At 61.7% G+C, this 55,576-nt stretch carries 55 protein-coding genes and 5 tRNA genes (2 of these 60 cut by a window edge); 24 read left to right on the forward strand and 36 right to left on the reverse strand.

Annotated features, from left to right (window positions below; all coding sequences use genetic code 11):
- Window positions 1–46: the 5' portion of a LacI family DNA-binding transcriptional regulator gene (locus JOE27_RS10270; protein WP_046787999.1), read on the reverse strand. It extends 953 nt beyond the left edge of the window; only the first 46 of its 999 coding nucleotides appear in the window; its start codon is at window positions 44–46; the stop codon falls past the left edge of the window.
- Window positions 47–282: 236 nt separating this feature from the next.
- Here JOE27_RS10270 and JOE27_RS10275 point away from each other — a divergent pair, with 236 nt between their 5' ends.
- The 3 genes from JOE27_RS10275 to JOE27_RS10285 all read left to right on the forward strand — a co-directional run bounded on the left by JOE27_RS10275 (window position 283) and on the right by JOE27_RS10285 (window position 3,537).
- Window positions 283–1,866: an FGGY-family carbohydrate kinase gene (locus JOE27_RS10275; protein WP_204918672.1), complete on the forward strand. Its 1,584-nt coding sequence runs from the start codon at window positions 283–285 to the stop codon at window positions 1,864–1,866.
- Between the two features lie 24 nt (window positions 1,867–1,890).
- The gene (gene tal, locus JOE27_RS10280) at window positions 1,891–2,850 is read left to right on the forward strand and encodes a transaldolase (RefSeq protein ID WP_204918674.1); all 960 of its coding nucleotides are present in this window, start codon (window positions 1,891–1,893) and stop codon (window positions 2,848–2,850) included.
- 423 nt (window positions 2,851–3,273) lie between these two features.
- A complete protein-coding gene (locus JOE27_RS10285) occupies window positions 3,274–3,537 on the forward strand; it encodes a hypothetical protein (RefSeq protein ID WP_115274073.1) in 264 nt (87 codons plus the stop codon).
- 189 nt (window positions 3,538–3,726) lie between these two features.
- On the opposite strand, the gene JOE27_RS10290 is transcribed toward JOE27_RS10285, so the two are convergent.
- The 5 genes from JOE27_RS10290 to dapA form a co-directional block, all read right to left on the reverse strand.
- A tRNA-Ser gene (locus JOE27_RS10290) sits at window positions 3,727–3,816 on the reverse strand.
- Between the two features lie 92 nt (window positions 3,817–3,908).
- Window positions 3,909–4,619: a phosphoribosylaminoimidazolesuccinocarboxamide synthase gene (gene purC, locus JOE27_RS10295; protein ID WP_012315794.1), complete on the reverse strand. Its 711-nt coding sequence runs from the start codon at window positions 4,617–4,619 to the stop codon at window positions 3,909–3,911.
- A 30-nt stretch (window positions 4,620–4,649) separates the two neighbouring features.
- Window positions 4,650–5,408, reverse strand: a complete 759-nt coding sequence (locus JOE27_RS10300; RefSeq protein WP_115274069.1) for an MBL fold metallo-hydrolase — start codon at window positions 5,406–5,408, stop codon at window positions 4,650–4,652.
- Complete coding sequence (gene bamC, locus JOE27_RS10305; protein ID WP_196996893.1) at window positions 5,409–6,527, reverse strand: outer membrane protein assembly factor BamC; 1,119 nt, start codon at window positions 6,525–6,527, stop codon at window positions 5,409–5,411.
- Between the two features lie 17 nt (window positions 6,528–6,544).
- A complete protein-coding gene (gene dapA / locus JOE27_RS10310) occupies window positions 6,545–7,423 on the reverse strand; it encodes a 4-hydroxy-tetrahydrodipicolinate synthase (protein ID WP_012315797.1) in 879 nt (292 codons plus the stop codon).
- 260 nt (window positions 7,424–7,683) lie between these two features.
- Between dapA and JOE27_RS10315 the strand changes: the two genes are divergently transcribed.
- On the forward strand, window positions 7,684–8,244 hold the full coding sequence (locus JOE27_RS10315) for a glycine cleavage system protein R (RefSeq protein ID WP_008097509.1): 561 nt from the start codon (window positions 7,684–7,686) through the stop codon (window positions 8,242–8,244).
- Between the two features lie 11 nt (window positions 8,245–8,255).
- Entirely contained in the window at window positions 8,256–8,729 is a 474-nt protein-coding gene (locus tag JOE27_RS10320; protein ID WP_039605383.1) for a peroxiredoxin, read from the forward strand.
- A gap of 114 nt (window positions 8,730–8,843) precedes the next feature.
- Here the strand turns inward: JOE27_RS10320 and JOE27_RS10325 are convergent, their stop codons facing one another.
- Window positions 8,844–9,914, reverse strand: coding sequence for an AI-2E family transporter (locus JOE27_RS10325; protein WP_046787985.1), 1,071 nt, complete (start codon window positions 9,912–9,914; stop codon window positions 8,844–8,846).
- Between the two features lie 20 nt (window positions 9,915–9,934).
- Window positions 9,935–10,174, reverse strand: coding sequence for a sulfurtransferase TusA family protein (locus tag JOE27_RS10330; RefSeq protein ID WP_012315801.1), 240 nt, complete (start codon window positions 10,172–10,174; stop codon window positions 9,935–9,937).
- Window positions 10,175–10,293: 119 nt separating this feature from the next.
- On the opposite strand from JOE27_RS10330, the gene JOE27_RS10335 reads away from it, so the two are divergent.
- The gene (locus JOE27_RS10335) at window positions 10,294–11,730 is read left to right on the forward strand and encodes a M48 family metalloprotease (protein WP_012315802.1); all 1,437 of its coding nucleotides are present in this window, start codon (window positions 10,294–10,296) and stop codon (window positions 11,728–11,730) included.
- 91 nt (window positions 11,731–11,821) lie between these two features.
- Here JOE27_RS10335 and nadA read toward each other — a convergent pair whose 3' ends face one another.
- On the reverse strand, window positions 11,822–12,880 hold the full coding sequence (gene nadA / locus JOE27_RS10340; protein ID WP_119687636.1) for a quinolinate synthase NadA: 1,059 nt from the start codon (window positions 12,878–12,880) through the stop codon (window positions 11,822–11,824).
- 298 nt (window positions 12,881–13,178) lie between these two features.
- A complete protein-coding gene (locus JOE27_RS10345; protein WP_174142327.1) occupies window positions 13,179–14,687 on the reverse strand; it encodes a YdgA family protein in 1,509 nt (502 codons plus the stop codon).
- Between the two features lie 548 nt (window positions 14,688–15,235).
- On the opposite strand from JOE27_RS10345, the gene JOE27_RS10350 reads away from it, so the two are divergent.
- The 3 genes from JOE27_RS10350 (at window position 15,236) to JOE27_RS10360 (ending at window position 19,755) form a co-directional block, all read left to right on the forward strand.
- Window positions 15,236–16,588, forward strand: coding sequence for an APC family permease (locus tag JOE27_RS10350; RefSeq protein WP_196996894.1), 1,353 nt, complete (start codon window positions 15,236–15,238; stop codon window positions 16,586–16,588).
- 66 nt (window positions 16,589–16,654) lie between these two features.
- Window positions 16,655–18,721 (forward strand): methyl-accepting chemotaxis protein, encoded by a 2,067-nt coding sequence (locus tag JOE27_RS10355; protein ID WP_204918676.1) that lies wholly within the window; start codon window positions 16,655–16,657, stop codon window positions 18,719–18,721.
- 74 nt (window positions 18,722–18,795) lie between these two features.
- Window positions 18,796–19,755 carry a cation transporter gene (locus JOE27_RS10360; protein WP_046787981.1) on the forward strand — a complete coding sequence of 320 codons (960 nt, stop codon included), beginning with the start codon at window positions 18,796–18,798 and terminating at the stop codon, window positions 19,753–19,755.
- A gap of 62 nt (window positions 19,756–19,817) precedes the next feature.
- On the opposite strand, the gene JOE27_RS10365 is transcribed toward JOE27_RS10360, so the two are convergent.
- The 18 genes from JOE27_RS10365 to JOE27_RS10450 all read right to left on the reverse strand — a co-directional run bounded on the left by JOE27_RS10365 (window position 19,818) and on the right by JOE27_RS10450 (window position 33,471).
- A tRNA-Lys gene (locus JOE27_RS10365) sits at window positions 19,818–19,893 on the reverse strand.
- 61 nt (window positions 19,894–19,954) lie between these two features.
- Window positions 19,955–20,629 carry a 7-cyano-7-deazaguanine synthase QueC gene (gene queC / locus JOE27_RS10370; protein WP_046787980.1) on the reverse strand — a complete coding sequence of 225 codons (675 nt, stop codon included), beginning with the start codon at window positions 20,627–20,629 and terminating at the stop codon, window positions 19,955–19,957.
- 16 nt (window positions 20,630–20,645) lie between these two features.
- A complete protein-coding gene (gene queE / locus JOE27_RS10375; protein WP_046788079.1) occupies window positions 20,646–21,293 on the reverse strand; it encodes a 7-carboxy-7-deazaguanine synthase QueE in 648 nt (215 codons plus the stop codon).
- A 159-nt stretch (window positions 21,294–21,452) separates the two neighbouring features.
- On the reverse strand, window positions 21,453–22,268 hold the full coding sequence (ybgF, locus tag JOE27_RS10380; protein ID WP_046787979.1) for a tol-pal system protein YbgF: 816 nt from the start codon (window positions 22,266–22,268) through the stop codon (window positions 21,453–21,455).
- A 6-nt stretch (window positions 22,269–22,274) separates the two neighbouring features.
- Window positions 22,275–22,772: a peptidoglycan-associated lipoprotein Pal gene (gene pal, locus JOE27_RS10385; RefSeq protein WP_115274062.1), complete on the reverse strand. Its 498-nt coding sequence runs from the start codon at window positions 22,770–22,772 to the stop codon at window positions 22,275–22,277.
- A 54-nt stretch (window positions 22,773–22,826) separates the two neighbouring features.
- Window positions 22,827–24,098 (reverse strand): Tol-Pal system beta propeller repeat protein TolB, encoded by a 1,272-nt coding sequence (gene tolB, locus JOE27_RS10390; RefSeq protein ID WP_046787978.1) that lies wholly within the window; start codon window positions 24,096–24,098, stop codon window positions 22,827–22,829.
- Window positions 24,099–24,124: 26 nt separating this feature from the next.
- A complete protein-coding gene (gene tolA / locus JOE27_RS10395) occupies window positions 24,125–25,201 on the reverse strand; it encodes a cell envelope integrity protein TolA (RefSeq protein WP_012315815.1) in 1,077 nt (358 codons plus the stop codon).
- Window positions 25,201–25,653 carry a protein TolR gene (tolR, locus tag JOE27_RS10400; RefSeq protein ID WP_039603824.1) on the reverse strand — a complete coding sequence of 151 codons (453 nt, stop codon included), beginning with the start codon at window positions 25,651–25,653 and terminating at the stop codon, window positions 25,201–25,203. Before tolR ends, tolA begins: the two co-directional genes overlap by 1 nt.
- A gap of 14 nt (window positions 25,654–25,667) precedes the next feature.
- On the reverse strand, window positions 25,668–26,363 hold the full coding sequence (tolQ, locus tag JOE27_RS10405) for a protein TolQ (RefSeq protein ID WP_010952367.1): 696 nt from the start codon (window positions 26,361–26,363) through the stop codon (window positions 25,668–25,670).
- A 2-nt stretch (window positions 26,364–26,365) separates the two neighbouring features.
- A complete protein-coding gene (gene ybgC / locus JOE27_RS10410) occupies window positions 26,366–26,818 on the reverse strand; it encodes a tol-pal system-associated acyl-CoA thioesterase (RefSeq protein WP_012315817.1) in 453 nt (150 codons plus the stop codon).
- A 125-nt stretch (window positions 26,819–26,943) separates the two neighbouring features.
- Window positions 26,944–27,990: a Holliday junction branch migration DNA helicase RuvB gene (ruvB, locus tag JOE27_RS10415; protein ID WP_012315818.1), complete on the reverse strand. Its 1,047-nt coding sequence runs from the start codon at window positions 27,988–27,990 to the stop codon at window positions 26,944–26,946.
- A complete protein-coding gene (ruvA, locus tag JOE27_RS10420; RefSeq protein WP_046787977.1) occupies window positions 27,987–28,604 on the reverse strand; it encodes a Holliday junction branch migration protein RuvA in 618 nt (205 codons plus the stop codon). The genes ruvB and ruvA overlap by 4 nt, the downstream gene beginning before the upstream one ends.
- A gap of 109 nt (window positions 28,605–28,713) precedes the next feature.
- Window positions 28,714–29,238 (reverse strand): crossover junction endodeoxyribonuclease RuvC, encoded by a 525-nt coding sequence (gene ruvC, locus JOE27_RS10425; RefSeq protein WP_012315820.1) that lies wholly within the window; start codon window positions 29,236–29,238, stop codon window positions 28,714–28,716.
- 196 nt (window positions 29,239–29,434) lie between these two features.
- Entirely contained in the window at window positions 29,435–30,181 is a 747-nt protein-coding gene (locus JOE27_RS10430) for a YebC/PmpR family DNA-binding transcriptional regulator (protein ID WP_012315821.1), read from the reverse strand.
- Between the two features lie 111 nt (window positions 30,182–30,292).
- Window positions 30,293–32,068: an aspartate--tRNA ligase gene (gene aspS, locus JOE27_RS10435; RefSeq protein WP_012315822.1), complete on the reverse strand. Its 1,776-nt coding sequence runs from the start codon at window positions 32,066–32,068 to the stop codon at window positions 30,293–30,295.
- A 95-nt stretch (window positions 32,069–32,163) separates the two neighbouring features.
- Window positions 32,164–32,385 carry a zinc ribbon domain-containing protein gene (locus tag JOE27_RS10440; RefSeq protein WP_046787975.1) on the reverse strand — a complete coding sequence of 74 codons (222 nt, stop codon included), beginning with the start codon at window positions 32,383–32,385 and terminating at the stop codon, window positions 32,164–32,166.
- A 93-nt stretch (window positions 32,386–32,478) separates the two neighbouring features.
- Window positions 32,479–32,808, reverse strand: a complete 330-nt coding sequence (locus JOE27_RS10445) for a ribbon-helix-helix domain-containing protein (protein WP_204918678.1) — start codon at window positions 32,806–32,808, stop codon at window positions 32,479–32,481.
- A gap of 189 nt (window positions 32,809–32,997) precedes the next feature.
- A complete protein-coding gene (locus tag JOE27_RS10450; RefSeq protein ID WP_012315825.1) occupies window positions 32,998–33,471 on the reverse strand; it encodes a Dps family protein in 474 nt (157 codons plus the stop codon).
- Window positions 33,472–33,753: 282 nt separating this feature from the next.
- On the opposite strand from JOE27_RS10450, the gene JOE27_RS24945 reads away from it, so the two are divergent.
- Complete coding sequence (locus tag JOE27_RS24945; protein ID WP_281069923.1) at window positions 33,754–34,347, forward strand: cold-shock protein; 594 nt, start codon at window positions 33,754–33,756, stop codon at window positions 34,345–34,347.
- Window positions 34,348–34,386: 39 nt separating this feature from the next.
- On the opposite strand, the gene JOE27_RS10460 is transcribed toward JOE27_RS24945, so the two are convergent.
- On the reverse strand, window positions 34,387–34,593 hold the full coding sequence (locus JOE27_RS10460) for a SlyX family protein (protein WP_039602955.1): 207 nt from the start codon (window positions 34,591–34,593) through the stop codon (window positions 34,387–34,389).
- Window position 34,594: 1 nt separating this feature from the next.
- Window positions 34,595–35,014 (reverse strand): HIT domain-containing protein, encoded by a 420-nt coding sequence (locus tag JOE27_RS10465; RefSeq protein WP_046787973.1) that lies wholly within the window; start codon window positions 35,012–35,014, stop codon window positions 34,595–34,597.
- A gap of 758 nt (window positions 35,015–35,772) precedes the next feature.
- On the opposite strand from JOE27_RS10465, the gene JOE27_RS10470 reads away from it, so the two are divergent.
- From JOE27_RS10470 to JOE27_RS10480, 3 genes are all read left to right on the forward strand, one after another.
- Window positions 35,773–37,056 (forward strand): OprD family porin, encoded by a 1,284-nt coding sequence (locus tag JOE27_RS10470; protein ID WP_174142332.1) that lies wholly within the window; start codon window positions 35,773–35,775, stop codon window positions 37,054–37,056.
- A gap of 160 nt (window positions 37,057–37,216) precedes the next feature.
- The gene (locus tag JOE27_RS10475; RefSeq protein ID WP_046787972.1) at window positions 37,217–38,932 is read left to right on the forward strand and encodes a proline--tRNA ligase; all 1,716 of its coding nucleotides are present in this window, start codon (window positions 37,217–37,219) and stop codon (window positions 38,930–38,932) included.
- 20 nt (window positions 38,933–38,952) lie between these two features.
- Complete coding sequence (locus JOE27_RS10480; protein ID WP_115274059.1) at window positions 38,953–39,906, forward strand: hypothetical protein; 954 nt, start codon at window positions 38,953–38,955, stop codon at window positions 39,904–39,906.
- A gap of 30 nt (window positions 39,907–39,936) precedes the next feature.
- Here the strand turns inward: JOE27_RS10480 and dinB are convergent, their stop codons facing one another.
- Complete coding sequence (gene dinB / locus JOE27_RS10485) at window positions 39,937–40,995, reverse strand: DNA polymerase IV (protein WP_174142345.1); 1,059 nt, start codon at window positions 40,993–40,995, stop codon at window positions 39,937–39,939.
- A gap of 220 nt (window positions 40,996–41,215) precedes the next feature.
- On the opposite strand from dinB, the gene JOE27_RS10490 reads away from it, so the two are divergent.
- The 5 genes from JOE27_RS10490 to JOE27_RS10510 all read left to right on the forward strand — a co-directional run bounded on the left by JOE27_RS10490 (window position 41,216) and on the right by JOE27_RS10510 (window position 45,898).
- Window positions 41,216–41,292 (forward strand) — tRNA-Met (locus JOE27_RS10490).
- A gap of 136 nt (window positions 41,293–41,428) precedes the next feature.
- A tRNA-Met gene (locus tag JOE27_RS10495) sits at window positions 41,429–41,505 on the forward strand.
- 135 nt (window positions 41,506–41,640) lie between these two features.
- Window positions 41,641–41,717: transfer RNA gene (locus JOE27_RS10500), tRNA-Met, on the forward strand.
- Window positions 41,718–41,963: 246 nt separating this feature from the next.
- Window positions 41,964–44,606, forward strand: a complete 2,643-nt coding sequence (mprF, locus tag JOE27_RS10505; RefSeq protein WP_204918680.1) for a bifunctional lysylphosphatidylglycerol flippase/synthetase MprF — start codon at window positions 41,964–41,966, stop codon at window positions 44,604–44,606.
- Window positions 44,606–45,898 (forward strand): virulence factor family protein, encoded by a 1,293-nt coding sequence (locus tag JOE27_RS10510; protein WP_204918683.1) that lies wholly within the window; start codon window positions 44,606–44,608, stop codon window positions 45,896–45,898. The genes mprF and JOE27_RS10510 overlap by 1 nt, the downstream gene beginning before the upstream one ends.
- Window positions 45,899–45,936: 38 nt before the next feature.
- On the opposite strand, the gene JOE27_RS10515 is transcribed toward JOE27_RS10510, so the two are convergent.
- A complete protein-coding gene (locus JOE27_RS10515) occupies window positions 45,937–47,835 on the reverse strand; it encodes a potassium transporter Kup (protein ID WP_046787967.1) in 1,899 nt (632 codons plus the stop codon).
- Window positions 47,836–48,071: 236 nt separating this feature from the next.
- Between JOE27_RS10515 and rimO the strand changes: the two genes are divergently transcribed.
- From rimO to tsaA, 5 genes are all read left to right on the forward strand, one after another.
- Entirely contained in the window at window positions 48,072–49,403 is a 1,332-nt protein-coding gene (gene rimO, locus JOE27_RS10520) for a 30S ribosomal protein S12 methylthiotransferase RimO (protein WP_046787966.1), read from the forward strand.
- An 84-nt stretch (window positions 49,404–49,487) separates the two neighbouring features.
- On the forward strand, window positions 49,488–49,943 hold the full coding sequence (locus JOE27_RS10525) for a GNAT family N-acetyltransferase (RefSeq protein WP_046787965.1): 456 nt from the start codon (window positions 49,488–49,490) through the stop codon (window positions 49,941–49,943).
- 121 nt (window positions 49,944–50,064) lie between these two features.
- Window positions 50,065–50,775, forward strand: coding sequence for an rRNA pseudouridine synthase (locus JOE27_RS10530; protein WP_046787964.1), 711 nt, complete (start codon window positions 50,065–50,067; stop codon window positions 50,773–50,775).
- Window positions 50,776–50,822: 47 nt separating this feature from the next.
- Window positions 50,823–51,284, forward strand: coding sequence for a DUF1456 family protein (locus JOE27_RS10535; protein ID WP_115274053.1), 462 nt, complete (start codon window positions 50,823–50,825; stop codon window positions 51,282–51,284).
- A gap of 6 nt (window positions 51,285–51,290) precedes the next feature.
- Entirely contained in the window at window positions 51,291–51,986 is a 696-nt protein-coding gene (tsaA, locus tag JOE27_RS10540; RefSeq protein WP_046787962.1) for a tRNA (N6-threonylcarbamoyladenosine(37)-N6)-methyltransferase TrmO, read from the forward strand.
- A 246-nt stretch (window positions 51,987–52,232) separates the two neighbouring features.
- On the opposite strand, the gene fpr is transcribed toward tsaA, so the two are convergent.
- Window positions 52,233–53,012 carry a ferredoxin-NADP reductase gene (gene fpr, locus JOE27_RS10545; protein ID WP_012315841.1) on the reverse strand — a complete coding sequence of 260 codons (780 nt, stop codon included), beginning with the start codon at window positions 53,010–53,012 and terminating at the stop codon, window positions 52,233–52,235.
- Window positions 53,013–53,129: 117 nt separating this feature from the next.
- Here fpr and finR point away from each other — a divergent pair, with 117 nt between their 5' ends.
- A complete protein-coding gene (gene finR, locus JOE27_RS10550; protein ID WP_046787961.1) occupies window positions 53,130–54,056 on the forward strand; it encodes a LysR family transcriptional regulator FinR in 927 nt (308 codons plus the stop codon).
- On the opposite strand, the gene JOE27_RS10555 is transcribed toward finR, so the two are convergent.
- From JOE27_RS10555 to JOE27_RS10565, 3 genes are all read right to left on the reverse strand, one after another.
- Window positions 54,053–54,415: a diacylglycerol kinase gene (locus JOE27_RS10555; protein WP_046787960.1), complete on the reverse strand. Its 363-nt coding sequence runs from the start codon at window positions 54,413–54,415 to the stop codon at window positions 54,053–54,055. The two genes, finR and JOE27_RS10555, sit on opposite strands and share 4 nt — an antisense overlap.
- Window positions 54,416–54,488: 73 nt before the next feature.
- Entirely contained in the window at window positions 54,489–55,139 is a 651-nt protein-coding gene (gene erdR, locus JOE27_RS10560) for a response regulator transcription factor ErdR (RefSeq protein ID WP_012315844.1), read from the reverse strand.
- Window positions 55,140–55,317: 178 nt separating this feature from the next.
- A protein-coding gene (locus tag JOE27_RS10565) for a tRNA-uridine aminocarboxypropyltransferase (protein ID WP_115274052.1) crosses the window boundary here: on the reverse strand, window positions 55,318–55,576 show its end. The gene runs 452 nt beyond the window's last position; only the last 259 of its 711 coding nucleotides appear in the window; its start codon lies off the right edge, out of view; its stop codon occupies window positions 55,318–55,320.

A 55,576-nucleotide genomic window follows, 5' to 3' on the forward strand; every position in this document is an offset into this window, starting at 1 on the left:
CGCGTTTGGCGATGTCGGTGATGGTGGCTTTGCCTGGTCTGGTCATGAACCCTCGATGGTGGCTGGCTGCGGGCGCCGTGATTTTCAGCGATTGTACGCCAGGCCACAACCGTGCATGCGTATTGTGGTGACAATCGTGTTGTGCTAGCGTCCCGAAATGTTGACGTTAACATTTGCAACCATGGATTGATCAGCCGCGACTTGAAACTGCCGTCGGATAAAATCGCCAAAAAAATGTTCACGTCTACATAAACCACCACGCCAATAATAAAAGGGACAACAATGGACTACGTGATTGGTGTCGACATCGGCACGCAAAGTACCAAGGCTCTCTTGATGTCAACCGAGGGTGGAATGCTGGCCCAGGCCTGCGTCAGCTACCAGGTCGAGCAACCTCGACCGTTGTGGGCGCAGCAATGGCCGCAGGTGTGGCTGGACGCTGTCTACGAAACTGTCGCGACCAGCATCCGCCGCAGCCAAGTACCAGCCGCCCAGATCAAAGCCATCTGCATCAGCAGCCTCTACGGGGGCTCGGGCATCCCGGTGGACGCCGACATCAACCCCCTTCACCCCTGCCTCATCTGGATGGACCGCCGGGCCATCGCCGAGGCCGAATGGGTGCGCGAAAATGTGGATGTGGAACAGTTGCAGCGCATAACGGGCAACGGTGTCGACAGCTACTACGGCTATACCAAGATGCTGTGGATCAAGCGCAACCAGCCAGAGGTCTGGGCCAAGGCGCGCTACCTGCTGCCGCCCAACAGCTTTGTGCAGTACCACCTGACCGGCGAGCTGGCCGTGGACCACAGTTCAGCGGGCAATATCGGCGGCATCTACGACCTCGCAACGCGTGGCTGGTCGCCTCTGATGCTCGATGCCCTGGGCATCGACGCCCACCTGATGCCGCAACGCCTGGTTGCGCCCGGGCAGGTCATTGGCAGCCTGCTACCGGCTGCGGCGCAGCGGCTAGGGCTACAGCCAGGCACCAAGGTAGTTGCCGGCGGAGTCGATGCAGCGATGGCCACACTGGCCGCAGGGGTCATTGCGCCAGGCAACCATGTCGCGATGCTGGGCACCAGCATGTGCTGGGGCTTCATCAAGCAGCGCAGCGCTGCCTGCAAAGGGCTGATCAACATGCCTTACGTCTACGATGCTGGCGCCAACACCTACAGTTTCGGCGGCGCCATTACCGCCGGTGCCGCAATCAGCTGGTTCCGTGAGCAGTTCTGTGCACAGGAAAAGCAGGCCGCTGCCCTGTCGCCTGGCGCCGAGGTGCACCAACTGATGGAGCAGGACGCTGCCAAGACGCCCGCCGGTGCAGAAGGCCTGTTGTTCCTGCCCTACCTGATGGGCGAGCGCAGCCCCATCTGGGATGCCAAGGCATCGGGGGCCTATATAGGGCTGTCGCTGTTCCACCACAAGGCTCATCTGTACCGCGCAGTACTGGAGGGGCTGGCGTTTGCCTTGCGTCACAACATGCAAATGGGCAACCAGGCAGGGCTGCAGCTTGATCCGCACTTGATCGTGGTAGGGGGTGGCACGGCGTCGAACCTGTGGATGCAGATCATCGCCGATATCACCGGCCATGCCGTGTTCACCATCGAGCAGCAGGTCGAAGCGCCGCTGGGTGGCGCCATGCTCGCGGCACTGGCAATCGGCGCCATCGAGGACGTCGAAGCTATCCGCAACTGGCGCACCCTGCGCCGACGGGCCGACCCCAACCCCGCGAACAAAGCCCTGTATGACCAGATGTTCGTTCATTACTGCGCGGCCTACCACGCCCTGAAACCCATCATGCATGGGCTGGCAGACCAGGCCACGCCCCTGCCCGAGCCATCGCACCCCGCACAGCCCATGGCCGTCTGACATCAACCACCAAAGGGTTCCAGCATGCCAACTTTGCTCAGCCAGTTGGAGCAGTACAGCACAGTGGTCGCCGACACCGGCGACCTTCAGGCCGTTCGCCGCTTCACCCCTCATGATGCAACCACCAACCCCTCACTGGTGCTCAAGGCCGTGGTGTCGGGCCACTACGACACACTGCTCAATGACCTCTGCGCCCTGACGAAAGCTGCCGGCCTGCCGCATGCGCAGGCAATCGATCAACTGTCCGACCAACTGATCGTTGCTTTGGGCTGCGACCTGTTGCAGCACGTGCCCGGCAGGGTATCGAGCGAGGTCGATGCGCGGCTGTCCTTCGATAAGCAGGCAAGCCTGGCCAAGGCCAGGCGCCTGGTCGCACTGTACGAGGCGGCGGGCGTTCCACGTGAGCGCTTCCTCATCAAGCTCGCCGCCACCTGGGAGGGCATTCGCGCGGCCAGCGAACTGGAGCGTGAGGGCATCCAGTGCAACTTGACGTTGATCTTCAACCTCGCCCAGGCACTCGCCTGCGCCGAAGCCGGCGCATTCCTGATCTCGCCTTTTGTTGGCCGGGTGCTGGACTGGCATCGCCGCGCTTATCCGGACAAGGAGTACGCGCCGGCGTCGGAGCCTGGGGTTCAATTGGTGGCGGCCAGCTACCGCTTCATGCGACGCCACGGTTACGCGACTTCGGTGATGGGGGCTAGCTTTCGCAACGTCGGTGAAATCGTTGCTTTGGCAGGTTGCGATCGGCTGACGATCAGCCCCGCACTGCTGGAGGAGTTGGCAGTGACCGAGGGCAGCCTGCAGGCCGCGCTCGCCGCCCCCGCCGACCATCAGGCGCCGCCACCGCCACTGAGCGAGGCCGAGTTTCGCTGGCAGATGAACGAGGACGCAATGGCAACCGCGCAGCTGGCCGAAGGGATTCGAGGGTTTGCGGCGGACCAGAGCAAACTGGAGGCGCTTATCGCACAACGCTTGTGGGCTTGAGCACGCCCCATCGGGAGGGGAAACGCATAACGATAAGGCCTCTGACAGCTCATCGCTTTCAGGGGCTTTATTGCATCCGTGCCTGGGAAGAATATTCACGCCTGGTGCGTCTAAGGTCCTACAGATTTAACTCCGATTTTTCCCATTCCCTGTAGTCCATTTCCGAATTATATTGCCGGCGCTGCCAACCCATTGCGAGTGCTCGGATTGCGGCCTAGTCTCGGTTCGTCGTTGACACCTCAGCGACCGGCTTTGACAGGCTGACCGATTCAAGGGTCCTTTGCAGCGCTTCATGGCAGCTGTACATGGGGCACCTTCGTGTGCGCCGGGTTCCTTGGGTCACCGGTCTGTCAACCCGTGTATAGCTGCCTCCATTCGTTTGACAGCGTTTAAAGGTAGCTCCACCTGACTCAAGGAGCATTCATGCGCAAGATAGTCCCCGATCCACCGTCCCCCCTCGATCCCTCGTACATGCTGCAGGACACCCTGGTCCAGACCTCGGAATACGTGATCTGCGCCTTGTCCGTAGCCCGCCAGTCCGTGCGACTGACACCGACCTCGCACAACTCGATCGTGATGAGGGCGGTCATCCATGAAATGGAAGTTGCGCATGCGCTGCTGGAATCAGCGCTGATGCAGTTACACAGGCAAGCGGATTCGCCCACGGAGCCACAGACCGTGCACTAGGGCCGAGCTACGAAAAATCCGGGAGTGCCGCAAAGGTCGGCCTGGCGCTCTGATCCGATCCGGCAGGCCCCGTCGCTAGCGGCGAAAGGGCCCGGCCATGCGCACGGCGATGCTTTGAGGTTTAACTCGGGCACAACGAAAAAGCCCCTGAAAACTTATCGTTTTCAGGGGCTTTTTCTACCACATGTATGGCGGAGAGATAGGGATTTGAACCCTAGGTACTGTTGCCAGTACAACGGATTTCGAATCCGTCCCGTTCGACCACTCCGGCATCTCTCCAATGCCGCGCATCATACCAGCGAATTCTGAAAACGCAAACCTTTATTTTCAAAAAAACCGCGTGGTATCAGGCGCTTGCGTGAATGCGCCGCTTATAGCGGCACGCCCAGGCGCTTGGCAACTTCTTCGTAGGCTTCGATCACATCGCCCAGGCCCTGGCGGAAGCGGTCCTTGTCCATCTTCTTGCGGGTTTCTTTGTCCCACAGGCGGCAGCCGTCCGGGCTGAACTCGTCACCCAGGACGATCTGGCCGTGGAATACACCGAACTCCAGCTTGAAGTCGACCAGCAGCAGGCCGGCGTCATCGAACAGCTTGTTCAGCACTTCGTTGACCTTCAGCGACAGCTTCTTCATCTCTGCCAGCTGCTCGGCGGTGCCCCAGCCGAAAGCGACAACGTGGGATTCGTTGATGAACGGGTCGCCCTTCTCGTCGTTCTTCAGGAACAGTTCGAAGGTGGACGGCTCGAGCTTGATGCCCTCTTCCACGCCCAGGCGCTTGACCAGGCTGCCGGCGGCATAGTTACGCACTACGCACTCGACCGGGATCATGTCCAGCTTCTTGACCAGGCACTCGTTGTCGCCCAGCAGCTTGTCGAACTGGGTCGGCACGCCGGCTTCTTCGAGCTTCTGCATGATGAAGGCATTGAACTTGTTGTTCACCATGCCTTTGCGGTCCAGTTGTTCGATGCGCTTGCCGTCGAACGCCGAGGTGTCGTTGCGGAACAGCAGGATCAAGCGGTCGGCGTCGTCGGTCTTGTAAACCGATTTGGCCTTGCCGCGGTAGAGTTCTTCGCGTTTTTCCATGATTGGGCTCCGCTTGCTTGAGTGGTTGGGCTAGGCGATTTCGCGCCAGTCGAGCCCGTGTTCCTGATTCGCCACCTGGAGCCAGTCCGGGTCGCACCCAAGGGTGTCGACGAAGCACTGGCGGGCCAGATGTGGCAGGTTGTTCTTGCTGCTGAGGTGGGCCAGCACCAGGTGCTGCAGGTTGCTCCACCCCAACTCGTCCACCAGGCGCGCGGCCTGGTGGTTGTTCAAATGTCCTTGCATGCCGCCGACCCGCTGCTTGAGGAAGTACGGGTAGTGCCCGCGGGCCAGCATGTCGCGGCAATGATTGGCCTCGATCAGCAGTGCATCCAGGCCCTGATAGCGCTCAAGCAACAGCGCGTCGTACGAACCCAGGTCAGTGAGCATGCCAAAGCGCCGGCGACCGTCGCTGATGACGTACTGCAGCGGCTCGTAGGCGTCGTGCTCGACCCGCGCCGCACTCACTTGCAGGCAGCCGATACTCAGGCTGTCGCCACAGGCAAGAAAACCGGCCGCCTCCACCGGCTTGCGCATGCCGCGCAATGTGCCCTGGCTGAGGTAGACCGGTACATTGTAGCGCCGCGACAGCAACCCCACCCCATGCACATGGTCGGCATGTTCGTGGGTCACCAGCACGGCGCTCAGTTGAGACGCCTGCACCCCGAGCAGCGCCAGGCGCCGCTCGGTTTCACGCAGGGAAAACCCGCAATCGACCAGGATGAACGTGTCACCACTGGCGATCAGCGTGCCATTTCCCTGGCTGCCGCTTCCCAGTACCGCGAAGCGCACTTAACCCAGGTGGTCCTGAATGGCGCTCAGCACGCGGCGAGCGACATCGGCCGGGGCCACGGTGTTGATGTTCTTCTCGACGGTAACCTGCACGCTTTCGCCAACCTTGCTCAGGCGCACCTGGTAACGCTCGGCGCGGGCTTCAAGCTCTTCCTTGGTTGGCTCGCTGCCAAACATGCGGCTGAAGAAGCCAGGCTGGTTCTGCTTGTCGTCGGGCTTCTCAGACAGGTTGATGTAGTACAGGCCCAGGCTGCGGTTGATGTCTTCCACACGCCATTCGCCACCCTGCTCCAGGGCACGGCCCACGCCGGACCAGGCACGGTCCAGGTCGGCGCCGAGGAACAGCACGGGGTTACCGCTGCCGTCTTCGCTCAGGCTGACGCGGCTCGGCGCATCGAAGTCGCGCGCAGCCAGCAAGGACACCGAACCGCCCTTCTCGGCGCTGCGGTTCATGCTGGCGAGCATTTCGTCGACCAGCAGCGCATCGGCGGCCGTGTTGCTGGACGCGGACGGGAACCCAGGCTCGGCAGTGCTGCCAGCCGGGCGCTCGACACTGACGACATACACCTCGGAGGTGTTGCGTTGTACGCCAGGCTCCATGCGCACACGCACGCGCACTTCGCTGTCACCATTGCTGGCGGTGCTCGCCAGGCGCTGGCCGAGCGATGCCGACAGCTCGTCAAAACGCTGCCAGGTGGTGGTGAACTCGCCCGTCTGCGGGCGCTCTTCGGCAATACGGAAGCCGTTGTCTTCGAAGAACTGATGCGCTACCGGCCAGACTTCGGCCGGCGAACGCTGGGCCAGCACCCAACGGCTGCTGCCGCTGCGCTGCAGGCTGAAATCGCTGACGTCGGCGCCAGCCGACAGCGGTTGCGGACGCGGCACTTCGAACTCGCCCTTGGCGGTATCGTCGGCGACGTTGCGCGGGATCGGCAGCAGCGGGTCAAGGCGCTTGACGTTGCTGGCGTCCTGCGGGAGCTGCATCGGTGCAGTCGGGTGCGCCTGCAGGTAATCGCTGCCGCGGTCGCGGAAATAGCCATCCTCGCCCCACAGCCAGCCACACCCACTGGTGCTGGAAATGATCAGGGCGAGCGCGGAAAGACCAGCCAGTCGCTTCATGCGGTGTACTTCCTCGATTAAACCAGTACGCCGGACTGGCGCAAGGCAGTACGGACTTTTTCGTGACAGCCTTCGCTCAGCCAGGTCAGTGGCAGGCGAATGCCTTTTTGCATCAGGCCCATTTCGACGAGCGCGTATTTCACCGGAATCGGGTTGGCTTCGCAGAACAGGTCTTTGTGCAGCGGCATGAGTTTTTCGTTGATTGCGCGGGCCTTCTCGGCGTTGCCCTCAAGGGCGGCCTCGCACAGATCGGCCATTTCGCGCGGGGCGACGTTGGCGGTGACCGAAATGTTGCCTTTGCCACCCAGCAGGATCAGCTCGACGGCAGTCGGGTCGTCGCCGGACATGACGATGAAGTCCTTGCTGACGCCATCGAGGATGGCCTTGGCACGGGCCAGGTCGCCGGTGGCTTCCTTGATGCCGATGATGTTGGGCACGGTCGACAGGCGGATCACGGTCTCGGCCTGCATGTCGCAGGAGGTGCGGCCGGGTACGTTGTAGAGGATCTGCGGGATGTCGACGGCTTCGGCGATGTGCTTGAAGTGCAGGTACAGGCCTTCCTGGGTCGGCTTGTTGTAGTACGGCACCACCAGCAGGCAGGCGTCGGCGCCGGCGTCCTTGGCGTTCTGGGTCAGGTGCACGGCTTCGGACGTGGAGTTGGCACCGGTGCCGGCGATGACCGGAATGCGGCCAGCGACCCGCTTGACCACGAATTCGATGACCTCGATGTGTTCTTCGACGCTCAGGGTGGCCGACTCGCCGGTGGTGCCGACGGCGACGATCGCGTGGGTGCCGTTTTCCAGGTGGAAGTCTACAAGTTTGCCGAGGCTGCCCCAATCAAGACGCCCTTGTGCATCCATGGGTGTGACCAATGCCACCATACTGCCCGCAATCATGTAACTGCTCCTGCCGGAAAAAGAGAGCGGTAATGGTACTGGGGGCATCGGCCTTGCACAAGCGAAGCAGGCGGGTGGAGCATTCCCCTCGGCGCCTTATTTCGCTACCCTTGATCCTTTGATCGGTGCAGCGCGGCCCGCCGGGCCGTCGACCTTGCTCCCCGGCCAGCGTCCACGTCCTCGCATGCGAGCCCCGGGCCCTGCCGACAGGAGGCTTTCGCCCGTCCTGTGCCGACCGCTCATCGCTTTAGGAATGCTGCATGTCCACCCCCACCGTCCGCGAACAATTCCTTGTCATCAGTGCCCTGGGCCCCAACCCCATGGAGCTGGCCAACGTCCTCAGCCGCGCTGCCTTCGAGAACCGCTGCGCGGTCGTCACCTCGCGCCTGAGCCGCCATGGCGAGACCAGCGCCCTGGTATTGCAGGTCGGTGGCAGCTGGGACGCCCTGGCGCGCCTGGAGTCCACCCTCCCCGGCCTGGGCAAGAAGCACGGCCTGACCCTCGACGTGGTACGCAGCGCCGACCAGGAGGTGCGCCCGCAGGCCCTGCCTTATGTGGCCTATGTCAGTGCGGCCTACCGCCCGGACATCATCAACGAGCTGTGCCAGTTCTTCCTCGACCACCGTGTCGAGCTCGAAGCCATGACCTGCGACACCTACCTCGCACCGCAGACCGGCAGCAGCATGCTCAACGCCCAGTTCACCGTGATCCTGCCGGCCGGCACCCAGATCAGCTGGTTGCGCGACCAGTTCCTCGACTTTGCCGACGCCCTCAACCTGGACGCGCTGATCGAGCCTTGGCGCCCACAGAACCCCGTTTAAGGAATGCATCCATGGCAGTAGCACTCGACCAACCCGTCGCCGATTTCCAGGCCCAGGCCACCGGCGGCCAGACCGTCAGCCTGGCCGAGCTCAAGGGCCGTCAGGTAGTGGTGTACTTCTACCCCAAGGACAGCACCCCAGGCTGCACCACCGAAGGCCAGGGCTTCCGCGACCAGCATGCAGCGTTCGAAGCGGCCAACACCGTGGTGTTCGGTGTGTCGCGCGACGGCATCAAGTCGCATGAGAACTTCAAGGCCAAGCAGGGCTTCCCGTTCGAGCTGATCAGCGACAAGGACGAGGCCCTGTGCCAGCTGTTCGATGTGATCAAGCTGAAGAAGCTGTATGGCAAGGAGTACATGGGCGTGGACCGCAGCACCTTCCTGATCGACAAGGACGGTGTGCTGCGCCAGGAATGGCGTGGCGTGAAGGTGCCGGGCCATGTGGATGCCGTACTCGCGGCGGCCCAGGCGCTGAACAAGGCTTGAGATTGACTGGGGCTGCTGCGCAGCCCTTTCGCGGCACAAGGCCGCTACAGGGGGTTGCGTTCGTCTGTAGGAGCGGCCTTGTGTCGCGAAAGGGCCGCAAAGCGGCCCCATGCATCACAACATCGGCGCCACAGCAGGTTCCTGCCGCGGCCAGGCATCGAGCACTGCCTTGATCAGCGTCGCCAGCGGGATCGCGAAGAAGATCCCCCAAAAGCCCCACAACCCGCCAAACAACAACACCGCGCAGATGATCGCCACCGGGTGCAGGCTCACCGCCTCTGAGAACAGCAGCGGCACCAGCACGTTGCCATCGAGCGCCTGAATGATGGCGTACACCGTCATCAGGTAGATGAACTGATCACCCCAGCCCCATTGGAACAGCGCGATCAGCGTCACGGGCACAGTCACCACCACCGCCCCTACATACGGCACCACCACCGACAGGCCTACCAGCAGCGCCAGCAGCGCGGCGTAATTGAGCCCCAGGCTGATGAACGCGATGTAAGTGGCAATACCGCAGATCAGGATCTCGATGCCCTTGCCGCGGATGTAGTTGGCGATCTGCCGGTTCATTTCAGTGCCTACCCGGTTCAGCAAGGTCCGCTGGCGCGGCAGGTAGCCACTGACCCAGCGGCCGATCTGCTCACGGTCCTTGAGAAAGAAGAACACCAGAATCGGCACCAGCACCAGATAGATCATGGCACTGACCAGCAGCGGCAGGCTCGACAGCGAGAAGGTCAGTGCCCATTGGCCGAACTTGCCGATCTCGCCGCGCACCGACTCGATGGCATGCAGCACCTGCTCATCAGATACCAGATGCGGGTAGCGCTCGGGCAGCAGCAACAGCAGCGACTGCCATTTGCCGAGCATGCCCGGCAACTCGTTGAACAAGGTGATCAACTGGTGCCACAGCAACGGCACCAGCACCAGCAGGAACACCGCCAGCGCGCCCATGAACAGGGCGAACACCACCATCACCGCCAGCCGCGTCGGCACCCGAAGGCGCTCCAGGGCATTGACCAGCCCCTGCATCAGAAAAGCCAGCACCATGCCCGCCAGCACCGGCGCGAGCATGCCGCCCAAGGTAAGGACCGCGGTAAAGGCCAGAAACAGCAGGACCGCCAGCACCACCGCTTCCTCATCGGAGAAGTAGCGCTCTATCCAGTCGCGAAGCACTTTGAACATTGACGATCCTTGATTGGGGCTCAGGCCTTGCGCAGCCAGTAGGTATAGGTGCCGGCCTCGGCCATTTCATGCAGCAGCGTATGACCGGCCAGCTGGGCAAAAGTGCGGAAGTCGCGCTGTGAGCCTGCGTCGGTCGCAATCACCTTCAGCACCGCGCCACTGGCCAGACGGTTGAGCTCCATCTTCGCCTTGAGCAGAGGCAGGGGGCAGTTCAGCCCGCTGGCGTCGAGTTCGGCGTCGCAGGTCGGGGTGCTAGTCATCAGGGGTCTCCAAACGTGGGGCAGACGTCTTTGGTAACAGGCTGGCTAGCATACCGCCACTGGTCGCCAACGTGTGAGCGGGCTACAGTAGGGGCTTTGACCCGACGCGAGCTTCGTGCATGAATCTACTGCGCCCTACCCTGTTGACGCTGGCCTGCCTGATGGCCCTACCCGGCCATGCTAGCGACCTGCCTTCACTGGGCGACGCCAGTTCCGCGATCGTCTCGCCGCAGCAGGAGCACCAGCTCGGGCGCGCCTGGCTCAGCCTGCTGCGCGGCCAGGTCAACCAGCTGAACGACCCGCAGCTCAAGGACTACGTCGAAACCACCGTGTACCGCCTGGCCGAAACCAGCCAGCTGCAGGACCGGCGCCTGGAATTCATCCTCATCGACAGCCGAGAGCTGAACGCCTTCGCCGCCCCCGGCGGCATCGTCGGCGTCAACGGCGGCCTGTTCCTCAACGCCCAGACCGAAGGCGAATACGCCTCGGTACTGGCCCACGAACTGGCGCACTTGTCGCAGCGCCACTTCGCCCGTGGCGTCGAGGCCCAGCAACGCATGCAACTGCCAATGATGGCGGCGCTGCTGGCCGGTATCGTACTGGCGGCAGGGGGCGCCGGCGATGCCGGCATCGGCATGATTGCCGGCACCCAGGCGGCGGCGATCCAGGAGCAGCGGCGCTTCTCGCGGCAGAACGAGCAGGAAGCCGACCGCGTCGGTATCCAGAACCTGGAAAAGGCCGGTTACGACCCGCGCAACATGCCGACCATGTTCGAGCGCCTGGCGCGCCAATACCGCTACGACGCCAAACCACCAGAATTCCTGCTGACTCACCCGGTGACCGAATCGCGTATCGCCGACACCCGCAACCGGGCCGAACAGGCCCCCCCGGGCGGCGTCGAGGACAGCCAGCGTTATCAGTTGATCCGCGCCCGCGTGGCCCTCATCTACGAAGGCACGCCGGGCCTTGCGGCCAAACGCTTCCGTGCGCAGTTGGACGAAGACCCCAAGCTGGATGCCGCCCGCTATGGTCTTGCCCTGGCACAGATCAAAGGCGGCCAGCTCAACGAAGCGCGTGAGAACCTGAAGCCGTTGCTGGCCAAGGCGCCCAACGACATCACCTACAACCTGGCGCAGATCGACCTGGACATCACCAACAACCGCTTGGCCGATGCGCAGCAGCGGGCGGAGCGCATGCAAGGTTTGTATCCGGGCAACTACCCGCTCAAGCAGGTGCGTGCCGACCTGCTGATCAAGCAGAACAAGCCCGCCGAGGCCGAAAAGGTACTGAACGACCTGCTCAAGAACCGCCCGGATGATCCGGATGTGTGGTACGACATGGCCGAAGTGCGTGGTTTGTCGGGCAACACCATAGGCCTGCACCGGGCTCGGGCAGAGTACTTTACCCTGGTGGGTGACTTCGACCAGGCGATCCAGCAGCTGGATTACGCCAAGCGTCGTGCCGGTAGCAACTTCCCGCTGGCGTCACAGATCGACCAGCGCCAGCGCGAGATCATGGAGCAACGGCGCATGGTGCAGGAGATGATGGGGCGTTAAGGGGGCTGCTTTGCAGCCCAATCGCCGGCAAGCCGGCTCTCACAGGTTCTGCAGCGCCGCAGATATTGTGGGGCTTGCCGGCGATTGGCCCTCAGGCGTTACCCGACAGCTTGAGCCGAGCAGCCTGGGTGAAGTCCAGCATGCGGTTCAAAGGCTTGATCGCCTTCGGCACCAGCGCCGGGTCAACGAAAATCTCGTTGCTGCCTTTGCGCAAGCAATCCAGCACCCGCTCCAAGGTGTTCATGGCCATCCACGGGCAGTGCGCGCAGCTGCGGCAGGCCGCGCCGTTACCGGCGGTGGGGGCTTCGACGAATTCCTTGTCCGGGCACAGCTGCTGCATCTTGTAGAAGATGCCGCGGTCTGTGGCGACGATGAAGGTTTTGTTGGGCAGTGTCTGCGCGGCCTTGATCAGTTGGCTGGTGGAACCCACCGCATCGGCCAGGTCGATCACTGCCTCTGGCGACTCCGGGTGCACCAGGATCGCCGCATCCGGATACAGCGCCTTCATGTCCGCCAGCTGGCGCGATTTGAACTCTTCGTGGACGATGCAGGCACCGTCCCACAGCAGCATGTCGGCACCGGTCTGCTTCTGGATGTAACGGCCCAGGTGCTGGTCCGGGCCCCAGATGATGGTCTCGCCGTTGTCCATCAGGCTTTCGACGATCTCCAGCGCGCAGCTCGAGGTCACGACCCAGTCGGCACGCGCTTTAACGGCGGCAGAGGTATTGGCATACACCACCACGGTACGCTCGGGGTGCTGGTCGCAGAAGGCCGAGAACTCTTCGACCGGGCAACCGAGGTCGAGCGAGCAGGTAGCCTCCAGGGTCGGCATCAGCACGCGCTTTTCCGGGGTGAGGATCTTCGCGGTCTCGCCCATGAAGCGCACACCGGCGACGATCACCGTCTGGGCAGGGTGGTTCTTGCCGAAACGGGCCATTTCCAGCGAGTCGGACACGCAACCGCCGGTCTCTTCGGCAAGCGCCTGGATAACCGGGTCACAGTAGTAATGGGCAACCAGCACGGCATTCTGCGCCTGGAGCTCGGCAGCAATGGCCGCACGGTATTCGGCCTCCTGCTCGGCTGTCAGCGGGTTGGGCTGCTTGGCGTCGAGGTGGGCCTGAACCAACAGGCGTTCGGATATCTGGGTCATGATCGCTGGACCTGCAGGCGCGCATGCGCGTCAAATCGAGTGTATCACCCGGCCCTGACAGATCGGCTAAGGGCGCCGGACGGCAGGCAAGCCGCCACGGCCCTCTGCGGGCGCGGATTATTATCGGACGCCGAAGGCTACAGACAATCAAGGGATTTCTAAAGCGGTTTTTGTGTGGCCAGTACTGGCCTCATCGCCGGCAAGACAGTTGCCCCCACAGGTGTGCACAGGCCATGAGCCTGTAGTCATCCTGCAGAAGCCGGCTTGCCGGCGATGAGGCCGGTACAGGCTCAATCAATCAGCCCTGCGGCTGCATCGCCGCAAAGTGCGCCGCGAGGATCATGGCGAACTCTTCAACGGTCATCTTCTTGCCATTGAAGTCGACCATGCCATCGACGTAGTGCAGGCTAGCCACCACGTCATTGCCCTGCACGGTGGCCATGCCACTCTGCAGCGCCATCATCCCGACCATCTCACCCGCCTGACTGGATTGCATGGCAATCGCCTGGGCATCGGTCTGCCCTTCCAGCAACGCCTGCAAGGTCGCCAGGTCACCCATCATCGGTTTGGACAGCGACAGCTTGCTCTTCACCTGAGTGATCAGCTGCTTGCTCAACTGGTCAGGCGGCAGGTCGAAGGAGGTGGGGCTGGCGAAGTCCATCGACAGGTTGAACCGGCTCTCGCCGTTGGCCGTCTTGAACGAAAGGTTCTCCACCGCCACCTGCGGCTTGGATGCCAACAGTTGCTTCAGGTCGCCCTGAAACTTGGCCTTCTCCTGTTCACCCATCTGGATTTGCGGCATCGGCTGGCCTGCCGCGGCGGCCTGCTCGAACTCCGGCAGATGGGCCTGGTACCACTGCGAGAGCGACTGCAAGGCCGGGGCGTTGAGCGACTTGATGCTGACCGCCATCTGCCCGCTGCCGACTGCGCGGCCATCCCAGCTGATGTCCGCGACCTTGTAATCCACGCGGCCACCGACGGTATCGGGGCCATCGAGGGTTTGCAGGACGTGCTGCTCCAGGCCTTTGAGCAACAGTACCTGTTGCTTGGGCCCCAGCGTCGCCTTGGCTTCGGCCAGCAGCACATCGACGTTACCGACATAGATCGCGTCATGCTGGGTAGCGGCCAGGTTACCGCCGATTTTCAGGCCCTTGAGCTCGAACGTGGCCGGCGGGTGATCATCCCCGACCAGCTTCATTTCGAAGCGATCGGCAGCACCATGGAATTTCGACGCCTTGCCTTCACTGTCGCCACTGATCTGCAGCTGCATACCCGAAAAATCGAGGGTCGTGCCGTTGTCTTCGGCCAGCTTGACCGGCGCCAGGAAGATGCTGCCATCGACACTGCCGTCAAAGCCCAGGCTGGTTTGCGAGCTGACCGGGACCTTGTCGCCGGCGGCGGCGAACCAGGGCGCGGTGAAGTCGTCCTTGTCCAGCGCACTGTTGCTGGCTGCCAGCACCGGCATCAGCCTGAAGGCCTTGACCCGCGACCAAGGGAACGGGCCGTGCTCGATCTGATCGGTTACACCCACATCGAAACTGATCGGCTCACCGTCAGACAGGCGAATGTCACGGACCTTGAGGCGATAGCGTGCGGTACTGGTGAAGAAGTGCTGCTCCAGCGAGGCCACTTCGATGGTCATGCTGCCGCCAACCCCGACAAGGGCCTTCTTCAACTGGGCATTGCCCTGATTGACGGCTTGCTCCAGCTGCGCAGGCAACTGCTTGCCGGTGTACCAGGCGCCAGCGGTGGTTACGACGGCAATGGCGATGGCCAGGCCGGAAAGGATGCCTACTGATTTCTTCATGAATAGAACCGATTGATGTCCATATTGGCGTGTTCGCAGCCATGAGCTGCGGGGGGAGCAGAATAGTATCACTCCCACCCCTTGGACGACGGTCGACACGCGGACGAAATGGGCAATCGAGACCTACCTGACGCTAGCGTGGGAAACTTCCCACTCGTTAAATTTTACGAACATCCGCATCGATCAAAACCGCAAAAAAGCGCGCAAAAACCGAACATTTCGGCTAATAAATCGATAAATATTTCAATTTAGTAACATCTTGTCATGTTTAACTTGACAGCCACCTACCCATCGTTTTTTATTTTCACCGCCTTGCCCAGCGCCACCCACGAAGAAGAACAGACGCGCCGTCATGATGCCTCACCGCCCCTGCCCGCACGCCCCACCTTCCTAGCCCAGGCTCTGCCAGCTCGCCCCCGGCGCATCGCCTGCGCCTACCTCTGCTCCGACAATAAAGGTGAACAACATGGAGCCCACCCGCTCGCCATTGCCGCATGCGCAATACAACCCGCCAGCCGTTCACGCCCAGCCGCAGGAGCCACGCCAGCATGCAGCCTGACCACAGCGCCACCGGCAACGGTCAACTCCGCAAAACCCTGCGCCTCTGGCACGTGATCATCATCGGCCTGGCTTACCTGACGCCGATGACCGTGTTCGACACTTTCGGCATTGTCTCGGGGATTACCGCAGGGCATGTGCCCAGCGCCTACATCCTGGCGCTGACCGGCATCCTGTTCACTGCCGTGAGCTACGGCACCCTGGTGCGCCGCTTCCCTCAATCGGGTTCGGCCTACACCTACACACAACGCGCCATCAACCCGCATGTGGGCTTTCTGGTCGGCTGGTCGTCGCTGCTCGATTACCTGCTGCTGCCGATGGTCAATGCCTTGTTGGCCAAGCTCTACCTGTCGGCCATGTTCCCCGAGGTGCCGGAGTGGATCTGGGTAGCGGGCTTCGTCACCCTGATCAGCCTGATCAACATGCGCAGCGTCAACCTGGTGGCACACTTCAACCTGCTGTTCGTGGCCGTGCAGGTGGCGATCATCGCTGTGTTCATCTACCTGTGCGTGCGTGGCCTGGGCCAGGGTGAAGGCCTGGGTACCGCGTGGAGCCTGCTGCCGTTCGCCGACAGCCAGACCCAGTTCAGCGCCCTGGCGGCCGGTGCGACCATCCTGTGCTTCTCGTTCCTGGGCTTCGACGCCGTGACGTGCCTGTCCGAGGAAACCCGCGACCCGGCCAAGACCATCCCACGGGCGATCTTCCTGACCGCACTGATCGGCGGCCTGGTGTTCATTACCGTGTCGTACTTCATCCAGGCCTACTTCCCGACCATGGCACGCTTCCATGACCAGGAAGCGGCCCTGCCGGAAATTGCCCTGTACGTAGGTGGCAAGCTGTTCCAGTCGATCTTCATCGCCTGCACGGTGATCAACACCATCGCTTCGGGCCTGGCCTCGCAGACCAGCGTCTCGCGCCTGTTGTATGTGATGGGGCGTGACAAGGTGATCCCGGCCGGCATCTTTGCTCGCCTGCACCCACGCTACAAAACACCGGTGCTGAACATCGCAGTGGTCGGGCTGATTTCGCTGTCGGCGATCTTCTTCGATCTGGTTACCGCCACCTCGATCATCAACTTCGGAGCACTGGTGGCATTCAGCTTCGTCAACCTGTCGGTGATCAACCACTGCTATGTGCGTGAAGGCAATCGCCAAGGGCTGGCGAACAAGCTCATGTACCTGGTACTGCCGACCATCGGTTTCTGCATCATCGTGTCGCTGTGGCTAGACCTTAACGAACACTCGCTGATGTTCGGCGGGGTATGGGCGCTACTTGGCCTGGTGTATCTGGCCTGGCTGACCAAGGCCTTCACTGCCGCACCCCCGAACTACGTTGCCGAATGACACTTGCCCTCTACACCGCCCGCGCCTGAACGCGGGCGTTGTCCTTGCTCGAAAAGGAAAGCTCTCATGCCGCTGCGTCGCCTTTCTATCCAGTGGAAGATCACCTTGCTCGCCGGCCTGTGCCTGCTGGCCATCGTCGCGCTACTGGTGGCCACCTCGCTGACCCAGGCACAGCGCAGTGCAGCCTTGGTCAGCCAGGCCAACAGTGAAATGCTCGACCACAGCGCGCGCCTGCGCCTGCGGGCCCTCGCCGAAACCCAGACCCTGCGCATTCAGCGCTACTTCATGGACGCCTACCAGTACGCCAACGGTTTTACACGCCTGGTTCAGGTACTCAAAGCCCACGGTGGCAGCGACCTGCGCGCCGAACTGACCCACCAGGCACGCGCCAGCCTGGCGGGCAACCCGGACCTGATCGGGCTTTATGTGGTGTTCCAGCCCAACGCTCTGGACCACCAGGACAGCCAGTTCGTCGCCCAGGAGTCGGTCGGCAGCAACGACAGCGGCCGCTTTTCGCTGTACTGGTCGCAGCCCAGCCCGGGCAACCTTGAGCGGGAGGCCATGCCTGAAGCGATGCTGGCCGACAGCACGGTTGGCGCCAACGGGGCGGCACAGAACCGCTGGTTGACCTGCCCGCAGGAAACGGCCAAGGCCTGCGTGGTCGAGCCCTACCTCGACGAGGTCAATGGCCGCCAGGTGCTGATGACGAGCATCGCCCTGCCCCTGCTGGAGGGCGGCAAGGTAGTAGGCGTAGTGGGCCTGGATATCGGCCTGGACAACCTGCAGCAGTTGAGCCTGGACGGCCGCCAGGAGCTGTTCGATGGCCAGGGCCAGGTGAGCATCGTCAGCACTACCGGCTTGCTGGCCGGGCACAGCCGCGACGCCAGCAAGCTGGGCACTGTCCTGGACAACGACGTGGCGCAGGGCCTGTTGCGCGTCGGCCGCCCGTTCGCCCCGATCCCCGGCGCCGCTCCCTGGCAGGTACTGCTGGAGCTGCCCGAAGCTGTGCTTCAAGCACCCGCCGCCGCTCTCAATCAGAGGCTGAGCGAACACAACCAAAGCGCCAATCTGACCAGCCTGCTGATCGGCCTGGGTGCCGCGATCGTCGGCCTGCTGCTGGTTTGGCTGACCGCACGTGGCGTGACCCGGCCGATTCTGGCCGTAGCCGCACGCCTCGAGGATATCGCCAGCGGTGAGGGCGACCTGACCCGGCGCCTGGACTACGCGCGCCAGGACGAGCTGGGCCAGTTGAGCGGCTGGTTCAACCGCTTCCTCGACAAGCTGCAACCGGTGATTGCCCAGGTCAAAGGCTCGCTGCTCGAAGCCCGCGGCACCGCCGATCAGTCCGCTGCCATCGCCAGCCAGACCAGCAGCGGCATGCAGCAGCAACAGCGCGAGATCGAGCAGGTGGCCACCGCCGCCAACGAGATGAGCGCAACTGCCCAGGATGTCGCCCACAACGCGGCGCAAGCCGCCCAGGCAGCACGTGGCGCCGACCAGGCGAGCCGCGAAGGCCTGCAACTGATCGCCAGCACCCGCCAGGCGATTGACAACCTGGCAGTCGGGATGGATGCCGCCATGGACGAGGCCCGCGCACTCGAGCAGCGCAGCGAGCAGATCGGCTCGGTACTGGAGGTGATCCGCGCCATTGCCGAGCAGACCAACCTCTTGGCCCTCAACGCCGCCATCGAAGCGGCCCGCGCAGGCGAGGCCGGGCGGGGTTTTGCCGTGGTGGCCGACGAGGTACGCAGCCTGGCGCAGCGCACCCAGGTGTCGGTGGAAGAAATCCGCCAGGTCATCGAAGGGCTGCAGCAAGGCACCCAGGATGTGGTCGGCGCCATGCATGATGGCCAGAAACAGGCGCAGGCCAGCGCCTTGCAGATGGAACAGGCACTGCCGACACTGCAGCGGATCGGTGAAGCGGTGGCGGTGATCAGCGACATGAACCTGCAGATCGCTTCGGCCGCTGAAGAACAGAGCGCGGTGGCCGAGGAAGTGAACCGTAACGTGGCCGGTATCCGCGATGTGACTGAATCGCTATCGGGCCAGGCTGATGAGTCGGCGCGCATCAGCCAAGCGCTGAACCGCCTGGCCAATCAGCAGCAGGCTTTGATGGAGCAGTTTCGCGTTTAGCCTGTACGGGTCCGATTACCGGCTACCGGCGATTGGGCCCGTACAGGCACCCACCTTTTAAAAGAGTTTTACCCATGGAAACACCCAACAAATCCCCCTTCTTCGACCTTGCCAGCGAACAGGGCCTGCTACGCACTTCGATCGCCGTCACCCTGTTCATCGCCACCATCGGCATTGCCTTCGGCCTGGCGTCCGGCTCGTTCTCGATCATTTTCGACGGTGTCTACTCGCTGGCCGACGCCGGCATGAGCGGCCTGTCGCTGGTGGTGGTCAAGCTGATCACTACGCACGCCACCAGCCGGCACGTGTCACGCAAGCTGCGCGAGCGCTTCACCATGGGCTTCTGGCACCTGGAGCCGATGGTGCTGGCGCTCAATGGCATCCTGCTCAGCGGTGTGGCGCTCTACGCCCTGATCAACGCCGTCAGCAGCCTGCTCGAAGGCGGACGCCACCTGGAGTTCGGCATCGCCATGGTTTATGCGGCGCTGACCGTGATCGCCTGCGCGACCATCGCTGCAGTCGAAGCGCGGGCCAACCGCGAGCTGAACTCGGATTTCGTGCGCATGGACGTCAAGGGTTGGGTGATGTCGGCCAGCATCACCGCAGCGTTGCTCATCGCCTTCTGCTTTGGCTTTGCCGTGCAGGGCACGCAGTGGGAGTGGGTATCGCCGTACATCGACCCGGCGGTGCTGGCGCTGGTGTGCCTGGTCATCATCCCCTTGCCGCTGTCGGTGGTGCGCCAGGCCATGGCGGATATCTTTTTGGTGACACCTGGCGACCTGATGCTGCACGTGGATGAGGTGGCCGGTGCGTTCGTGGCACGCCACGGACTGGAATCCTATCGGGCTTACGTGGCCAAGGTCGGCCGCTCTCGGGAAATCGAGCTGTATTTCATCGTGCCCAAGCACCTTCCAGCCAAAAGCATTGAAGAGTGGGATGCGCTGCGCTGTGAAGTCGGTGATGCGATTGGCGGTGAGGGACCGGATCGCTGGTTGACGGTAGTGTTTACCGCAGACCCTGAGTGGGCTGAATAAGGAGGGGCAAGAACGACAAAGCCCGCCACCGTTTCCGGTAGCGGGCTTTGACTTACAGCGTATGGTGGGTCGTGTAGGATTCGAACCTACGACCAATTGGTTAAAAGCCAACTGCTCTACCAACTGAGCTAACGACCCGTTGGATGGCGCGTATAATACTGATTTCTAACGGGAAATCAACACCCCATCAAAACTTTTTTCAAAAATAACGGGTTGGGTCGTCTACCCCGGCGGCCTTGAAGCCGTCGGCGCGCAGGCGGCAGCTGTCGCACTTGCCACAGGCGCGGCCCTCATCGTCGGCCTGGTAGCAGGAGACCGTCAGGCTGTAGTCCACGCCACGGGCCATACCGGCCTGTACGATCTGCGCCTTGCTCATGTTCTGCAGTGGCGCCTGGATCCGGAAGCCCTGCCCCTCGACACCGGCCTTGGTCGCGAGGTTGGCCATGCGTTCGAACGCTTCGACGAACTCAGGGCGGCAATCGGGGTAGCCCGAGTAGTCCACGGCATTGACGCCGATGAAGATGTCGCGCGCCTGCAGCACTTCTGCCCAGCCCAGAGCCAACGACAGGAATACGGTATTGCGTGCCGGCACATAGGTCACCGGAATACCCTCGCCCGGGGTTTCCGGCACATCGATGCTGCTGTCGGTCAGTGCCGAACCACCGATGCCATCAAGGTTCAAGCCAATGACCTTGTGCTCCACGACGCCCAGGTCACGAGCGACCCGCGCAGCAGCGTTCAATTCAGCACGATGGCGCTGGCCATAGTCGAAGCTCATGGTGTAGCAACTGTAGCCTTCGGCCTTGGCCATGGCGACGACAGTGGCCGAGTCGAGGCCGCCGGACAGCAGGATTACTGCGCGTTTCTCAGTCATGTACTTTTGCTCCTAATCAACGTCCGGGCTCGTCGTTCCACAGCAGCTTGTGCAGCTGCAGCTGGAAACGCACAGGCAAGTTGTCGGCAACGATCCAGTCGGCCAGGTCACTGGCCTTCACCTGGTGATGGCTTGGCGAAAACAGCACTTCACCGGCGCGCTCGGCAAGGTTGTACTGAATCAGCTTGGAAACCGCCCAGTCATAGTCCTCGCGTGAACAGATGACGAACTTGACCTGATCATTGCCGGTCAAGTGCTCAATGTTCTCGTAGAGGTTGCGGTGGGACTCTTCAGAGCCCGGGGTCTTGAGGTCGACCACGCGGCTGACGCGAATATCGGTAGCCGAGATATCCAGGGCACCACTGGTTTCGAGCGAAACCTCATAGCCGGCATCGCACAGGCGCTGCAACAGTGGCAAGGCATTCGGCTGGGCCAGTGGCTCGCCGCCAGTCACGCACACATAGCGTGGCTTGAAGCCGGCCACCTGTTCCATGATCGAATCCAGGCTACGCACAGTACCGCCACTGAAGGCGTAGGCACTGTCGCAGTATTGGCAGCGCAGGGGGCAACCGGTCAGGCGCACGAATACCGTGGGCAGCCCAGCCGTGCGTGTTTCACCCTGCAAAGAGTAAAAGACTTCGGTGATACGTAATGTGTCTTGCATGATCGCCACGGGCGTGACAGCTAAACAGGCTGTCCGCCTCCGTCAGGCACTGTCGCGGACTCGACATGGCGTTATCCGCAGCAGCGTGTTTAAGAAAAAGGGCAATGATTCTAACGAAAAAACCCGCGCCTGGCGCGGGTTTCTTTTGAACGGTGCTACTTAGAGCTTCTGCAGGTCACGCTGCGCCAGCTGAGCGGCGGATGTGCCGGGGTACTGGGTGATGACTTGCTGCAGGATGCCCTTGACCTTGTCGGTATGGCCCATGCGGCGCTCGACGTCGGCCAGCTTGTACAGGGAGTCCGGTACCTTGCTGTGCTTGGGGTACTTCTGGCTGACCTGGGCAAAAGCCTGGCTGGCACTTTGCAGGTCACCCTTGGCCAGGTTCACCTCACCCAGCCAGTACTGGGCGTTGCCTGCGTACTGGCTGTTCGGGTACTTGCGCAGGAAGGCGCCGAACGCCTGGCTGGCCTTGTCGAAGTCCTTCTGCTTGATCAGGTCGAAAGCCGCATCGTAATAGAGCTTCTCTTTCGCAGGATCAGCCGGCTCGCTGTTGGCGGCCGGTTGCTGTGCAGCAGCGCCAGCGGCGCCTGCTGCTGCACCGGCGGCGGCATCGGGTGCACCACCGGTGGAGGAATTATCGGGGGTCGCGGCAGGCGCGCCACCACTGTTGATGCGGCGATCCAGATCCTGGTAACGCTCCAGGCTTTCCTGCTTCATGCGGGCGACATCGTTTTGCAGCTCTTCGATGATGCCTTGCTGGCGGGATATCTGGTCCTGCATCTGTTGCAGCTGCATGAACAGCTGGCCCTGTGCTGAGGCAGGGGTCGAAGCCCCTGCCCCGGCATAGGCGCCGCTCGTGCCATAACCCGAAGGTGGGTAAGCACCTGCGTTGTCATCTACTACAGGAACCGCAGCCCACGCCGAAAGCGGAAGGCTGAGTGCGAGGACGGTTACAGCACGACGGCACATACGCATAAGAACTTACTTACGCAGTTCTACGCGGCGGTTCTGAGCCCAGGACTGCTCGTCGTTGCCGGTGGCAACTGGACGCTCTTCGCCGTAGGAGACCAGTTCCAGCTGAGCAGGGGAAACACCCTGCAGAACCAGGTAGCGCTGAACGGCTTTGGCACGACGCTCGCCCAGAGCCATGTTGTACTCGCGAGTACCGCGCTCGTCGGTGTTGCCTTCCAGAACAACACGGCTACCGTTGGACTTCAGGTCCTTGGCGTGAACGTCCAGAGCGCGCATGGCTTCTGGCTTCAGGTCCGAGCTGTCGTATTCGAAGTAGAAGGTGGTGATTGCGCGCAGGGCGGCTTCTTCGCTCAGGGAACCGTCAACAGCGCCAGTGTTGGCACCGTAGCCAGCGTTAGGGTCAACAGCGCCTTCGCCAGCGTTGTCACCGCCCTTCGAGGAGCAACCTACAGCTACAGCCATGGCCAGAGCCAGCGCAGCAAATTTACCAAACTTCAGCATTTCCATCGTGAAACTCCTAATGAAACCCCAGTGTGTTAAGCAAAACGTATTACGCCGCAATCAGTTCAGGTAAGGGGACCAGGACGGTTCTCTGACTTCGCCTTGAGCGGTAGGAAGTGGGAGCCTCACGCGGCCATTAAGCGACACGAGCATCAAGACTCCCCGGCCCTGCTGGCGGGTGGCGTAGATTAGCATGGTGCCGTTTGGCGCAACAGTGGGAGACTCATCAAGACTTGTTTCCGAGAGAATCTTTACACTTCCTCTTTGCAAGTCCTGTGCCGCCACTTTGAAGTTGGTGAAACCCTGCTGACGATGGATCATTACCAGCGTCTTTTCGTCCGCCGAAAGTTTCGGGTTGGCGTTGTAGTTACCTACGAACGTCACACGCTCGGCGCTACCACCACTGACCGACTGTTTGTAGATCTGCGGCTTGCCGCCACGGTCGGAGGTGAAGTACAGGGTGTTGCCATCCTTGCCCCAGAACGGCTCGGTATTGATACCCGGGCCGGCAGTGACACGGCTGATCTGGCGCGAAGCCACATTCATCACGTAGATGTCCGGGTTACCGTCCTTGGACAGCACGAACGCCAGGCGCGAACCATCCGGCGACCAGGCCGGAGCACCATTGAGGCCTTCGAAGTTGGTGACCTGTTCGCGGCGGCCGGTGTCGATGTGCTGGATGAAAATGCGCGGCCGCTTCTGCTCGAACGAGACATAGGCGATACGCTTGCCATCCGGCGCGAAACGCGGCGACAGGATAGGCTCACGCGACTGCAGCAAGGTCACTGCACGCGCACCATCGTAGTCCGAACGCTGCAGGGTGTAGCGGGTATTGTTGGTCGAGAAGCGCTCGGCGGTCACGTACAGCATGCGGGTGGAAAACGCACCCTTGATGCCGGTGAGCTTCTCGAACGACTGGTCGGCGATGTAGTGCGACATGTCGCGCAACTGGTCGACGCTGCCGGCAACGCTGCCGGTCAGCACTTGCTGCTCGGTGGCGACGTTGAACAGTGCGTACTGCACCTGCAGGCGAGCGCCCGACGGCACGATGCTGCCGACCATCACGTACTGGGCGCCCAGGGCTTTCCAGTCACGGAAGATCACTTCGCTGGCCTGGGTAGGCTGGCTGATCATGTTCTGCCGTGGGATGGGCGCGTAGTAGCCAGAGTTGCGCAGGTCATTGCCGATGATATCGGCCATGTCTTCCGGCAGCACACTGCCACCCTGCAGACCGAACGGCACTACCGCGATGGGCGTTGCCCGATCGCTGCCGCTGGTGACCAGGATGTTCTTTTCCTCTGCCATGGCCATGCCTGCCACGCAGCACAGCATGACCAGCAGTCCTCGAAGGAGTTTAATCACAACGCTAGATCCTCAGGTGTAAATGTCATCTTGAACGAACGGTACGGATTGAACTCGTTCGGCTTCAAGCCCTGCATTTCGGTCAGACGACCGATGTTCTTCACTGCTGCCACCGCAGAACTGTCGAACGGACCGTCGCCACTGGAGCGCGACACGCTGACACTGGTGATGGTGCCATCGGGCAACATGTTGATCTGCAGGACTACCGTCATGCCCTTGCGCGCAGAAGGTGGACGCGCCCAGCCTTCGGCCGCGCGCATGCGGATCAGGTCGTCGAAGTCGCCGGCCACTTGGTCACCCTGCTCGTCGGCCAGCGCCTGCTGCCGCTCGGTGGTATCGGACAACAGCTCGGCCAGGGCCTGGGCTTTCTTGTCTTCTGCCGCCTTGCGGGCCGCCTCCTGTGCCTTTTTCTTCTGGGCATCTGCAGCGGCCTTTTTCTTGGCCTCTTCAGCTGCCTTCTTCTTCGCGTCCTCGGCCGCCGCTTTCTTCTTGGCGTCCTCGGCCGCTTTCTTCTTGGCCTCCTCGGCTGCCTTCTTCTTGGCATCCTCGGCGGCTTGTTTCTTGGCCTCTTCGGCCGCCTGCTTCTTGGCCTCTTCCTCAGCCTTTTTCTTGGCGATGTCGGCCTGCTGCTTTTCAGCGGCTTTCTTCGCCTCGTCGGCCTTCTTGGCTTCAGCGGCTTTCTTGGCCTCGGCGGCCTTGGCAGCGTCTTCTGCCTTCTTCGCCTCGGCGGCTTCGCGAGCCTCCTCGGCCTTTTGAGCGGCATCGGCTTTCTTTTGTTCCGCAGCCTTTACGGCCTCCTGCTCGACCTTCTTCTGTTCCAGCTGCTCGACTTCGGTCTGACGCGACGCGGTTTTTTTCGCTTCCCCGGCAATCTTCTGATTGGTCTGGGTGGTCGCCTGACTCTTGGACTTGAGCTGATACAGCGTAGCCTGAACGATCGGCTTGGAAGGCGGCAATTCTGGCGTCATGGCAAAACTGACGAACAGCAATGCGAACACAAGCACATGCAGGCCGATGGCCCAGACACTGGGCCAGAAGTAGCTTTCCGAGGCGGATGGCTCTCGCTGTTGCATCAGGGCGCCTCGGTAATCAGGCCAACGTTACCGACACCGGCCTTCTGCAACCCGCCCATGGCACCCATGACCGCGCCGTAGTCGACAGCCTTGTCGCCACGAATGAAGACCTGGGTCTGCTTGCCCTGGTCGCGACCGGCGGCAATGATCTTGGTCACTGCACCGGTCATTTCGGGCAAGGTCATGGCCTTGTCCATCTGCTTGTCGGTGTCGACTTCGCTGCCCAGGTTCCAGTAATAGGTCTTGTCGGCCTTGATGGAGATGGTGAGGATCTGGACATTGTTGTCCTGCGGCAAGGCTTCGCTGGAAACCTTGGGCAGGTCGACCTTCACGCCCTGATTGAGCATGGGAGCGGTCACCATGAAGATGACCAGCAGCACCAGCATCACGTCGATGTAGGGCACCACGTTCATCTCGGCGACCGGCTTGCGTTTGTGGCGAACTCGGGCCATGGGTTTGTACCTGATTACTCTTCGCTGGTGTGCACTTTGCGGTGCAGGATCGCCTGGAACTCGTCGGCGAAGGTGTAGTAACGACCGATCAGCACTTCGCTGCGCGCGGCGAAACGGTTGTAGGCGATAACCGCCGGGATTGCCGCGAACAGGCCGATGGCGGTGGCGATCAGCGCTTCGGCGATACCCGGGGCCACGGTGGCCAGGGTCGCCTGCTGGGCGCTGGCCAGGCCGCGGAAGGAGTTCATGATGCCCCACACGGTACCGAACAGGCCGATGTACGGGCTGGTCGAACCGACGGTGGCGAGGAACGGCAGGCTCTGCTCGAGTTTTTCTTCCTCACGCGAGATGGCTACGCGCATGGCCCGGCCAACGCCTTCCATGACCGCGTCGGGGTCCACACCCGGCTGCTGGCGCAGACGCGAGAACTCCTTGAAACCGGCCCGGAAGACCTGCTCCACGCCCGAATCCGGGTCCGGGTTGCTGCCTGCCTGACGGTACAGCTTGGACAGGTCGATACCCGACCAGAAGCGTTCCTCGAAGGCATCCAGCGCACGACGACCGGCGCGCAGCATGGTGCTGCGCTGGAAGATCATGATCCATGAGGTGACCGAGGCGGCCACCAGGGTCAGCATTACCAGCTGTACCACCACGCTGGCATTGCTGACCAGACTCCACATGGAGGTATGGTCGACGACGTTAGCTTCCACGCTTATTCTCCTGCATTCGATTGAGTACCCGAGCCGTCCGCCACAAAGGCGTCGCGCAGCTTGGGGGGTATGGCTCGGGGTTTGAAAGTGTCGGCGCGTACGGCGGCCACCAGGAACTGCCCTTCGCAGAGCAGCGTTTCATCCTTTTCCCGCCAGACCTGCTGCACGAAACGCAGGCTGGCGCGATTGAGTTCAAGTACTTGCGCGGTCACCCGAAGTTCATCGTCCAGGCGCGCCGGCGCGTGATAGCGCGCTTCGCTCGAGTGGACCACGAACAACAGGTTCTCCCCGGCCAGTTGCTGCTGGGAAAACCCCAGGTGCCGCAGGCGCTCGGTCCGCGCGCGCTCCATGAATTTCAGGTAGTTGACGTAATACACCACGCCACCGGCATCGGTATCTTCGTAATAGACGCGACAACGGTGTGCGAAAGGTTCCAGGCCATTTTGCGCGCGCATACTCTAGTGCTTACTCCTCAGCTTGCCAATCCGCTGCGGCAACTGTTTTTTCTTCATTAATGTCGTATTGCCAGCGCACCTGAGGCATGCCAGCGGTAGGACCACGAAAAGCGGGTTTCGATCTGTCATTCATCGCCTGCTTCGGAAAAATCTGCCCCCTCACCCAGGCGCCCGGGAACATTCAGGCCAAAGTGCAGGTAGGCGTGCCGAGTGACCACACGACCACGGGGCGTACGCATGATATAGCCCTGCTGAATCAGGTAGGGTTCGAGCACATCCTCGATGGTATGACGCTCCTCGCTGATCGCTGCCGCCAGGTTATCCACCCCCACCGGGCCACCATCGAACTTCTCGATCATGGTCAGCAGCAGGCGGCGGTCGGAATGGTCGAAACCACGCTCATCGACGTCCAGCAGGTTGAGCGCCAAATCAGCCACTGCCTTGGTGATCTGCCCTTTGCCGCGCACCTCGGCGTAGTCACGCACGCGGCGCAGCAAGCGGTTGGCGATACGCGGCGTGCCGCGGGCACGGCGGGCGATTTCGTAAGCCCCCTGGTCCTCGATGACCAGCCCCAGAATGTTGGCCGACCGGCTGACGATGGTCGCCAGGTCCTTGTCGCTGTAGAACTCAAGGCGCTGGACGATACCGAAGCGGTCGCGCAGCGGGTTGGTGAGCATACCGGCGCGGGTTGTGGCCCCCACCAGGGTGAAGGGCGGCAGGTCGAGCTTGATCGAGCGGGCAGCCGGGCCTTCGCCAATCATGATGTCGAGCTGGAAGTCCTCCATGGCCGGGTACAGCACCTCCTCGACAACCGGAGACAACCGGTGAATCTCGTCGATGAACAGCACGTCATGCGGTTCGAGGTTGGTCAGCATGGCTGCCAGGTCGCCCGGGCGCTCGAGAATCGGCCCCGAGGTACTCTTGACCGATACGCCCATTTCCTGGGCGATGATATTGGCCAGGGTGGTTTTGCCCAACCCTGGCGGGCCGAAGATCAGGGTGTGGTCGAGCGATTCATTACGCCCCCGCGCAGCCTGGATGAACAGCGCCATCTGCTCGCGCACCACCGGCTGGCCGATGTATTCGTCCAGGCGCAGCGGGCGGATGGCACGGTCCTGGACTTCTTCGCGGTCGCGGCCACTGGCGGCAATCAGGCGGTCGGCTTCGATCACTTGGTAATCATCCCTTTGAGGCTGCGACGGATCAGCTCCTCACTGCCAAGGCCCGCCTTGTCCTTGATCGCGGATACTGCCTTGCTGGCTTCCTGCGGCTTGTAGCCCAGGGAAACCAGGGCACTGACGGCATCGGCCTCGGCTGTGGAGGCGCTGCTGACCGGTACCGGACCATCCGATACAAGCGTGAACATGGCGGGCGAGGTTTCCCAGGCCTTGAAGCGGTCCTTGAGCTCGACCAGCAGGCGCTCGGCAGTCTTCTTGCCGACGCCAGGCACACGCACCAGCGCCGATGTGTCCTGCGCCTGTACGCAACGCACCAATTCGTCGGCCTCAAGGCTCGACATCAAGGCCAGCGCCAGCTTCGGGCCCACGCCATTGAGGCGGATAAGCTCGCGGAACAGCTCGCGCTCGCGCTTCTCATGGAAGCCATACAGCAGGTGGGCATCTTCGCGAACCACCAGATGGGTATGCACGATTACCGTTTCGCCAACTTTCGGCAGGCGGTACAGGGTGGTCATGGGCACTTCAAGCTCATAGCCCACGCCGTTGACGTCGATAATCAGGTGCGGCGGTTGCTTTTCCGCCAGGGTGCCGCGCAAACGTCCAATCACGTTTCGATCCTTCCTCTCGGGGAGCCGATCAAAGACCGCTCAACCCTATCAGCAAATACGTCGGGTGAACGTGCCACCCGGACAAAATGTGTATCAGCTCATGAAGCAGCTACAGACGCAAGCGCCCACCGCGCCGCCGCGCCGTGGCCAGGCCGTGCGGCACCAGGCTGGAACGGGTATGGGCATGGCACAAGGCAATCGCCAGGGCATCAGAGGCATCGATCTGTGGCTTCTGGGTCAGCTTGAGCAGGTGCATGACCATCAGCATCACCTGCTCCTTGTTAGCCCCACCGGTGCCGGCCACGGCCTGCTTGACCTGAGTCGCACTGTATTCGGCGATTTCCAGGCCGGCCTCGGCGGCGGCGACGATGGCCGCGCCGCGAGCCTGGCCGAGCTTGAGCGCCGAATCGGGGTTGCGCGCCATGAACACGCGCTCGATGCCCATGGTCACAGGGCCATGCTGGGCAATGATTTCACTGACACCGCGAAAAACGATCTGCAAGCGCTCGTGCAGCTCGCCGCTGCCGGTACGGATACAACCCGACGCCACGTACTCGCAACCACGGGCAGTCTGGCGCACAACGCCATAACCGGTGATGCGCGAGCCGGGGTCGATACCAAGAATCAGAGTCATAACGCCTGTCGTGTAGGGGGGATGCTTGAAAGCCTGAGCTCAATTCAAGGCTATTGGGGCCGCTGCGCAACCCATCGCCGGCAAGCCGGCTCCCGCAGGCACAGCGCAACTCTCGGCGGGTGCGCTTACCTGTGGGAGCCGGCTTGCCGGCGATGGGCCGCGCAGCGGCCCCAATTACAACCTTGCTGGCGACACCTTAGCCGAGTTTTTCCATGATCTCGTCGGAAATCTGCGCATTGGAATAGACGTTCTGCACGTCATCCAGGTCTTCGAGCATGTCGATCAGCTTGAGCACTTTCTCCGCCCCCTCCTGATCCAGCTCGGCACTGGTGGTCGGCTGCATGACGATTTCCGCATCCGCAGCCTTGAAGCCGGCCTCCTCCAGGGCATTACGCACGGCATAGAAGCTGTTGAACGAGGTGAACACCTCGAACGAACCGTCTTCGTTGGCCACGACATCGTCGGCGTCGGCTTCCATGGCGGCTTCCATCAGGGCATCTTCGTCCACACCCGGGGCGAAGCTGATCTGCCCCTTGCGCTCGAACAGGTAGGCCACCGAGCCATCGGTACCGAGGTTGCCGCCACACTTGGTGAAGGCATGCCGCACGGCGGCTGCGGTACGGTTGCGGTTGTCGGTCATGGCCTCGACCATGATCGCCACGCCGCCCGGGCCGTAGCCCTCGTAACTCAGCTCTTCAACGTTATCGCTTTCGTTGGTGCCGGCACCTCGGGCCACGGCGCGATCGATGATATCGCGGCTCATGTTGGCACCCAGGGCCTTGTCCAGCGCCAGGCGCAAGCGCGGATTGGAGGCCGGATCGCCACCACCTTGCTTGGCAGCGACGGTCAGCTCACGGATCCACTTGGTGAAGATCTTGCCTCTCTTGGCATCCTGGCGCTCTTTGCGGTGCTTGATGTTCGCCCACTTGGAATGACCAGCCATAACGACTCCAAACTCTTGAAACACAAACAATTGCGCCCCGAGAGGGGCGCAACGACAAATACCTGCGCCGAAACGCAAAGGCGCATCCATCTGGATGCGCCCGGGGCCCGCTTACTCGACCTTGGTCTGTTCGCGCAGGCGGATATGCAGCTCGCGCAAGGCCTTGGCATCGACCAAGCCCGGAGCCTGAGTCATGACGCACGCGGCGCTCTGGGTTTTCGGGAAGGCAATCACTTCACGGATCGACTGGGCGCCGGTCATCAGCATGACCAGGCGGTCCAGGCCAAAGGCCAGGCCACCGTGAGGCGGTGCGCCGAACTTCAGGGCGTCGAGCAGGAAGCCGAACTTCTCTTCCTGTTCTGCCGCTTCGATACCCAGCAGGCGGAACACCGCCTGTTGCATCTCTTTGCGGTGGATACGGATCGAACCGCCACCCAGCTCGGTGCCGTTCAGCACCATGTCGTAGGCACGCGACAGCGCGGTGGCCGGGTTGGCCTCGAGCTCTTCGGGGGTGCACTTGGGCGCGGTGAACGGGTGGTGCAGGGCAGTGAAGCTGCCGTCTTCGTTCTCTTCGAACATCGGGAAGTCGACGACCCACATCGGCGCCCACTCGCAGGTCAGCAGCTCGAAGTCGTGGCCCAGACGGATACGCAGCGCGCCCAGGGCCTCGCTGACGACTTTGAACTTGTCAGCGCCGAAGAACACGATGTCGCCGTCTACCGCACCTACGCGATCGAGAATCACGTTGAGGTTGGCTTCAGGGATGTTCTTGACGATCGGCGACTGCAGGCCTTCAACGCCCTTGGCGCGCTCGTTGACCTTGATGTACGCCAGGCCGCGGGCGCCATAGATGCCGACGAACTTGGTGTACTCGTCGATCTTGCTGCGCGGCATGCTGGCGCCACCTGGCAGGCGCAGCGCGGTAACGCGGCACTTCGGATCGTTGGCCGGGCCTGCGAAGACCTTGAAGTCGACATCTTTGAGCTGGTCGGCAACGTCTACCAGTTCCAGCGGGTTACGCAGGTCTGGCTTGTCGGAACCGTAGCGGCGCATGGCTTCTTCGAAGGTCATGTGCGGGAATTCGCCGAATTCCAGGTCCAGGACTTCCTTGAACAGCTTGCGGATCATGCTTTCGGTCAGGCCCATGATCTCGGACTCATCGAGGAAACTGGTCTCGATGTCGATCTGGGTGAACTCCGGCTGACGGTCAGCACGCAGGTCTTCGTCACGGAAGCATTTGGCGATCTGGTAGTAGCGGTCGAAGCCGGCGACCATCAGCAGCTGCTTGAACAGCTGAGGCGACTGCGGCAGCGCGAAGAAGCTACCGGCGTGGGTACGGCTGGGCACCAGGTAGTCGCGCGCGCCTTCTGGCGTTGCGCGGGTGAGGATCGGCGTTTCGACGTCGAGGAAGCCGTTCTCGTCCAGGAAGCGACGGATGCTGCTGGTGATGCGCGAACGCAGGCGCAGCTTGTCGGCCATTTCCGGGCGACGCAGGTCGATGAAGCGGTAGCGCAGGCGGGTTTCCTCGCCGACGTCAGAGTACTCGTTCAGCGGGAACGGCGGGGTTTCCGCTTCGTTGAGCACGTTCAGCTGGTAACCGAGAATTTCGATGGCACCGGAAGCCATGTTGGCGTTCACCGCACCGTCAGGGCGCTTGCGCACCTTGCCGGTGATCTGCACCACGTACTCGCTGCGCACGCGGTCGGCCGCTGCGAAGGTTTCGGCGCGATCGGGATCGAAGACGACCTGGGCCATGCCCTCGCGGTCACGGATGTCGAGGAAGATCACCCCGCCGTGGTCGCGGCGACGATGGACCCAGCCGCAAAGGGTGACTTCCTGGCCGTCCAGGCTCTCGTTCAGTTGGCCGCAATAATGGCTGCGCATCATGATGGTGGTTTCGCTTCTCGTGATTCGTGTATTCGATGGAGGCCTTGGCCGCCCCAGGGGGCTAATACTGCAAGACCCGGCTACTGCAATTCAACTCAGTCGGCCTTGTCGCCGCCTGCCAGATTCTTTTTTGCCCCGGTCTTGAAGTCGGTTTCATACCAGCCACTACCGCTCAGACGAAAGCCGGGGACCGACAACAGTTTCTTCAATGCCGGCGCCTGGCAGGCCGGGCAGTCGGTCAGCGGCGCTGCGCTGATCTTCTGCAGCGCTTCCATCCGGTGATCGCAGGATGCACATTGATAGTCATAAAGGGGCATGGGTGTCTCTCGTCAACCATTACGCTGGCTGCCCAAGGCAGCAAAAAGCGGGATTATATATGGTTAACAGGCACTGCGCAGCCCGCCTGGCGATCAGCGCACACTGGGCGGGTCCTGCAACCACGCAACACAGATCACCCGGACCAGGCCGCTGAAGTTGCGCACTCCACCTTGGCGCAGGTGCACCTCACGATCCACGTAGGAAAGCACTGCACTGACGGAGCACTCATTGGCCTCGGCGATGCGCTCGAGGATGCGCCAATAGACCGCCTCCAGGCGCAAACAGGTGGAAAAACCGTTGAGCCGGACCGAGCGCGATACCGGCTGAATTTGCATCATGTCGAAATCCGCCTTGAACGGATCAATGCACTGCTTGCCCAGGCAGCGCCCTTTGCCTACTACACGCTTGCTCGCTTGCATCATGCGCCCACATCCTCGCCACAGGTATTTTTCCCTGCACCGCAAGACACGCACGGGCGCAGGAACCAGAGGCTCAATGAAGCGCGTACGGCTGGACGCAAAGCAGCGGCAAAGCCTTCCCGCACAAACGGAAAAGCCCGGTGAGCGTCACTCGACCGGGCTTGGCAGGCCACTATTTATACAAGCGACCGATCATTTACCGTCAAGCAGCACTCGCAGCATCCAGGCAGTCTTCTCGTGTACCTGCATACGCTGGGTCAGCAGGTCTGCAGTCGGCTCGTCACTGACCTTGTCCACTACCGGAAAAATACTGCGAGCGGTACGCACGACCGCCTCCTGCCCCTGGACAAGCTGATGGATCATCTCGTCCGCTGCGGGCACCCCTTCCTCTTCCTTGATGGACGAATGCCGCGCATAAAAAGCATAGGAACCCGGCGCGGGGAAGCCCAGGGCGCGAATCCGCTCGGCGATGGAATCGACCGCCAGCGCCAGTTCGTTGTATTGCTCTTCGAACATCAGGTGCAGGGTACGGAACGAAGGACCGGTGACGTTCCAGTGAAAGTTGTGGGTTTTCAGATACAACACATAGGTATCCGACAACAGGCGGGACAGCCCTTCGACGATGGACTTGCGATCTTCTTCACTGATACCGATATCGATTGCCATGAAGTTCCCCTTTTTCATATGGCTTGATGATGATCAAGCGGGCCCCACACACTGTATCAATACTTGGCGCCACGCGCCCATGACGCAGGGCAACTCATCGCCGACAGCCACCTGCGGTTTGAGAAGGCCCCGCGTTTGCTGTTAAATAGGCACCGTGCCACCCGTGCGTGCTGTCATTGCCGGGTGCATAGGCTGGCCCAACATGTGTTCGCGCCCTACACCTCATGCGCACCGTGTCGCCAGCTCTTCCTGTGATCGGCCTTATCAATTGCGAGCCAACCCATGTTCAAGAACGTCCATCTGTTGACGGGCGCTGCAGCTTTGCTGCTATCGCTCATACCCAGCCTGAAATACGATGCAACACCCTTCCTGCAGCAACCGGAGGCGGTCTACCTGGCCCTGCTCGGCCTGCTCAACCTGCTGCTGGCACCTGTCGTGCCGCTGTACTACCGCGGCGCCCGCCAGCAATTGCAGCACCTGGCCTGCGCCTTGCTGGTGGTGGCCGTGGTCCTGCAAACCCTGACCTTGCTGGCCCGCCCCGAAATGGGCAACCTGGCGGCATTGGTCTGCGCAGGCCTCGCCGTCATTCTGCACCTGGCCGCAGGCTTGGCCCGCAGCCCCAGAAAAAACCGACCAAGCCAGGGCGCGCCGCTGGAGACCGGCATGCGCGATACCGGCACTGTGAAGTGGTTCAACACCTCTAAAGGCTTTGGATTCATTTCCCGCGATTCGGGTGACGATATCTTCGTCCACTTTCGCGCCATTCGCGGCGAAGGCCATCGCATCCTGGTCGAAGGCCAGCGCGTGGAGTTTTCGGTAATGCACCGCGACAAGGGCCTGCAGGCCGAAGATGTGGTCGCGGTAACCCGCCGCTGACCCTTTGCAGCCCTGGGGCAAGCCCAGGGCTGGCACCAATCAGTAATGAGGTGGCGGCGCTTCCTCACCCTCACTGCCATACTGGCCGACCATTTCCTCGTAACGCTTGATCAACTCGGCCATCTGCAACTGCAGACGCTGAATCACCCGCCCCTGCTCGACCACCACGTCGTTCAACTCTTGAATGGTATCGTCCTGAAACGCCTGACGGGTTTCCAGTTCGACAATGCGCGATTCCGGCGACATGTCAGGCCTCCTCATATGCATCATTGAGCAGGGCGCGCAGGCGCTGGCGAATGGCATCGACCTGCCCCGGCCCGTATTCGACAGGGGGCACCTTGCCCCAGACCGGCGCCGGCCAGGCGGCATCCCCATGGCGACGGACAATCACGTGCATGTGCAGCTGGCCGACCACATTCCCCAGCGTGGCAACGTTCATCTTATCCGCCGCGAACTCGCCCTTGAGCGCTTCGGCCAGGCAGGTTGTTTCTTTCCACAGCTGCGCCTGATCGTCCTGGCTCAGGTCGAACAGTTCGCTCACGCCGGCACGCTTGGGCACCAGGATGAACCAAGGGTAATTGGCATCCTTGCTAAGCAGCAGACGGCACAGCGGAAAATCCCCAAGAATCAAAGAGTCCTGCTGCAAACGCGAATCCATCTCAAACACTGAAAACCTCCACCAACGAAAGGGCCCCGGCGTGCGGGTCAATGCCGCAAGGATACCCTGCTTCGTCTGCGCAAGCATGCTGCACGCCCTCTGGCTGCACCCTTATAGCTCAGGAATTGATCAGGCTGCACAGGGGCGGTAACACATCGCTACTTTTCGCACCAAAATGAGGCCGCAAACGAGTACACCACTACGCATCGACACACACAAATGACTCAACTTGAACAGTGGGCGGTAACACCTTGACTTGCAAGGCAGCTTTTTAGTTTGCAACCGGACTGCGGCCCGGCACACCGCCAGATGGGGGCCGGCCTGTATTTACGGGCACTTTCGAGCTGCGCCGGCGGAATTTGTGAAAATTTCATGAACCGTTGTTAATTTTGAGCACGCTTGTTGCATTCTCCCCACACCAAGTCGGCACGACATCTGCATAAAGCGATGGACGCAACAAATAACAACAGCCGCTTTGGATCCACCAGGGAGTTTCCCCAACCGGAATCGATAGTTACAGAATCGTTACGGTGACAGGAACAGCGCTGGCGTTGTACGAACCGATTAATCGGGGCGTGATTTGCGACATGGAACTACCTGAAAGCGACATGGCCGTAAACTTCTCGAAACGTTGTATATGCCCATATCGCCAACAACAGTCTGCGTGCTATACATTTCCGCCGACATAACAAGAAAGAGCTGCCCCATATAACTAAAAGACTTGGGCGCAGCGGTACTCTTCCTAAAAACCAAAGGAGCAAATCACGATGCGCGTGATGAAGTGGAGCATGATCGCCCTGGCCGTTTCGGCAGGGACCTCGCAGCTGGCCTTTGCCTCTGCACAGGACGAATCCAAGGGTTTCATCGAAGACAGCCAGCTGAACGTCAAGACTCGCATGCTGTACTTCAGCCGTGACGCTCGCAACAATGATCGGGATCCTATTACCGGCGATCGCCAGAGCCGCACGGAAGAAACCGGCCTCGGCTTCCTCGGCACCTTTGAATCGGGCTTCACCCAAGGCGCTGTAGGCTTCGGCGTCGATGCCATCGGCATGCTCGGCCTGAAACTGGACAGCGGCAAAGGCCGTGCCGGTACCGGCCTGTTCCCGGAAGGCTCCGACGGCCGCTCGCAAGACGACTACTCCGAAGCCGGCGGCGCTGTGAAAATGCGCTTCTCCAACACTGTGCTGAAGTACGGTAACCAGTTCACCGCCCTGCCGGTATTCGCTACCGACGACAGCCGACTGCTGCCGGAAGTTGCCGAAGGCACCTTGATCACCAGCGACGAGATCGAAGGCCTGACCCTGCACGCCGGCCACTTCACCGGCATGAACGCCCAGGCCCAGACCTACCGCGACAGCCTGCGCCTGACTGAAGCCAACATCGTCGGTGGTACCTATGCCCTGACCGACAGCCTCAGCACCAGCCTGTACTACTCCAAGGTCGAAGACTACTGGCGCAAGTACTACGGCAATGTCAACTGGGCACTGCCGATTTCGGACAAGCAAGGCCTGGTGTTCGACTTCAACATCTATGACACCAAGAGCGAAGGCAGCGCCCTGTACAAAGCGTACGACGGCGACAAGCTCGACAACACCGCTTTCAGCCTGTCGGCTGCGTGGAATATCGGCGCTCATACCTTCACCATCGTGCATCAGCGCGTTCACGGTGATGGTGACTACGGTTATGGCGTCGACGGCGGCGGCACGGTCTTCCTGGGTAACTCCGTTGCACGTTCCGACTTCAACGCTGAAGACGAGAAGTCCTGGCAAGCCCGCTACGACCTGAACTTCGCTGAGTTCGGCGTACCCGGCCTGACCTTCATGACCCGTTACGTGCGCGGTACCGACGCCAATGTCGAAGGCACCACCAACGGCAAAGAATGGGAACGCGACATCGACATCAAGTACGTGATGCAGGAAGGCCCCGCCAAGGACCTCAGCTTCCGCGTCCGTCAGGCCACCTACCGCTCCTCCGACGGCGTCTACTACGGCTCCCCGTCGCTGGACGAACTGCGCCTGATCGTCGAGTACCCGCTGAGCATCCTGTAAGCCACGCTTATAGTGCCCCGCACCTGAAAAAGCCCGGCACGCTTGCCGGGCTTTTTCTTGGCTGACATTTGCCACGCCCTGGGGCATCCTGTACGCCTTCGTTTCGCCCCCGTACAATGCGGGGTCATTTCAATGTCTTAGGCAATCGACACGGCTAACCATGCGCACCAGTCAATATTTGCTCGCCACCCAGAAAGAAACCCCTGCCGACGCAGTGGTCATCAGCCATCAGCTCATGCTGCGTGCCGGCATGATCCGCAAGCTGGCTTCCGGCCTGTACACCTGGCTGCCGATGGGCTTGCGGGTAATGCGCAAGGTCGAAGCCGTGGTGCGCGAGGAAATGAACGCCGCCGGCGCCCTGGAAGTGCTGATGCCCAGCATCCAGCCCGCCGAGCTGTGGCAGGAGTCCGGCCGCTGGGAACAGTACGGCCCTGAGCTGCTGCGCCTGAAAGACCGCCACCAGCGCGACTTCTGCGTCGGCCCGACCCACGAAGAGGTCATCACCGACCTGGCCCGCAATGAGCTGTCCAGCTATAAACAGCTGCCGCTCAACATGTACCAGATCCAGACCAAATTCCGTGATGAGATCCGCCCACGTTTCGGCCTGATGCGCGGCCGCGAATTCATCATGAAGGACGCCTATTCCTTCCATGCCGACCAGGCTTCCCTGCAGGAAACCTACGACCGCATGCACCAGGCGTACAGCAACATCTTCACCCGCCTGGGCCTGGACTTCCGCCCAGTGCAGGCCGACACCGGCTCCATCGGCGGCAGCTACTCGCATGAATTCCACGTATTGGCCGAGTCAGGCGAAGACGACGTGATCTTCAGCGACAGCTCCGATTATGCCGCCAACATCGAGAAGGCCGAGGCCATCCCGCGCGAAACCGCGCGCCCGGCCCCAACGGAAGAACTGCGACTGGTCGATACCCCGGACGCCAAGACCATCGCCCAGCTGGTCGAGAACTTCGGCCTGCCGATCGAAAAGACCGTCAAGACCCTGATCGTGCGCGGTGCCGAGGAAGGCAAGCTGGTCGCCCTGATCGTCCGCGGCGACCACGAGCTCAACGAGATCAAGGCCGCCAAGCTGGAACAGGTCGCCGACCCGCTGGTCATGGCCACCGATGCCGAGCTGCGCGAAGCCATTGGTGCCGGCGCCGGCTCCCTCGGCCCGCTGAACCTGCCGCTGGAATGCATCATCGACCGCTCGGTTGCCCTGATGAGCGACTTCGGCATCGGTGCGAACATCGATGACAAGCACTACTTCGGCGTCAACTGGGAACGCGACCTGCCGGTCCCACAGGTTGCCGACCTGCGTAACGTCGTCGAGGGCGACCCGAGCCCGGATGGCCAAGGTACCCTGGTGATCAAGCGCGGCATCGAAGTCGGCCACATCTTCCAGCTCGGCACCAAGTACAGCGAGGCACTCAAGTGCCAGGTACTGGGCGAGAACGGCAAGCCAGTGGTGCTGTCCATGGGTTGCTACGGCATTGGCGTATCCCGCGTGGTCGCCGCCGCCATCGAGCAGAGTTATGACGACAAAGGCATCATCTGGAATGACGCCCTGGCCCCGTTCCAGATCGCCCTGGTACCGCTGCGCTACGAAACCGACGTGGTTCGCGAGGCCACCGACAAGCTCTACGCCGAACTGACGGCCGCAGGCTTCGAAGTGCTGCTGGACGACCGTGACAAGAAGACCAGCCCAGGCATCAAGTTCGCCGATATGGAGCTGATCGGTATTCCGCACCGCATCGTCGTCAGCGACCGCGGCCTGGCCGACGGCAACCTGGAATACAAGCACCGCACCGAACAGGATGCTCAAGCGCTGCCACTCAATGAAGTGCTGACCTTCCTGCAGGCCCGCGTTCGCCGCTGATAATCAATGCACGAGTGATCATGTCCAAGCGAAGTACCTTTACCCTGGGGGGCGCCGCACTGTGCGGCGCCCTGCTCCTCAGCGGCTGCGCCAACCAGATGTCCCAGCGCAGCGAGCACGAAGAGCGCGTCGAGCGCAAGCTGCTCGAACACACACTGCAGATTGATGTCGGCGAGCCCAAGGTGATGGAGCTTCCGCAGCGACGTGTACGCGTCAATGAACAGAGGCGCTTCGAGGTCACCGAGTTCGAAGTTACCCGCCGCTATGACCGGTATACGCCCTACCAACCCTGGCGGGAGGTCTACGAAATCCCGCTGGGCGCGGTGGCGGTGGTGGCCGGCGTAGGCGCCAACGTGGTCAACGTGTTTGCATTGGGCAACCTGCCGCAGAGCATCACGCACGACTGGCTCAGTTATGGCGTGGCCGGGCTCAACCCGTTCATGAACGTGCAGTCCAACGGTCGCGCCCAGCAGAACCTGGCAGGGATCAGTGAGCTGCAAAAGGACAAGCGCGAGGAGTTCACCAGCCTGCCCTGGAGCGAACGCCTGGTCGAGGTAAAGGCCGGCAAGATGACCCACGCGCTGACCACCGACAGAAACGGCGTGCTACGCCTGAACCTGCTGGACAGCCCATTCTCGGAGCAGCACCTGAACCACGTCGGCACCCTGCACCTGCAAGTGGTCGATGAAGACAACGCAGTGCGGGGCGACGCCAGCCTGCTGGTCAGCGCCACCCTGCGCAACAAGCTGCGTGAAGCCCATGAGTTGATTTTCGATGACCTGGAAGACGACGATGTCGGCCAGTGGGTTCACCGGGTCAAGCGCCTATCGGAGCTAGGCCTGGAAGAGGAAGCCAGTGAGATGGAGCAGAGCCTGATCGAGCTGACCCGCAACGATCCGGAGCTGCAGCAGGAGTTTCTGCAGGCACTGACCAAGGCTACCGGCCGGTTGGTGGCTGACCCAGGCGCACATTAATGAAAGAGGGGCTGCAATGCAGCCCCTCTTTCATTTGTCCGCGAACAACTCTAATTGCTCGTGAGCCCCACGCAAGTCGCGCAACCTCACCCCTACCCCTAGCAATCTCACCGGCTTGCCACCCCGGGCGAATGCTTGCCGTAGCAACTGCCGGTAGCTGTCCAGATCCCTACCCGCCCCTGCCTGCTCCAGGGTGGTCTGGCTGAAGTCATGGAATTTGACCTTGACGAAAGGTTTGTCCGGCCGATAGCTACTGTCCATACGAGCGATCCGCTCATTCAGGCTGTTCAGCAGTTCAGGCAAGCGCTCCAGACAACTGGCCAGATCCGGCAGATCCGTATCGTACGTATTCTCCACGCTTACAGACTGCCTACGGCTATCGTTGTGCACGGCGCGATCATCGATACCCCGCGCCAACCCCCAGAGGCGTTCACCGAAACTGCCGAATTCACGCACCAGCGCCAGCCGCGACCAGTCACGCATGTCCAGGCAGGTGTCGATACCCAGCCGGGCAAGCTTGTCTGCGGTAACCTTTCCGACACCATGCAGCCTGGCGACAGGCAATGCGGCGACAAAGGCCTCCACCTGATCAGGCGTAATCACGAAAAGACCGTTGGGCTTGCGCCAGTCACTGGCGATCTTGGCCAGGAACTTGTTGGGCGCCACCCCAGCCGAGACAGTAATGTGCAGGGTGCGCGCAACACGCCTGCGAATATCTTCGGCGATGCGCGTGGCGCTGCCGGCGAACCATTGGCTGTCGCTCACATCCAGATAGGCCTCATCCAGTGACAATGGCTCGATCAGTTCGGTGTAGTCGCGGAAGATGCCGTGGATCTCGCGCGATGCTTCGCGGTAGGCCTCGAAACGCGGTTTGACGATCAGCAAGTCAGGGCAAAGCTTCAGTGCATGGCGGGAGGACATGGCCGAGCGCACCCCATAGGCACGCGCTTCATAATTGCAGGTGGCAATCACCCCTCGATGATCCGGCGAACCACCCACAGCCATGGGGCGGCCGACCAGGCGCGGGTCATCACGCATCTCGATCGCGGCGTAGAAACAATCGCAGTCGATGTGAATGATCTTGCGCAAAGACATGGATGACCGTTAGCACTGTAAATTCATACAGATAGTACCGCATGCTCTGTCAGCGAGACAGCCAGCGCAGGAGCGCGCGCGACAATTGGCCTGAAAGCCCCGGTGCTCCTGACCTGCCTGCCTTATTGAAAGGCTAAGGGTTTGAACGAAAACGGTTTTTTTAAACTAAATGCTTGACAGGGGCGGTTAAATCCGTAGAATTCGATCTCACAGGCGCGGGATGGAGCAGCCTGGTAGCTCGTCGGGCTCATAACCCGAAGGTCGTCGGTTCAAATCCGGCTCCCGCAACCAGATTCGAGAAAAGGCCACTGTTAACGCAGTGGCCTTTTTCTTTTGCCTGAAAAATAGTCGGCGATTGAAAACTCAAGAAAATCAATAAGTAACGCTTGACACTCCGCGCTTTCACTGTAGAATTCGTTTCCACAGGCGCGGGATGGAGCAGCCTGGTAGCTCGTCGGGCTCATAACCCGAAGGTCGTCGGTTCAAATCCGGCTCCCGCAACCAGATTCGAGAAAAGGCCACTGTTAACGCAGTGGCCTTTTTCTTTTGCCCTCGAAAAGCGGGCAACGCGTTAATTACTGGTCAATCAAAAGTAATGCTTGACCACCCTCTTCAAAGCTGTAGAATGCGCACCTCTGACGCGGGATGGAGCAGTCTGGTAGCTCGTCGGGCTCATAACCCGAAGGTCGTCGGTTCAAATCCGGCTCCCGCAACCATATTCGTCAGAACAAACCCCGCCTGTGTAACAGCAGCGCGGGGTTTGTTGTTTTTCCCCGCCTGAAAATCTGGATTCATTCAGCCAAGCCCCGGCCTTGTGAGGCCGCTTTCTGGATGAACTATCTTTAACCCTGCCAAAGGACTGAAAGTCACGTTGCCCGGAGTAATATCTGGATACGTTTCCATAGGGACTTTCACTTGGCCGCCCCCTCCCCCTACCTCGCGCTGCTTGCCCGGGGTAACTCATGACCGACCGTAACCCAGAACACCAGGCACCCATAGCCTCAACCCTGCCCACAGCTGCCCAGCGCTTGCCGTGGCTGGAGCGGGTGAGCCGCTATCGCCAGCCCATCACCCTGGCAGTTACCTTGGCGCTGTTCGCAATGGCACTGATAGCCTGCCGCCACTTGCTCAGTGAACTGGATATCCATGCTCTGCACGATGCGATGCTCAGCGTGCCCACCCGCTCGTTGGCCGGCGCGCTACTCGCTGCGGTTATCGGGTTCTTGATCCTGCTGGGATATGAATGGTCGGCCTGCCGTTATGCCGCCGTGAAGTTGCCTGGGCGTACGCTTCTGTTAGGCGGTTTCAGCGCATTTGCCATTGGTAACGCCATTGGCTTGTCGATGCTCTCGGGCGGTTCGGTACGCTATCGCCTGTATGCTCGAGAAGGCCTGGGCGCTGCCGAAGTCGCGCGCATGACAGTGTTTGCCAGCCTTTCTTTGGGCTGCGCCCTGCCCCCTCTGGCGGCACTGGCCACGTTGAGCAACTTGCCAGCTGCGGCTACCGCCCTGCACCTGCCCACCCCTGTACTGGCCACAGTCGCTATCGGCGTGCTTGCACTGACCGCCGTCCTGGTGACTGGCCTGTATCGCCGACGCCTGGCAGAGCAGCCGCTACCAGACAGCCTGCTGGTGCAACTGGGGCGCCGGACGCTGCGCCTGCCCGGCGCACGGCTGGCTGCACTGCAACTGGCAATCACCGCGCTGGATATAGCCGCCGCCGCGACCGTCCTTTACCTGCTGCTCCCGCAAGCCCCTCCGTTTGGCACATTCGTCCTGGTCTACCTGCTGGCACTTGCAGCCGGTGTACTTAGCCATGTGCCTGGCGGCGTCGGGGTGTTCGAGGCGATTCTGCTCGCAGCCTTCGCCAATCAGCTCGGCGCCGCGCCACTGGCCGCCGCACTGCTGCTGTACCGCTTGATCTATGTGGTACTGCCATTGCTGCTGGCCTGTGGGCTGCTGCTGGCCAATGAAGCCAGGCGCCTGCTGTTTGCGCAGCAGGCGCTCAAGGCCGCCTCCGGGCTGGCTGCACCGGTGCTGGCGATACTCGTGTTTCTCTCCGGTGTGGTGCTGTTGTTCTCCGGCGCAACACCGGAAATCGACACCCGCCTGGAACACATGGGCTTTCTGGTACCGCACCGTCTCATCGATGCCTCGCATTTCGGTGCCAGCCTGATTGGCGTGCTGTGCCTGTTGCTGGCCCAGGGCTTGCGCCGACGCCTGTCTGCCGCCTGGCTACTGACTACCGTACTGCTCCTGGTTGGCGCACTGCTGTCGCTGCTCAAAGGCTTCGACTGGGAAGAGGCCTGCCTGCTGACCTTCACCGCTGCCCTGCTCGCGTTGTTCCGCCGTTCGTTCTACCGCCCAAGCAGGCTGCTGGAGCTGCCGTTTTCCCCGGTGTACCTGGCAGCGAGTGCCTGCGTGGTCGGTGCTTCAGTGTGGTTACTGCTGTTTGCCTATCAAGACGTGCCCTACAGCCATCAGCTGTGGTGGCAATTCACCCTTGACGCCGATGCCCCACGCGGCCTGCGCGCCGCCATGGGCAGCGCAGTACTGTTGCTGGTCGTGGCCCTGACCTGGCTGCTGCGCACTGCCCGGCCAGTCATCCACCTGCCAGACGACGAGGAGATACAGCGCGCCAACCGTATCCTGCAGGTTTCCGACCAACCTGACGGCGGCCTGGCGTTGACCGGTGACAAAGCCCTGCTGTTCCACCCCAATGGCAACGCTTTCTTGATGTACGCGCGCCGGGGCCGCAGCCTGGTGGCCCTGTACGACCCGATCGGCCCGGCCCAGGAACGTGCCGAGATGATCTGGCAATTCCGCGATCTATGCGACCTGCACCACGCCCGCCCGGTGTTCTACCAGGTGCGTGCCGAGAATCTGCCGTTCTACATGGACATCGGCCTGACCGCGCTCAAGCTCGGCGAAGAAGCCCGAGTCGACTTGCGCCGCTTCGACATCGAAGCCAAAGGCAAGGAAATGAAAGACCTGCGCTACACCTGGAACCGCGGCGGCCGCGATGGCCTGAGCCTGGAGATCCATGAACCGGGCCAGGCCCCCATGGTTGAACTCAAAGAGATCTCGGATGCCTGGCTCGGCGGCAAGAACGTGCGCGAAAAAGGCTTCTCGCTCGGGCGCTTCAGCCCTGAGTACCTGCAGCATTTTCGCATCGCCCTGATTCGCTACCAGGGCCGGCCAGTGGCGTTTGCCAACCTGCTTGAAACTCACAGTAACGAACTGGCCAGCCTCGATCTGATGCGTGCCCACCCCCAGGCGCCGAAGCTGACCATGGAATTCATGATGATCGGCCTGATCCTGCACTACAAAAGCCATGGTTACGGCCGTTTCAGCCTGGGCATGGTACCGCTTTCCGGCTTGCAGCCACGGCGCGGCGCCCCGTTGGCCCAGCGCCTGGGCTCGATGGTGTTCCGTCGCGGCGAACAGCTTTACAACTTCCAGGGGCTACGCCGCTTCAAGGACAAGTTCCAACCGGACTGGGAACCCCGCTATATGGCCGTGCCGGCCGGGCTCGACCCGCTGGTGGCACTGGCCGACACTGCCGCCCTGATTGCGGGCGGCCTGACTGGATTGGTGAAACGTTGATGATCCGACGCTACTGGCTGTACCTACTGATACCCCTGCTCTTGGCCGCATTGGCTGGGGCCACTGCCTTCTGGTTGGGGGCCCGACCGGCCCCAGAAGCACGCCTTGAGCAACTGACCGTCAATGACACCCGCATCACCCGCGTCATCCCGGGCGTGCATGCCAAAGCCTGGGTGGCCATCGGCGTGCCCCAGGACCAGGCGCTGACCGATAAACAGTTGCTTGACTTGAGCCAGGCCGGTGAGGCTCAGCTGGCGCAAGTCATCCTGCCGCCGGGGGCCTGCAGTAACCAGCAGCAATCGATGGATAAGGCCATGACCCTTCTGGCCGAAAAACCGACCCTGGTAGCCGGTATCGGCCCTGGTGCAAGCCAGGCCTGGCGTTGGCTGGCCACACAGAATGACGACAAGGCCCGCGCCATCTCCGTGAATTTCAACATGGAACAGCCCAGCTGCGCTGCAGCCTTGCCCAAGTCCGCCCCTCATGGTCACTGGAGCGTCGCCTGGAACGACAACCCGGATGACGCCAGCGCCGCCTTCGTGCGCGACCAGCGCAATGCCGACACCAGCATCAGCGACTACGACATCCACCTGCCACAACTACTCAAGGCGCAACTGACCCAGGCCTTGGTCGGCCACGATGGCAACGCGCTGGCAATCCCGGTCGTGGAAGTGCCTGCCGGGCAAACCACCGACACCGTTACCCTGTTCCTCTCAGGCGATGGTGGCTGGCGCGACCTGGACCGCGATGTGGCCGGTGAAATGGCCAAGCTTGGTTACCCGGTGGTCGGCATAGACACCCTGCGTTACTACTGGCAGCACAAGACCCCCGAGCAAAGCGCTGCCGACCTGTCGGAACTGATGCAGCACTATCGTCAGAAATGGGGTACCAAGCGTTTTGTGCTGACCGGCTATTCGTTCGGTGCCGACGTGCTGCCGGCGATCTACAACCGCCTGCCTGCCGAGGACCAGCAACGTATCGATGCGGTGATGCTGCTGGCCTTCGCCCGCAGTGGCAGCTTTGAGATCGAGGTCGAGGGCTGGTTGGGCAAGGATGGCCAGGAGGCACCTACCGGACCGGAGATGGCCAAACTGCCGGCGCCCAAAGTGGTATGCATATACGGTGTGGAAGAGGCCGATGAAAGCGGTTGCACCGACAAGACTGCAGTGGGCGAGCGCATTAAGCTGCCCGGTGGGCATCACTTCGACGAGAACTATCCGGCACTGGCCAAGCGCTTGATCGATGAAATTGAAATACGCCAGGGCAAGTCCAGCGTGGCAGAACAGAACTGAGGCGTAGCGAGGGGCCGCGTTGCGGCCCCTCGCCTTGATCAGATCTCGACCTGTGTACCCAACTCGATCACCCGGTTGAGCGGCAGGTTGAAGAAACGCAGGTTACCGTTGGCGTTCTTGAGCAGAAACGCAAACAGGTTGCCCCGCCAGCGCGACATCCCCTCAAGACGCGACGCGATCACCGTTTCGCGGCTTAGGAAATAAGTCGTACGCATGGGGCTGAAGTCCAGGCCGTCCAGGTGGCATAGCTTCAGTGCCGCCGGCACATCCGGCTCATCCATGAAACCGAAGTGCAACAGCACCCGGAAGAAGCCATCACCATAGGCCTCCACTTCAAAGCGCTCCTGCTCGGGCACCCGTGGCCGGTCTTCACTCACAACCGTCAGCAGTACCACCTGGCTGTGCAGCACCTGGTTATGCAACATGTTGTGCAACAGCGCATGCGGGACGGCATCGGGCCGCGCAGTGAGGAACACGGCAGTACCTTCTACGCGGTGCGGTGGCTGTACGCGAATGCTGCTGATGAACACCGGCAACGGCAGCCCACCCTCATCAATTCGCTCGACCAGAATCTGCTTGCCGCGCTTCCAGGTGCTCATCAGCAGGAACAGCACACCCCCGGCCAGTAACGGGAAGGCGCCGCCCTGGACAATCTTCGGCACGTTGGCGGCGAAGAACAGCCCGTCGACCAGCAGGAAACCAATCAGAATCGGTACCGCCAGCACCGGCGGCCACTTCCACAACAACAGCATCACCGCCGACACCAGGATGGTGGTCATCAGCATCGTGCCGGTCACCGCCACGCCGTAAGCGGCCGCCAGCGCACCGGATGATTCGAAGCCGATCACCAGCAGCACAACGCCTGCCATCAGCGTCCAGTTCACTGCTGCGATGTAGATCTGCCCCTGCTCGTCGCTGGAGGTGTGCTGGATATGCATACGCGGGATATAACCCAGCTGGATAGCCTGGCGGGTCAGGGAGAAAGCACCCGAGATCACCGCCTGCGAAGCAATTACCGTGGCCATGGTCGCCAGCCCCACCAGCGGCAGCAACGCCCACGCCGGCGCCAGCAGGTAGAACGGGTTGCGCGCAGCGTCAGGGTTTTGCAGCAGCATCGCGCCCTGGCCGAAATAGTTGAGCACCAATGCTGGCAGCACCAGGGCGAACCAGGCACGGGCAATCGGCTTGCGACCGAAATGGCCCATGTCGGCGTACAGCGCCTCGGCACCGGTCAGGGCCAGCACCACAGCACCGAGAATGGCCACACCCATGCCCGGGTGCACGATGAAGAAGTTCACCGCCCAGCCCGGGTTGAACGCCTTGAGCACCTCGGGGCTCTGCGAGATGCCATGCACCCCCAGCGCCGCCAGCACCACGAACCAGGTGACCATGATCGGGCCGAACAGCTTGCCGATCTTCTCGGTGCCATGCTTTTGCACCAGGAACAGCGCCACCAGCACCACCAGCGAAATCGGCACCACCCAATGGTCGATACCGTCGAATGCCAGGCCCATGCCCTCTACTGCCGACAGCACCGACACCGCCGGGGTGATCATGCTGTCGCCGTAGAACAGCGAGGCGCCGATCAGCCCACAGATGACCATCAGCGTGCGCAGGCGCGGGTAGGCCGCCGTAGCCCGCCGCGCCAGCGCGGTCAGGGCCATGGTACCGCCCTCTCCCTGGTTGTCGGCGCGCAGGATGAACATCACGTACTTGAACGACACCACCCACAGCAGCGACCAGAGGATCAGCGACAGGATCCCCAGCACACCATCATGATTGACCGGCACCCCGTAACCGCCGGTGAAGACTTCCTTGAGGGTATACAACGGGCTGGTACCGATATCGCCGTAGACCACCCCAACAGCTGCCACCAACAGGCTCAGCGACCGCGTCGCCCCCTGCCCGCCCTCGGCGTGACTGCTTGCCTGAACCATCGACCACTCCCGCAAACGGCCATCTAGACCGGTAGAATTCTGCCTCGCGCCAGGGGATCGCACATGCCCCGACGCAACGGCGCGAAGCATAGCGCAGCGTTCGTCGCATTTGTGCTGGTCAAGCGACCTTGCGCTCGCTAGAATTGCGCACTTTTTGATCAGAGGCGCCCAGAAGCGCCCGTCAGGATCGCCGCCGTTTCCGGCCGGGCGACCTGTATTCAATACCGAGGTTAGTCATGTCCACCACTCCCGCCACCCCCAAGGTAGGGTTCGTCAGCCTGGGTTGCCCAAAAGCCCTGGTAGATTCCGAGCGCATTCTGACCCAGTTGCGTATGGAAGGTTATGAAGTCGTGCCCACCTACGAGGATGCCGACGTAGTGGTGGTCAACACCTGCGGCTTCATCGACAGCGCCAAGGCCGAGTCGCTGGAAGTGATCGGCGAAGCGATCAAGGAAAACGGCAAGGTCATCGTCACCGGCTGCATGGGTGTCGAGGAAGGCAGCATCCGTGACGTGCACCCCAGCGTGCTGTCGGTCACTGGCCCGCAGCAGTACGAGCAGGTAGTCAATGCCGTGCACGAAGTGGTACCGCCACGCCAGGACCACAACCCGCTGATCGACCTGGTACCGCCGCAGGGCGTCAAGCTGACCCCGCGCCACTACGCCTACCTGAAGATCTCCGAAGGCTGCAACCATAGCTGCAGCTTCTGCATCATCCCGTCGATGCGCGGCAAGCTGGTCAGCCGCCCGGTCGGCGAAGTGCTGAGCGAAGCCGAACGCCTGGTCAAGGCCGGCGTCAAGGAGATCCTGGTGATTTCCCAGGACACCAGCGCCTACGGCGTGGACGTCAAGTACAAGACCGATTTCTGGAACGGCCGCCCGGTCAAGACCCGCATGCTCGAGCTGTGCGAAGCGCTGAGCAGCCTGGGCGCCTGGGTGCGGCTGCACTACGTCTACCCGTACCCGAACGTCGACGACGTGATCCCGCTGATGGCCGCCGGCAAGATCCTGCCGTACCTGGACATCCCGTTCCAGCACGCCAGCCCGAAAGTGCTCAAGTCGATGAAGCGCCCCGCCTTCGAAGACCGCACCCTGGCGCGCATCAAGAACTGGCGCGAACAGTGCCCGGAACTGGTGATCCGCTCGACCTTCATCGTCGGTTTCCCGGGTGAGACCGAAGAAGACTTCCAGTACCTGCTGGACTGGCTGACCGAAGCCCAGCTCGACCGCGTCGGCTGCTTCCAGTACTCGCCGGTCGAAGGTGCGCCTGCCAACGACCTGGGCCTGGAAGAAGTGCCGGATGACGTCAAGCAGGAGCGCTGGGATCGCTTCATGGCCCACCAGCAGGCCATCAGCAGCGCACGCCTGCAATTGCGCATCGGCAAGGAAATCGAAGTGCTGATCGACGAAGTCGAAGAGCAAGGCTCGGTCGGCCGCAGCTTCTTCGATGCACCTGAGATCGATGGCAGCGTGTTCATCGATGGCGACCATGGCTTCAAGCCGGGCGACAAGGTCCGTTGCCGGGTGGTCGATGCCGACGAGTACGACATGTGGGCCGAGCCTGTTTGAGGCTGCGCACGTAGAAGGAGCCCCGCCCACTGGCGGGGCTTTTTGCATCTATGGTTTCCTCAGTGACCACCGAGGAACACCGGCATGCATTTGGCATTGACGCTGCAAACACCCCACCTGTGTGATTACCCGGAACTGGTTCAGGTCTGGGAGAACTCGGTGCGCGCAACCCACGACTTTCTGCCTGACGCTTATATCCTGCTACTGCGCGACCATGTGCTACGCAAGTACCTGGACGCCGTCATGCTGGTCTGCTGCAAGGACCGTCAGCGCATCTGCGGCTTTGCCGGTGTCGCCAATGGGCGTGTGGACATGCTGTTCGTCGCACCCCAATACCGTGGCCGAGGCGTGGGCAGGCGCTTGCTGCGCTATGCCATCAGCGAACTGAACGCGCAATGCCTGGATGTCAACGAACAGAACCCCCAAGCCTTGGGCTTCTACCTGCACGAGGGCTTCGAAGTGATCGGGCGCTCCGAAACAGATGGCCTGGGGCAGCCCTATCCATTGCTTCATATGAAGCTGATTCGTACAGCGTCCTAGGACTTTGTCGCAGGATGCCGTGCAATACTTCCGAAATGGTGCATTCGGCACAGATTCCCGTCATCAACCGCAAATGGGCAGGTACAATGTAAGACTTTCCCTGCCTTGCGAATTGCCTGCCATGTCCGAACCCGTCCGCCTGTCCAAACGCCTCATCGAGCAGCTCGGCTGCTCACGCCGAGAGGCAGAGCTGTATATCGAAGGAGGCTGGGTCACGGTCGATGGCGTTGTAGTCGAGCAGCCTCAGTTCAAGGTCGAACACCAGGCTGTCGAGCTGTTGCCGGGCGCCAATGCCGAGGCGCTTGACCCGGTTACCCTGCTGCTCAACCAGCCTGCGGGTGTCGATATCGATACGGCCCGCGCCAGCATGAACATGGCCAGCCTCAGCGAAGCACATCGCGAAGGCGTGCGGCCGCTGCACGGGCACTTCACCCGGCTGACCTGTTCGGCGCCCCTGGAGCGCGGTGCCAGTGGCCTGCAGGTGTTCACCCAGGATTGGAAGGTTACCCGCAAGATCGAGGCCGACCTGCGTCGCCTGGAACAGGAATACATCATTGAAGTGCGCGGCGAGACCACGCCACAGGCGCTGGAGCGCCTGGCGCGCGGCGCGACGCGCAATGATCGGGAACTGCCCAAGGCCAAGGCCAGCTGGCAAAACGAGACCCACCTGCGCCTGGCCCTGAAGAACCCACAACCCGGGCAGATCTCCGAGATCTGCGCCTACCTGCGCCTGGAAATACTCAGTATGCGCCGTATTCGCCTGGGCGGTGTATCCATGGGCAAGCTGCCTGTGGGCAACTGGCGTTACCTGGCCGGCACTGAACGTTTCTAAGCGATGCGCCACGCCCAGGCGTGGCATCTGAACAGGATTTTGCAGCAATGAACCACAACGATGTACTGCGCAGCCTGCGCTACATGCTCAAGGTGAACGACGCCAAGATGGCCGAGATCATCGCGCTCTCGGGCCTGGAGGTTAATCCGGTGGTGCTCGCCACCTACCTGAAGAAAGAGGACGAGCCCGGTTTTGTGCGCTGCCCCGAGCGGGTCATGGCGCACTTTCTCGACGGTCTGGTCTTCCACCGCCGCGGCAAGGACGATAGCCGTCCGCCACAGCCTGTAGAGCTGCCGGTGACCAACAACACCATCCTCAAGAAGCTGCGCGTAGCCTTTGAGCTCAAGGAAGACGACCTGCATGTGATCCTCAAGTCGGTCAACTTCCCGGTTTCCAAGCCCGAACTCAGCGCGCTGTTCCGCAAGGTGGGCCATGAGAACTATCGGCCTTGCGGCGACCAGTTGCTGCGCAACTTCCTCAAGGGCCTGACCCTGCGCGTGCGCGGCTGACTCGCCATGCAACATACGGTTTCGCCTGTCGGCATCGTGCGCTCCTGTTTCAAGGAGAAGTTCGCAATCCCGCGGCAGCCACAGCTGGCGCCGGCTGCACGCGGGGTACTTGAGTTGCTGCCGCCGTTCGACCAAGGCGAGGCCGTGGCGGGCCTGGAGCAGGTCAGCCATGTGTGGCTGTTGTTCCTGTTCCATCAGGCCCTGGAAGACAAGCCACGCCTTAAAGTGCGCCCACCACGCTTGGGCGGCAACAAAAGCATGGGCGTGTTCGCTACGCGAGCGACCCATCGGCCCAATGGCATCGGCCAGTCGGTGGTACGCCTGGAGGCTGTGGAGCCGGGTCGGCTGCTGCTGTCCGGCATCGATCTGCTCGATGGCACGCCGGTGCTGGATATCAAGCCGTATGTTCCCTATGCCGACAGCATCGCCGGGGCGAGCAACCTGATGGCCAGCGATGCGCCTGCCGCGATTGCCGTGCACTGGGGCGATAGCGCCCTGCCCCAGGCCCGCGAACACGCCCTGCGCCTGGGCGAACCACTGGTGGAGCTTATCGAACAGTGCCTGGCACAGGACCCACGACCGGCCTATCAGGTGCCGCCGCCAGAGCGGGTGTATGGGGTGAAGTTCTGGGATGTGCAGGTCAGGTGGCACTACCCGCAGCCGGATGTAATTCGCGTGCTTGAGGTCGTGCCGGAAAACTGAAAGCACTGGCAACCTCAGTCGCACAGGCATAAAAAACGCAGGCCTTACCTTAATGCCAGTCAGTTAGCGTTGTCAGGGCTGCTACGCAGCACATCGCCGGCAAGCCGGCTCCTACCGGGACCGCACAGTTCTTGAGGTCTGCGCTGTACCTGTGGGAGCCGGCTTGCCGGCGATGGGCCGCAAAGCGGCCCCAAAACGCTTAACTGACTGGCATCAGGCCAAGCCTGCGCCTTCATTGCCGGTCGATTACTTCTCGACGAAAGCACGCTCGATCAGGTAGTCACCCGGCTCACGCATGCGCGGGGAGATCTTCAGGCCGAAGCTGTCGAGAACTTCGCTGGTCTCGTCGAGCATGCTCGGGCTACCACAGATCATGGCGCGGTCGTCCTGCGGGTTGATCGGTGGCAGGCCGATATCGCTGAACAGCTTGCCGCTGCGCATCAGGTCAGTCAGGCGGCCCTGGTTTTCGAACGGCTCGCGGGTAACGGTCGGGTAGTAGATCAGCTTGTCACGCACCGCCTCACCAAAGAACTCGTTCTGTGGCAGGTGTTCGGTGATGAACTCGCGATAGGCCACTTCGTTCACGTAGCGCACACCGTGCACCAGGATCACTTTCTCGAAGCGCTCGTAGGTTTCCGGGTCCTGAATGACGCTCATGAACGGCGCCAGGCCAGTGCCGGTGCTCAGCAGGTACAGGTGCTTGCCCGGGTTCAGGTCGTCGAGGACCAGCGTACCGGTAGGCTTCTTGCTGATGATGATCTCGTCGCCTTCCTTCAGGTGCTGCAGCTGGGAGGTCAGCGGGCCGTCAGGCACCTTGATGCTGAAGAATTCCAGGTGCTCTTCCCAGTTGGGCGAAGCGATGGAGTAGGCGCGCATGAGCGGACGGCCGCTGTCCTGCTGCAGGCCGATCATCACGAACTGACCGTTCTCGAAGCGCAGGCCCGGGTCGCGGGTGCACTTGAAGCTGAACAGGGTGTCGTTCCAGTGATGCACACTGAGGACACGTTCGTGGTTCATGTTGCTCATCGATGGGGCTCCTGAAGAAAACGCAGCGCGCACAGCGCACAGTTGCGCGATAGTTTAGGGGCAGCGACAATATCTGTTAACTGAATTATCAAGATATGTGTTATCGGTTATATAGATATGCGATTCACACTTCGTCAGCTACAGGTATTCGTCGCCGTGGCCCAGCATCAGAGCGTCTCTCGAGCCGCCAGTGTGCTGGCCCTGTCGCAGTCGGCTGCCAGCACGTCCATCACTGAACTGGAGCGACAATCGAGCTGCCAGTTGTTCGACCGTGCAGGTAAACGCCTGGCCCTCAACGCCTTGGGGCATCAGCTGCTGCCGCAAGCGGTTGCGCTGCTCGACCAGGCCAAGGAGATCGAAGACCTGCTCAACGGCAAGTCCGGTTTTGGCTCACTGGCAGTCGGCGCCACACTGACCATTGGCAACTACCTGGCCACCTTGCTGATCGGTAGCTTCATGCAGGTACACCCGGAAAGCCAGGTCAAGCTGCACGTGCAGAACACAGCCCATATCGTGCACCAGGTTGCACAATACGAAATTGATCTGGGTCTGATCGAAGGCGACTGCAACCATCCGGACCTGGAGGTACAGCCTTGGGTTGAGGACGAACTGGTAGTGTTCTGCGCGCCGCAACACCCGCTGGCCAAGGTGGGCCGCGCAGATATCGAAAGCCTGTCCCAGGAAGCCTGGATTCTTCGCGAGCAAGGCTCCGGCACCCGCCTGACATTCGATCAGGCCATGCGGCATCATCGCGCCAACCTGAACATACGCCTGGAGCTGGAGCATACCGAAGCGATCAAGCGTGCCGTGGAATCAGGCCTGGGTATTGGCTGCATATCGCGCCTGGCCCTGCGCGATGCCTTCCGGCGTGGCAGCCTGGTGCCGGTCGAAACCCCGGAGCTGGACCTGATGCGCCAGTTCTACTTCATCTGGCACAAACAAAAATACCAGACCTCGGCCATGCGCGAGTTTCTCGAGTTGTGCCGCAACTTCACCGCAGGGTTTACCCGCAGTGACGAGATCGTCTTGCCACCGATCGCTTAGAGCAGGATAACGCCCCAGACCAACGCCACCATGGTCAGTGCTACGAATTGCGCAGCACTGCCCATGTCTTTGGCGTTTTTCGAAAGCGGATGGCGCTCCAGCGAAATGCGGTCGATGGCCGCCTCCACCGCCGAGTTGAACAGTTCGACGATCAGCCCGAGCAGGCACACGGCGATCATGATGGCCCGCTCGGCGCGGCTTACCGGCAGCCAAAAGGCAATCGGGATGAGCAGCACATTGAGCAGTACCAGTTGACGGAAAGCAGCCTCGCCTTTGAAGGCGGCGCGCAGGCCGTCCAGCGAATAGCCGGCGGCGTTGAAGATACGTTTGAGGCCGGTCTGGCCTTTGAATGGCGACATGTGCGTCACTTCACCGATGAAAGGCCAGCAGACTAGTTCAAAATGAGTCAAAAAAGCGTGAAGCGGCAAGCATTTAGCTGCTCGCAACGGATTCAAGTTGTTGCAGCAACAAGGCCGCCTGGGTCCGAGTGCGCACACCCAGCTTGCGGAAAATGGCCGTCACATGGGCCTTGATGGTCGCTTCCGACACATTCAGCTCATAGGCGATCTGTTTGTTCAGCAAGCCTTCACAGACCATGGTCAACACGCGAAACTGCTGTGGCGTGAGGCTGGCCAGGCCTTCGCTGGCGGCTTTGGCCTCGGCCGAGACATCGACCCTTTCAAATGCCTGAGGCGGCCACCAGACGTCGCCATCGAGCACCTTCCTCACTGCATCCTGAATCACTTCCAGCCCACTGGACTTTGGAATGAAACCACTGGCCCCAAACTCGCGGGACTTGACTACAACGGCAGCCTCTTCCTGGGCCGAGACCATCACCACCGGGATCTGAGGGTACTGGCCACGCAGCAGGACCAGCCCGGAGAAACCATAGGCGCCCGGCATGTTCAGGTCCAGCAGGACCAGGTCCCAGTCGGCTTTTTCGCTCAGCCGGCTTTCCAGCTCGGCGATGCTCGCCACCTCGACCAGGCGCACATCCGCGCCCAGGCCGAGGGTGACGGCCTGGCGCAGAGCGCTACGAAACAGCGGGTGGTCATCGGCAATCAGGATTTCGTACATGGCCATCGATCTAAGGATCCTGTTCTGTGCCAGGCGCAGCGGCGGAGGAATAGCGCCCGGCGGGGAATCGGCGCCAAGGTGCCGAGCACGGCCGGGCAGGTCAAACCACTCGCCCTGCCGCCTCGCTTCATCCTGGCCGCCAGCCCCGTCATTATGAACCAAAGTGGGGCTTGTGCCCCTTGGACTATAGGAAGGTATGCAAACGCTGGTGGGTCGCGTCCTGCTCGTCCAGAGGCAGGCGACGCTTGCCACTGAGGTAGTGCAGGCTGAACACATCCAGATACGCATCCAAGGCTTGGGAGGCTTGGTCGTCACCCGCAAGGTCCAGGCACATGGCAGCAACTTCCGCAGTACAGAAATGATCATCGCGCTTGGAGCGGCGCAGGCGATAGCGCGACATCTGCTCAGCTTGCAGGCTCAGCACCGGGAAGCGGTCAAGATAA

The sequence above is a fragment of the Pseudomonas sp. M5 genome, from assembly GCF_016907075.1.
Taxonomy (GTDB): Bacteria; Pseudomonadota; Gammaproteobacteria; order Pseudomonadales; family Pseudomonadaceae; genus Aquipseudomonas; species Aquipseudomonas putida_E.

Excerpts from the sequence above, each read along its gene's own strand:
- JOE27_RS10345 (WP_174142327.1), bottom strand. The coding sequence starts at position 14,687 with ATGAAGAAATCAGTAGGCATCCTTTCCGGCCTGGCCATCGCCATTGCC.
- JOE27_RS10445 (WP_204918678.1), bottom strand. The coding sequence starts at position 32,808 with ATGATGCAAGCGAGCAAGCGTGTAGTAGGCAAAGGGCGCTGCCTGGGC.
- aspS (WP_012315822.1), bottom strand. The coding sequence starts at position 32,068 with ATGATGCGCAGCCATTATTGCGGCCAACTGAACGAGAGCCTGGACGGC.
- JOE27_RS10440 (WP_046787975.1), bottom strand. The coding sequence starts at position 32,385 with ATGCCCCTTTATGACTATCAATGTGCATCCTGCGATCACCGGATGGAA.
- JOE27_RS10330 (WP_012315801.1), bottom strand. The coding sequence starts at position 10,174 with ATGACTAGCACCCCGACCTGCGACGCCGAACTCGACGCCAGCGGGCTG.
- dapA (WP_012315797.1), bottom strand. The coding sequence starts at position 7,423 with ATGATTGCGGGCAGTATGGTGGCATTGGTCACACCCATGGATGCACAA.
- JOE27_RS10535 (WP_115274053.1), top strand. The coding sequence starts at position 50,823 with ATGAACCACAACGATGTACTGCGCAGCCTGCGCTACATGCTCAAGGTG.
- JOE27_RS10510 (WP_204918683.1), top strand. The coding sequence starts at position 44,606 with ATGATCCGACGCTACTGGCTGTACCTACTGATACCCCTGCTCTTGGCC.
- rimO (WP_046787966.1), top strand. The coding sequence starts at position 48,072 with ATGTCCACCACTCCCGCCACCCCCAAGGTAGGGTTCGTCAGCCTGGGT.
- JOE27_RS10430 (WP_012315821.1), bottom strand. The coding sequence starts at position 30,181 with ATGGCTGGTCATTCCAAGTGGGCGAACATCAAGCACCGCAAAGAGCGC.
- JOE27_RS10450 (WP_012315825.1), bottom strand. The coding sequence starts at position 33,471 with ATGGCAATCGATATCGGTATCAGTGAAGAAGATCGCAAGTCCATCGTC.
- tolR (WP_039603824.1), bottom strand. The coding sequence starts at position 25,653 with ATGGCCCGAGTTCGCCACAAACGCAAGCCGGTCGCCGAGATGAACGTG.
- JOE27_RS10320 (WP_039605383.1), top strand. The coding sequence starts at position 8,256 with ATGGCAGTAGCACTCGACCAACCCGTCGCCGATTTCCAGGCCCAGGCC.
- JOE27_RS24945 (WP_281069923.1), top strand. The coding sequence starts at position 33,754 with ATGTTCAAGAACGTCCATCTGTTGACGGGCGCTGCAGCTTTGCTGCTA.
- purC (WP_012315794.1), bottom strand. The coding sequence starts at position 4,619 with ATGGAAAAACGCGAAGAACTCTACCGCGGCAAGGCCAAATCGGTTTAC.
- ruvC (WP_012315820.1), bottom strand. The coding sequence starts at position 29,238 with ATGACTCTGATTCTTGGTATCGACCCCGGCTCGCGCATCACCGGTTAT.
- mprF (WP_204918680.1), top strand. The coding sequence starts at position 41,964 with ATGACCGACCGTAACCCAGAACACCAGGCACCCATAGCCTCAACCCTG.
- tsaA (WP_046787962.1), top strand. The coding sequence starts at position 51,291 with ATGCAACATACGGTTTCGCCTGTCGGCATCGTGCGCTCCTGTTTCAAG.
- queC (WP_046787980.1), bottom strand. The coding sequence starts at position 20,629 with ATGACTGAGAAACGCGCAGTAATCCTGCTGTCCGGCGGCCTCGACTCG.
- JOE27_RS10360 (WP_046787981.1), top strand. The coding sequence starts at position 18,796 with ATGGAAACACCCAACAAATCCCCCTTCTTCGACCTTGCCAGCGAACAG.
- JOE27_RS10470 (WP_174142332.1), top strand. The coding sequence starts at position 35,773 with ATGCGCGTGATGAAGTGGAGCATGATCGCCCTGGCCGTTTCGGCAGGG.
- JOE27_RS10325 (WP_046787985.1), bottom strand. The coding sequence starts at position 9,914 with ATGTTCAAAGTGCTTCGCGACTGGATAGAGCGCTACTTCTCCGATGAG.
- JOE27_RS10275 (WP_204918672.1), top strand. The coding sequence starts at position 283 with ATGGACTACGTGATTGGTGTCGACATCGGCACGCAAAGTACCAAGGCT.
- erdR (WP_012315844.1), bottom strand. The coding sequence starts at position 55,139 with ATGGCCATGTACGAAATCCTGATTGCCGATGACCACCCGCTGTTTCGT.
- JOE27_RS10460 (WP_039602955.1), bottom strand. The coding sequence starts at position 34,593 with ATGTCGCCGGAATCGCGCATTGTCGAACTGGAAACCCGTCAGGCGTTT.
- JOE27_RS10355 (WP_204918676.1), top strand. The coding sequence starts at position 16,655 with ATGCCGCTGCGTCGCCTTTCTATCCAGTGGAAGATCACCTTGCTCGCC.
- nadA (WP_119687636.1), bottom strand. The coding sequence starts at position 12,880 with ATGACCCAGATATCCGAACGCCTGTTGGTTCAGGCCCACCTCGACGCC.
- tolA (WP_012315815.1), bottom strand. The coding sequence starts at position 25,201 with ATGCAACAGCGAGAGCCATCCGCCTCGGAAAGCTACTTCTGGCCCAGT.
- bamC (WP_196996893.1), bottom strand. The coding sequence starts at position 6,527 with ATGAAGCGACTGGCTGGTCTTTCCGCGCTCGCCCTGATCATTTCCAGC.
- JOE27_RS10525 (WP_046787965.1), top strand. The coding sequence starts at position 49,488 with ATGCATTTGGCATTGACGCTGCAAACACCCCACCTGTGTGATTACCCG.
- JOE27_RS10555 (WP_046787960.1), bottom strand. The coding sequence starts at position 54,415 with ATGTCGCCATTCAAAGGCCAGACCGGCCTCAAACGTATCTTCAACGCC.
- pal (WP_115274062.1), bottom strand. The coding sequence starts at position 22,772 with ATGGAAATGCTGAAGTTTGGTAAATTTGCTGCGCTGGCTCTGGCCATG.
- fpr (WP_012315841.1), bottom strand. The coding sequence starts at position 53,012 with ATGAGCAACATGAACCACGAACGTGTCCTCAGTGTGCATCACTGGAAC.
- tal (WP_204918674.1), top strand. The coding sequence starts at position 1,891 with ATGCCAACTTTGCTCAGCCAGTTGGAGCAGTACAGCACAGTGGTCGCC.
- tolB (WP_046787978.1), bottom strand. The coding sequence starts at position 24,098 with ATGCTGTGCTGCGTGGCAGGCATGGCCATGGCAGAGGAAAAGAACATC.
- JOE27_RS10315 (WP_008097509.1), top strand. The coding sequence starts at position 7,684 with ATGTCCACCCCCACCGTCCGCGAACAATTCCTTGTCATCAGTGCCCTG.
- JOE27_RS10475 (WP_046787972.1), top strand. The coding sequence starts at position 37,217 with ATGCGCACCAGTCAATATTTGCTCGCCACCCAGAAAGAAACCCCTGCC.
- ybgF (WP_046787979.1), bottom strand. The coding sequence starts at position 22,268 with ATGCGTATGTGCCGTCGTGCTGTAACCGTCCTCGCACTCAGCCTTCCG.
- JOE27_RS10350 (WP_196996894.1), top strand. The coding sequence starts at position 15,236 with ATGCAGCCTGACCACAGCGCCACCGGCAACGGTCAACTCCGCAAAACC.
- JOE27_RS10335 (WP_012315802.1), top strand. The coding sequence starts at position 10,294 with ATGAATCTACTGCGCCCTACCCTGTTGACGCTGGCCTGCCTGATGGCC.
- JOE27_RS10285 (WP_115274073.1), top strand. The coding sequence starts at position 3,274 with ATGCGCAAGATAGTCCCCGATCCACCGTCCCCCCTCGATCCCTCGTAC.
- JOE27_RS10480 (WP_115274059.1), top strand. The coding sequence starts at position 38,953 with ATGTCCAAGCGAAGTACCTTTACCCTGGGGGGCGCCGCACTGTGCGGC.
- JOE27_RS10515 (WP_046787967.1), bottom strand. The coding sequence starts at position 47,835 with ATGGTTCAGGCAAGCAGTCACGCCGAGGGCGGGCAGGGGGCGACGCGG.
- queE (WP_046788079.1), bottom strand. The coding sequence starts at position 21,293 with ATGCAAGACACATTACGTATCACCGAAGTCTTTTACTCTTTGCAGGGT.
- ybgC (WP_012315817.1), bottom strand. The coding sequence starts at position 26,818 with ATGCGCGCGCAAAATGGCCTGGAACCTTTCGCACACCGTTGTCGCGTC.
- finR (WP_046787961.1), top strand. The coding sequence starts at position 53,130 with ATGCGATTCACACTTCGTCAGCTACAGGTATTCGTCGCCGTGGCCCAG.
- JOE27_RS10530 (WP_046787964.1), top strand. The coding sequence starts at position 50,065 with ATGTCCGAACCCGTCCGCCTGTCCAAACGCCTCATCGAGCAGCTCGGC.